Below are 57,671 nucleotides of genomic sequence, written 5' to 3' on the forward strand. Positions count from 1 at the left end.
GCCCTTACCGGATGGGTTTTGAACCCATTAGACTCCTTCAGCGAATTTCAAATGTGGCTCTTTCGCCACCTATTCCAACGCTCCAGACTTCGCCTGGCGCTACGATGTTCGATGTTCATTTGTTTTTCATTACCTTTCTCTTTTGCCTCCTGCCCTTCCCTTTTTTAGTTAAAAAATATACGAGAGATATCGTTATAAAAAACAAATATCATCAGCATAATGAGTATGAACATTCCTGCCTGCTGTGCCACTTCACGCACCTTTACCCCTACAGGACGCCCAATTAGCGCTTCCAAAAAGAAGAAAAGTAAATGTCCCCCGTCCAGCACAGGTATGGGGATGAAATTGATTATAGCAAGGGTGATGCTTATAATTGCAATAAAGAACGATAAGCTGCCGACCCCTTTTTTTGCATAATGACCGGCCATTTGCGCAATCAGAATTGGACCGCCTATGGTTTTTACAGACTCTGTGCCTTTGATCAACCTGGCAATGCCGGTGACGGTCCTTTTGGTCCATTTCCATGTTTCGCTTAAGCTCTCGACAAAGGCCTGAAAAGGATTCAGCTTTTTTATAAATCCATCGCTTCCGCTTCCTATCCCGATAATATAGCTTTTTATCTCTGCGCCAAATATCGTGTCAATTTTAAGTTCTGGTACAATCGGTACATTGAACTCAGATTCGCCGCGGCGAACGGTCACGGTAATTTTTTTTCCATCGCTTAATGCAATCAGGTGAGCCATCTCTTCCCACTGTTCCACCCGGGCCCCATCAATGGCAACAATCCTATCTCCTTTCATCAGCCCGGCTTTTTGTGCGGGTTTTCCCTCCAGAACAGAACCGATGGAGGGCCTTAATACAAAAAGGCCGTATATTTGAAACATGACAAAAAATATGATCGCTGCCAGAAGAAAATTAAAAAATGGTCCGGCGGCAACAATTAATATGCGTTTAAAGACATGCTTATGGGTAAAAGAGATGGGTATATCCTTGGGATCAATTTGGGCATCAGGTTCTTCCCCCACCATCTTGACATATCCCCCAAGGGGAATGGCGGATACCCGGTAATCCGTAATGCCGATCTTTTTTCCAAAAATTCTCGGCCCGAATCCCAATGAAAATTTTTCCACGCCCACACCAAATAACCGGGCCACCAGGAAATGGCCCAATTCGTGGAAAAAAATAAGAATGCCCAACACAATGATAAAGGCAAATAAATTTGTGGTCATGATAAATCCTGGCACAACGTTTAGCGCTTCACGCCATGCGTTTTATTAAAAGTTATTTTTTGGTGATTACAGCATGGTTGCGGGTTACGGGTAAAAAAAGTATTTTTATCGATTTTCACAACTTGCAACCCGTAACTTGAAACTCGCAACCCGATTTTCCCTGTGAGCCAATGACTTTGCGCTATGAGCAGGTTATCAACTCACCCGCTATTTTCCTGGCCCACTGATCCGCTTCCATAATATCCGAAAGAGTTGGATGGTTAACCACTGTGTGGCGATTCATGGTATCATTTATTATTTGATGAATGTCGGTAAATGATATACGCCGGTTTAAAAAAGCAATGACCGCTTCTTCATTGGCGGCATTTAATACTGCAGGGAAAGTCTCCCCTGCTTTACAGGTATCGTAAGCCAGCGCAAGACAGGGAAACTTTTCAAAATCCGGCTGTTGAAATGTAAAGGCCCCGATACCTGCAAAATCAGGCAACTCCTGACATAAGGGAAGCCGCTCAGGATACGACAAGGCATATGCAATCGCTCCTTTCATATCCGGAATTCCTATCTGGGCCATTACGGATCCATCCTTAAAGGAAACCATGGAATGAATCATGCTCTGGGGTTGAATCAAAACTTCGATTCTATCATGTGAAACCCCAAAAAGATCTTTGGCTTCCAGAACCTCCAGCCCTTTGTTCATCATGGTGGCAGAATCGATACTTATCTTTCTTCCCATCTGCCAGGTGGGATGATTCAACGCATCTTCCGGTTTGATTTCGCCAAATTCCTCTAACGGACGTTGCAAAAAAGGACCTCCCGAACCGGTAAGAAATATCCGGTCTAAATCTTCCATCCGGCTTCCGGCAATACACTGAAATATTGCGCTGTGCTCGCTGTCAATGGGAAGTATTTTAACTCCTTTTTCAGCTGCCTGTTTTACAACAATTTCTCCTGCCATGACAAGTGTTTCTTTATTTGCCAGGGCAATATCCTTTCCTGCATCTATGGCAGCCAGTGTCGGCAGCAAACCAGCCGCACCTACCATGGCAGTGACCACCATATCAACCCCGGACAGGGTGGCAGCCGATTTGTATCCTGCCAGACCGTGCATGATTTCAACCCCTCTTGCGCTAGGCATGAGCTTTTTCAGCTCATCCGCATTCTTTTTATCAAAAACTGCGGCAAGCTCAGGCTTCAAAGACTCGATCTGGCGAGCAAGCAAGGCAACGTTTTTTTTTGCCGCCAAAGCTTTAATGTTAAACCGATTGGGAAATTGTTCTACGATCTTTACCGCATTCCGGCCTATGGAACCGGTAGAGCCGAGTATGGAAAGATTTTTCATTGGGTTTATGGTTGTTGATGGTCGATCATCAATTATATTAAGTAACTTTTAAAAAAATAGGCCACCGGCGCTGCGAATAAGAGCGCATCAATACGATCCAGAAAGCCACCGTGACCTGGAAGTAAGCCCCCTGAATCTTTGACCTTAGACGACCTCTTAAGCATCGATTCAAACAAATCTCCCACCTGCCCTGCAATCCCGATAACAACAAAAAACAAAAGACTTGACGTCCATGGAAGTGTGGGTAGAAAAAAATACTTTACCAAAGATCCCACCAACAGATTTGCTGCCAGCCCGCCGATAGATCCTTCTACTGTTTTTGCCGGACTCACCGCCGGGCATAATTTGTGGCGGCCCAGGTAAGAGCCAAAATAATATGCACTTGTGTCTCCGGCAAATATCACCGCCAAAATAAGAAATATCCAAATCATGCCGTCTGCCTGATTTCGTATCAGGACCAGGAAAGAAAGCAAAAGAGGAATGTAGATAACCCCCTGAACCTGCTTTTTAATTGTTTCAAGTACGTTTGGATTTGTTTTGTATTGCGGAAGAGATATTAGGCCACAAAGTGTTATGTTTAACGCAATGACTATTGAAATAAGATCAAAAGCTCTGCCTGAAGCAGCGAGGACAATCATAGCGCCGACCAACAGGCCGACAATCATCATCACAGAAACAATCTTTTCATTTGAATCTAAGACAATACGGAAATATTCCCACATGGACAGCAGGCACACGACTCCGATCAAAACAGCAAAATAAACACCTCCGTTGACAATTAATAAAATAAGAAAAGGAAGTGCAACGATTCCTGTTATCCAGCGTTTTAAGTGCATAATCTTTCGAGTTCCGGGTTGCGAGTTTCGAGTTGCGGGTTATAAAAAAGGATTATTTCCGATTTTCACCATTCGCAACACGAAATTCGTAACATCATCTTGCAACGTAAAAACAATATCCCGGCTGAAATCGACAACAAACTGTCAATATGATGTTTCTAAGCGTCTTAATATTCATGCCTCTAACCCGCCGAACCGACGCTCGCGATTCTGGTAATTCTTAATAATAGATACAAATTCATCTTCGGTAAAGTCCGGCCACAATGTATCTGTCACATAAATTTCCGTATAGGCAATTTGCCACAGCAGAAAATTGCTGATACGCATTTCACCACTTGTACGAATCAGTAGATCCGGATCAGGAATCGAATCGGTGCAAAGATGTTTTGATATTGTTTCGGGTGTGATCAAATCCGTATCTATGTGGCCCTGTTTTACTTTTAATGCAATTCGGCGAACCATCTGTACAATTTCCCAGCGTCCGCCATAGCTAAGTGCAAGATTTAGCTGCATCCCGCTATTTTTTTTGGTCAGTGCCATGATTTTATCCAGTTGCTTGCGAACATCTTCATTCAGCCGTTCTATCTGACCGATCGCATTGAGCCGGATATTCTCATCTATCATCTCTTTCTTTTCTGACTTAAGAAATTTTAATAGGAGGGCCATCAGGGCATCGACCTCGTTTTTTGGTCTGTGCCAGTTTTCCGTGGAAAAAGCATACAGGGTCAGATGGGGTATTCCAATTTCTCTGGAAGCTCTAACAATGGTACGAACCGTTTCCACACCTTTTTCGTGTCCATTAATCCGGTTCATTAGACGCTTTTTTGCCCATCGCCCGTTTCCATCCATGATAATGGCAATATGTGAGGGAAGCTTTGCCATATCGAGATCTAGACGGATAAGGGAAGGTTTGCTAGAATTCAAGGATCTCTTTCTCTTTTTCTTTATTTACATCGTCAATTAACTGGATATGCTCGTCTGTAATTTTCTGGATCTGATCCTGGGCTTTGAACGCATCGTCTTCCGAAATATCACCATCCTTTTTCAGGCCTTTTAACAGTTCGTTTGAATCACGCCTGATGTTGCGCACCGCAATTTTATGATCTTCGCTAATTTTATTAATGATTTTCACCAGCTCTTTCCGTCTTTCTTCCGTAAGCGGAGGAATGGATATACGGATAATCTTACCATCATTCGATGGGGTAAGGCCCAAATCCGATTTTAATATGGCCTTTTCAATTTCTTTTATCACCGATGCATCCCAGGGTTGAATCGTAATCAAGCGGCTCTCGGGAACAGAAAGAGTGGCCATCTGGTTTAACGGAGTCAAGGTGCCATAATAATCCACCCGTATACCGTCTAAAATTGTTAAAGAAGCCCTGCCGGTCCTCACTTTATTGAATTCATTTTTCAGCGCATTTACCGACTTTCCCATATTTTCCCTGGTTTCCTGGTATATCGATTCAATCATGGCTTTTACCTCATAACTTTTTAAGTAGTTAAGTGGTTTTGCATACGTGATGCATAGTATCTGCAACTCACAACACGTAACTCGTATTCAACTGAGGGATCGGGGAGTTTCTGATCAACAGTCTTTCTTGTGAACCGTTTGAGCTTTAATGATTGTTAGTGGTTTATCCGGAGAAGCGCCCATTTGCCCGTATCAGCCTTAACAAATAAGTAAGTCCGGCACTCTGTACACGCCCCCTATCTTCTCAGTTAAATCCATACAGGCAGAGACGACCAACGCTGCCGTGGGCTTCCGTCTCTTGGGGCTGGTTCAAATCGAATCTCAGTCCGCCTCAGGCGGACCGTACGCCGATTTCTCGAAATTATTGTTACGGCGGATACGGACAAATGGGCGCTTCTCCGGACAAACTGAGCAGAGATTGAAAAACTCTCTGACCCCTCAATTAACTATTTATCATGGTGCCTACTTCTTCACCGCAGATCACTTTACGCAAACTTCCCTTTTGTTTCAAATTAAAAACAGACAAAGGAAGATTATTATCCATTGCCAGGGAAATTGCGGTCATATCCATTACTTTAAGCTGCCTTTCCAGGACTTCCATATAGCTAATTTTCTTTATCATCTTTGCCTCGCTGTTTTGAGCGGGGTCAAAATTATAAAGGCCATCCACTTTGGTGGCCTTTAAAAGCAGCTCTGCGTGAATCTCCTGGGCCCTTAAAACAGCCGCCGTATCTGTGGTAAAATAGGGATTTCCTGTGCCCGCCGCAAAAATAACCACCCGCCCCTTTTCAAGATGTCGGACAGCTCTGCGGCGAATATAGGGCTCAGCCACTTCGTGCATGGATATGGCAGTCTGTGTACGTGTTTGAATTCCCATTTTTTCCAGAGCGCTTTGCAATGCCAGGCTGTTTATCACTGTAGCCAGCATTCCCATATGATCTGCGGAAGCCCTATCCATACCAAACGAACTGGCGGCAACGCCCCGGAAAATATTACCCCCACCGACAACGATGGCAAGCTGAACTCCAAGATCAAATACCGAACGCACCTCATTGGCCACGTACTTTAGCATATCCGGGCTAATTCCATAGTCTTGTTCGCCCATCAGTGCTTCACCGCTTATCTTTACCAGTACTTTGTTATATCGAGAAAGTGGCAATGATTAAGACTCCCCGGTTTGAAATCTGGCAAAACGCTTAATGGTAATATTCTCGCCGATTTTTGCTATTAGCTCGTTTAGCAGGTCTGCAATCGTTATTTTGGGATCACGCACATAAGCCTGATTTAGCAGGCAGCTTTCCTTAATAAATTTATTCAGTTTGCCTTCCGCTATCTTGTCTATCATATTTTCCGGTTTTCCCATTTCAAGCGCCTGGGCACGATAAATCTCCCTTTCCTTGTTGATTACATCTTCGGGCACATCTTCAGTGTTGATTCCCAGCGGGTTTGCCGCGGCAATGTGCATGGCAATATTTTTGGCAAATTCCTGAAAATCTTCATTTTTTGCGACAAAATCCGTTTCACAACCGATCTCCACCAACACCCCTAATTTTCCACCCATATGAATATAGGACTGGATGACACCTTCCGTCATTGCCCTGCCTGCTCTTTTTGCAGCGGTTGCCAATCCTTTTTTTCTTAAAAAATCAACGGCCTTATCTACATCGACGTCACATTCTGAAAGGGCTTGCTTGCAATCCATTATTCCTGCCCCGGTCTTTTCCCGGAGTTGTTTTACCATTTCCGCACTAATCGTTGTCATCTTCACTCTCCTGTGGTGTCTTCTTGGCTATCTTCCTTATCTTTTTCGCTTTCGATTTCTTGCAGGTCTTCCGGCGGCTGTTCCGCTGTGGTTCTTTTTATGATCTCTACCACCGGCCCATCTGAGCCGTCAGAAATCACTTTTCTTTCACCAGGTTTCAGCTCTGCCCCAACATTGGCAATCTCCGCTTTTCCTTCTACTTCCTTATCAGCATCCGCCTGTTGTTTTTCGGCCAGCCGCTCTTTCCCTTCAATACATGCATCAGAAATTCTAGATGAAATCAGTCTGATGGCCCTTATGGCATCATCATTACCCGGAATGATATAATCAATTTCATCAGGGTCACAATTTGTATCCACAATGGCAATAATGGGAATGTTAAGTCTCCTTCCTTCCCTGACCGCAATTGCCTCTTTTCTGGGATCAACCACAAATATTGCTCCGGGAAGCCCGTTCATGGTTCTAATTCCACCAAGGTTGTTGTCAAGCTTCACTCGTTCCTTTTCCAGCTTCAGCCTCTCCTTCTTGGGGAAAAGATTAATTGAACCGTCATTCATAATATTGTTAAGATAGTTTAGACGATCGATGCTCTGCTTAATGGTCTGAAAATTGGTCAGCATTCCTCCCAGCCACCTGTTATGCACGTAAAACATTTCGCATCGGTTGGCCTCTTCATAAATAGATTCCCGGGCCTGCTTCTTGGTGCCGACAAAAAGAACCGGCTTGCCGCTGGCAACCGTATCGACCACAAAATCATAAACAGTCTTAAACATTCGAACGGTTTTTTGCAGATCAATAATATAAATACCGTTTCTCGCCCCGAAGATAAAAGGTTTCATCTTCGGGTTCCAGCGTTTGGTCTGATGACCGAAATGCACCCCTGCTTCAAGGAGTTCCTTCATTGTTACGTAAGCCATTACTCTCTCCTCTCATGGTTTTTCCACCGCCTTTTTCTTTCCAAATTCCGACTTTATCTTGAGACTTTTGCAAAACGGCACTTTTTTTCCGATTTCTGCGTCAGGCTCAAATTTCAATCCTCGAAATATTCAATATATTCCTGTGGTTGAAATTTTCGCCTTCCTTGAACTCGAACAAAAATTACCATTTTTCAAAGGTCTCACAAAGCACCGGGAACAAGGTCCAAAGACGTGTGAGTTATAAAAAAATCTTTTGTGTTTAACAAACTAAAATCCAATTGGCAACATTTATTTATTTTATCAAATAAAACCTGATACGCACGAATATTTACTTTTTGCTCAGCTGAGCCACTCGGTTATATCCACTATAATCTTTTGAAAAAATGATATTTTCATATTTACCACATTTTTCCGCAATCCGGCTGACATCGTTTTTCTGATCATGTCCTATCTCCAGAAATAACCTTCCGTATTGCTTTAAATAAAGATGTGCCGAACAGATAATTTGTTTCAGGCTGCCCAAGCCATCCTCTTTTCCATCAATCGATAGACGGGGTTCGTGTCGGTAAATTTCCGGCTCAAGCCCGGCGATATCTCCTGACCGAATATAAGGCGGGTTGGATACAATCATATCAAAAGAAATCTTTTCCCTATTTAAGCTTGATAACCAATCGCCGGCAAAAAATGACACTTTCGCATCGATATTGTTCTTCTTTGCGTTCTTTTTTGCCACTTTAATTGTGCGTAAGCTGCAATCCGAAGCAAAATAATGATGCATGGGCTGCTCTTTGGCAAGAGCAAGCACAATCGCTCCTGATCCTGTACCCAGATCGAGTATACGCATCGGTCTAGATTTTAAATTTCCGAATGAAGCTGCAGATAAGAACGATAGGGACGCCTCAACAAGACACTCGGTTTCAGGTCTAGGTATCAAAACATCGTTTGTCACCACAAGCTCTAAAGACCAGAACTCCTTCACGCCTGTAATATAAGCAACGGGCTCTCGTGCGGTTCTTCTTTTAATCAGGGCTTTGAAACTCTCCAGTTCATTCCTGTTAAGCGGCTGATCATAACGCAGATACAGATCGATTCGGTTGATATTCAGGGTATGGGCCAGTAATATTTCAGCGCTGGGTCTGGGGCTCTCTATACTGCGGGATTCAAAATAAGACGCGGTCCACTTTAAGGTTTTAAGTATGGTCCATTCATCACCGCTGGAATCAGGCTGGTTATTCATTCTGCATGGCCTTGGCCTGGTAATTCGTTGTAAGTCCATCAATTATTTCAGTGATGTTGCCTTGCAGAATGTCTTCAAGTTTATAAAGAGTCAGCCCAACCCGATGGTCAGTGACTCTTCCCTGGGGAAAGTTGTAGGTTCTGATTCTTTCGCTCCTGTCCCCGCTTCCGACTTGGCTTTTCCTCTCCTGCGATCTTTCTTCATTTTGTTTTTGAATCATGGCATCAAGGAGACGGGCACGCAAGACCTTCATGGCCTTGTTTTTGTTTTTAAGTTGTGATTTTTCATCCTGACACGTCACCACCAGTCCTGTGGGCAGATGGGTGATGCGCACGGCCGAATCCGTTGTATTTACACTCTGCCCGCCTGGGCCGGTTGACCGATATACATCGACTTTAATTTCACTCGGATCAATCTGAAGTTCAACATCCTCGGCTTCAGGCAAAACGGCAACGGTCACCGCAGATGTATGTATCCTGCCCTGTGTCTCAGTGGTCGGCACGCGCTGCACACGATGTGTACCACTTTCAAACTTTAAGGCACTGTATGCCCCTTTGCCGTGTACCATTGCAATAATCTCTTTAAAACCGCCGACACCGGTTTCATGATGAGACAGCACTTCAACTTTCCAATTCCTGTTTTCTGCATATTTGCTGTACATTCTGAAAAGATCACCCCCAAATAAAGCGGCTTCTTCTCCACCCGTTCCGGCACGGATTTCAATGATGACGTTTCTTTCATCATTTGGATCTTTGGGAACCAGGAGCTTTTTTAAATCTTCTTCAAGACGCTCTTTTTTTTGATTAAGCGAAGCAATTTCTTCTTTGGCAAGATCTTTTATGTCAGAATCTCCATCCGCCAGCAGTTCCGCACTTTCATCCAGGTCCTGCAGAACCTGATTGTATGTCCGGAAAACAGACACCACCTTGCCGAGCTCTGCATGCTCACGAACGTACTTCTGGTATACCGGTCGATCCTTAATAATATCAGGATCACTTAATAATGTTTCGATCTCTGAAAAGCGTTTCTCGACCCCTTTTAACTTCTCAAACATGAATAACTAAATTCCCATAAAAAACAGGATGTCGGCAGATCGGGAAGCGATGAGACAGCTTCCTATCCTCCAGACATCCCGGTTTCCCAACTTATTTGCTTGTTTCCTCTTTTTTTTGGAATTTTTCGTATTTCCTGCGAAAACGTTCTATCCGCCCTGCGGTATCAACTAGTTTTTGTTTTCCGGTAAAAAACGGATGGCACTTGGAACAGATTTCAACTCGAATATCCGACTTGGTTGAACCAACCTCTACGACATTGCCACATGCGCAGGTGATGGTTGTTTCAGCGTAATCAGGATGAATATCCTTCTTCATTGTACTTTAACCTCCTGTATTAAATATTCTTGTGTGGATAAATAATTTTTATGTTTATACATACGTTTGATGCGTTTGTAAAATAATCACCGTGCCGTCGGCCAAAGCCTCAGTTACCAAAACATCAAAGCTATGCGTTCATTCCATTTAAAAAGCTTTGATTATCTTTGGTTCCGCTCATTTTTTCAAGCAAAAATTCCAGGCTGTCCACAGGATTTAAAGAAGAAAGAAGCTTTCTTAAAATCCAGACTCGATTTAATGTTTCCTCGCTCAATAGAAGCTCTTCTTTCCTGGTTCCCGATTTTTTAATATCAATGGCAGGGAAGACACGTTTATCCGCAAGCCTTCTATCCAACTGTATCTCCATGTTTCCTGTTCCCTTGAATTCTTCAAAAATAACTTCGTCCATACGGCTTCCCGTATCAACAAGTGCCGTGGCTATAATCGTAAGGCTTCCCCCTTCCTCAATATTTCTTGCTGCACCAAAAAAACGTTTTGGGCGTTGAAGGGCATTGGAATCGACTCCCCCTGAAAGTATTTTTCCACTCGGCGGCATTACCGAATTATGGGCACGGGCAAGCCGGGTGATACTGTCTAACAGAATAACCACGTCTTTTTTATGCTCCACCAGTCTTTTCGCCTTCTCAATGACCATTTCTGCAACCTGAACATGCCTCTCCGCCGGCTCGTCGAATGTAGAGCTGATTACTTCGGCATTCACCGATCTCCTCATATCGGTGACCTCTTCCGGCCGCTCATCAATCAGCAGCACGAATGGAACCACATTGCTGTGGCTGGCAATAATGCTGTTGGCAATGTTTTGTAACAGCATGGTTTTTCCTGACCGGGGCGGCGAAACGATCAGTCCCCTCTGACCAAAACCGATGGGAATCATCAGATCCATGATTCGAGTGGAATAATTATCAGAATCGGTTTCAATTTCCATTTTTCTTTCCGGATAAAGGGGAGTCAGGTTATCAAAAAGAATCTTGTCCCTGGCAATTTCCGGGTCTTCGAAGTTAACCGCCTCAACTTTCAAGAGGGCAAAATATCTTTCAGACTCTTTCGGCTGTCTGATCTGGCCGGATACGGTATCACCGGTTCTCATATTAAAACGTCGTATCTGCGAAGGGGAAACATATATGTCATCAGGCCCGGGCAGATAATTCGAATCAGGCGATCGTAAAAATCCGAATCCGTCAGGAAGAATCTCAATCGTACCTTCACCGAAAATTAAGCCATTTTTTTCAATCTGCCTCTGAAGTAAGGCAAACATAAGCTCCTGCTTCCTCATTCCGGCGGCCCCTTCAATACTGTACTTTTTGGCCATCTCGTTCAGTTCTTTAATTGTTTTTTCTTTGAGTTCAACTATGTTCATTAAACATTTACCCCTTTTCCTTTTTGATTTTTAAATTTTGCTGGTCGGGTAAAAAGTCAAATTAACCACATAGGCCGTAGATATCACAAAGAAAAATAAATAAAATAAGCTAGTTTCTGTATTCTAGGTGAAATCAGTGGTCATAAAGCGACTTTTTACGAAAGCATCAATGCCAAACAGCTCATAAAAAGGCTATTTTTCTTCTTTTTATAAGACTACCAGATTCTTATATCTTTCCACCAGCCAAAAGGATACAAAAGCCTATCATTACCAAAGCACAAGCCGGCCACCATCTCAACATTGAGTTCGACTCCAGACCTGTAAAGTCGAATTTGATACTCATCACTTTTTTTTTATTTTATAGTGCCCCTATAAAGGTAATTCATAGACTGGATCCAAATCGGTGATTGCGGAGGAATATGAGTGTTTTGTGATTTACTTTAGAAGAATTTTTTTTGACATCCTCTCCAACAGGCAGGCTTCATGCCTGTAACAAAAACTTTTAATGAAGCAATAATATATGATGATTGTTTACCTGTCAAGCGCTTTCATCTATTTTTTACACAATTTATGATAAATTGTGCTATAGTCATTGAATGATTCCATTCGATTCGACGGTTATACCCGATATCATATCAGGCATTACCCCTTATTCCAAAAACGCTTATTTGGTAGGTGGTTCTGTCAGGGACATTCTCCTGGGCAAATCACCTGCTGATTTTGATATTGCCGTTTTGCAAAATCCCCAACAGTATGCTGAAAAAATGACCCAAAAAACATCCGGTCGCCTGGTTCGGCTGGGAAAACCCGGACAAATGATATTTCGCGTGATTACCAAAAATTATATTTTTGATATATCATCCGTAAACGGTTCGGTGATTGAGGATGATCTTTGGGCTAGAGATTTTACCATCAATGCCCTGGCGGTAGATTTAGGTTCGGGAAAAATGATCGACTGTATGAACGGGTTGCAGGATTTGGCTGACAGAAAAATTCGCCTGGTTTCCCCAGCGGTGTTTCAACAAGACCCTATTCGTCTGATAAGGGCTTATAGAATGGCAGCTGCCTTTGATTTTAATGTAGAACCGCAAACATCTGCGAAGATAAAGGATAACGCAGCACTTTTACAAACTTCCGCCGGTGAGAGGATTAGAGCGGAATTATTTAAAATTTTGGCCACATCAAATTCCTGTTTTTATTTCTCAGAAATGGCAACCACGGGGGTTTTGTTTACCATTTTCCCGGAACTCGCCGGGTTGCAAAATTGTTTTCAAAACAGATATCACCATTTTGATGTCTTTACACACACCATGAAAGCGTATTCTCACCTTGAAATCATACTCAACGATTGCCATCGTTTTTTGCCGGAAGCATACGGACAATTCGAACCTTGTAAGGATATCCTTAAAGGAGCGCTGTTAAAATGTGCCATTCTTCTGCATGATATCGGAAAACCTTCAGCCCGAACCATAGACAATAACGGCCACATCCATTTTTATGGTCATGGCAAAAAAAGTGCGGACCTGGCCATGCATATCGCCCGCAGACTTAAGTTTTCCAATCATGAAACCTCGTATATCGATTTTATTATTCGCCACCACATCAGGCCTCTGTTTCTGTTTACCGCTTACACCAACAAAACCGTCACTCAAAAAGGAATTGCACGCTTTTTTTTAACATGCGGAAAAAATGCCCCGGATCTGCTGATTCATACCATGGCGGATATTAAAGGCAAAGGAAACCAAAACGATGAAAGAAACCAAGCGTTTATTAACTTTGCCAGGGAAATGTTAACCTACTACTTTTCCTATTTTCAGCCGGAAAAGTCAAAAGCGCCGTTACTCACCGGTAACGATCTGATTCATGATTTGGCTCTGACACCGTCACCTTTATTTAAGACCATTTTGCGTCGGGTGGAAGAAGCCAGGATAACGAAAAAAATTTGCACTAAAGATGAAGCCATGCAGTTTGTTAAGAAATTTTTAGCAGTATAAATCCGTCAGGCGCACTTAATGTTACAATAAAAGCCTGAGTGTCGGACAAAAAAGCGTTTCTTGACAATGTCGCTTAATTTTTATAGTAAAGTTGCCAAACATTTCTGTAAAGCGGTACTGAACATTAAAGGGTAAGATTTTAACAACGGGGTTTGAAAGGAGAATCGAATGAACATTTTATTTTTCGGGCCTAACGGCAGCGGCAAGGGAACCCAGGGTGCTATTTTAAAGGATAAATACAACACGCCTCATATTGAATCAGGCGCTATTTTCCGTGAAAACATTTCCAATGGTACCGAACTTGGTTCTAAAGCCAAGGAGTATATTGATAAAGGCGATCTGGTACCTGACGAAATTACCATACCCATGATACTCGACCGCCTTAAACGCGACGACTGTAAAAACGGCTGGCTGCTTGACGGCTTTCCCAGAAACAAGAACCAGGCCATCAAACTGGATGAAGCCCTTAAAGAGGCTCAAATGTCCCTTGATATTGTGGTCGAAATATTGCTTGACCGTGAAATCGCCAAAAACAGGATTATGGGGCGACGGCTCTGCGTAAACGACAACAATCATCCCAATAATATATTCATTGACGTCATCAAACCGGACGGTGACAAGTGCCGGGTATGCGGGGGTGAACTAAAGACCAGAGCGGACGACCAAGACGAGGAGGCGATTAACAAGCGCCATTCTATATACTATGACAGCGATACCGGAACACTGGCATCCGCCTATTATTTCAAGGAAATCGCCGAAAAGACGGGCGCTATTAAGTATATCACTTTAGATGGAAAGCCGAGTGTCAAAGAGGTGACTGCCGAGCTTATTTCCAAGCTTTAAGCTTTGCTTTTCTCATATCCGGCAAAAAATTTGATTTAAAGTAGAAAAATATGTCAAAATGTGCCTGGCGGTTGCGACTAGTCCCGGGCACACTTATATTTATACTATTTTTTCTATTTTTTTCTTGCCAATTTATTTTTCTTTAGTTATAAATTTTTGTTTATTATCATACTTTTTTAATAACCATGGGAATAATCTCGATGGAAAGAAGGGGGCGAGGTGTTTGAAGGAAATTCAAGTTAAGGTTTTTGACAATGACATTGAAAAGGCAATGCGGATTTTAAAGAAAAAAATTCAAAATGACGGCCTTTTCAAACGTCTGAAACTAAAAAAAGGTTATGAAAAACCGAGTGAATTTAAACGTCGGAAGCAACGTGAAGCCTTAAGACGGGAACGAATTGCAGCTTCAAGGAATAAATACCGAAGATAAGCGAAACGCTTTCATTTCTTTTATGCCCGGCAGGGATAACTTCTTGCCGGGTTTTTTATGGCTATGACTCCATTATGACCCAAATTGATTTATACCATTCAACCTTAAAATCCATGTACAGCCTGCGAAGATTCGGCATCAAGCTGGGTCTTTCCACCATCAGAAAAATTCTTACCAGCCTGGGAAATCCGCAACACAATTTTTCCTGCATTCACCTTGCAGGAACCAACGGAAAGGGATCGGTGGCTTCTTCCCTTGCCTCAATCCTGAATGCCTCCGGATATAAAACCGGCCTGTATACCTCCCCTCACCTGGTGCGCTTTAACGAAAGGATTACAGTTGATCGCCGTCCTATCACGGATGACAGGGTGGTTGAATCGTACCAAGCGGTCAAACAGGTACATCATGGAAATCGTGAACCCACCTTTTTCGAACTTACCACCGCCATGGCTTTTTATGAATTCAGTCGGCAAAAAGTGAACTGGGCGGTAATCGAAACCGGCATGGGAGGCAGGCTGGATGCCACCAACATTATAAATCCGGCTCTTTCCATCATCACCAATATATCTGTTGAACATCGGGAGTATCTGGGAAATACCATTGCCGAGATTGCATCAGAAAAGGGAGGTATTATTAAAAGTCGTATCCCTGTGGTTACCGGTATTAAGCAAAAAAGTGCTGTTTCCGTAGTTAAGAAAATTGCCCGGGAAAAACAGGCTGATTTTTTTCTTCTGGGTGATCATTTTAGAGTAAAGAGGAGCAAATCCGGAACCTTTACCTATTTCGGCATGGACCGTACCTGGCGAAATCTGCAAACCGGGCTGCTGGGAAATTACCAGGTGGATAACGCCGCACTTGCTGTGGCTGCATGTGAAGTGTTAAACCGGAAAAAAGCCAATATCTCTATTGAAAGTATCAGACAAGGTCTGACCAAAAACCACTGGCCCGGAAGACTTGAGGTGGTTTGCCAAGATCCCTTTATCCTTCTTGACGGCGCTCATAATTTAATTGCTGCGCGAAATCTGGCACGCTACCTGTCCAACAATCTTTCAAATCGTCCCATCACCCTTGTGGTCGGCATACTGGACGACAAGCCCTATCAGGCGATGCTTAAATCCCTTCTGCCGGTTTGTAAAAGCGCCATCATCACATCTCCTAAAATCAATCGGGCTCTGGCACCGGAAACGCTTTCGGCAGTTGCAAAACGATTTATTTCCCACATAACGATTATTCCCGATGTGGGTAAAGCAGTGAAGTATGCCATTAAAAATTCCCAGCCGGGTGATGCGGTCTGTATTGCAGGATCACTTTATGTGGTCGGTGAAGCCAAAGAGGCGCTGGAAAAAATTGCATACTGATAGTCATTGGGTTCTTTGGCAACTGAATCACCCATGCATTCTATGATTAACAGTCCAATATCACATTCACCCTTGACTTCTTGGTGTGAATCTTCTATTTTTACTTTCACATTTCCCATTGTGCGCCCGTAGCTCAGGGGATAGAGCGTCAGCCTCCGGAGCTGAAAGCCGCTGGTTCAAATCCAGCCGGGCGTACCAAATAAAATACCAAGGGTTAGTCTAATTTGGCTAACCCTTTTTTTATTTCAATTTCTTATATTAAAGAAAATACATTTTTTTGTTGACATTATAATTATTGTATTTTACACAGATATTGAATTTGGTTCATTTATTAGGTTTGTTTCCATTTCTTATTTTCTTCAATGTAGATATCAAGAAGATATCCCTGGCAAAAGCGGCTTAAATATCCAGCACCGTTTCACGGAGCAAGGATAACCATTATTTTTTTAAGCTTAATTTTTAAATGAAAGGAGATTTTAGATATGAAATACAAAAATTTGCGTTACTGTTGTTTAGTGTTGGCGTTTGCTTTATGTATGGCTTTTGTTGGATGTAGCGGAGCCAGCGGAAATAAACTCACTGCCCTATCGGGCATCTGGAAAGGCGGAAATGATGGCACTATGATAGAAATCAATCTTGCCGGTGAGCAAAATTTCTTGAAAATAGGGGACAAAAAGGTTGAAGCGACGGTTAAAAGCGTTCAGAATGATTTAATTTCTCTTGATGTAAAAACGGATAATGGCCAGATGGAAAAATGGACGCTGATGAAGGTTTGGGCGGATAACGGCTCTTCATTCGATCTTGCATTTAACCAAAACGGTACAAGGGACAAATTGACCCTGATAAAAAAACTGTAATAGAACACCAACAGACCTATAGCGCTTTGGGTTCGTTCATTTGCAAATAGACTATATCTCAGGATATGGGTTTCCCGGCCGGAACTGAAGACCACTGGTGGTAACTCATTCAGGCGTATCATAACACTAGGGTTTACAAGAAATTGTAAGCCCTTTTTTTAATGACTTAAAATAAATATTTCCCCTACTACTTCCCTTTTATTTTTTTCCTCAAAATATTATTTTTTGGGGTGCAGATTACCATCCCCCACCACCACCTCCGCCACCGCCGCCGCCGGATGAACCACCGCCACCGCTTCCTGAGCTTGATCCGGGAGGTGAAGAGGAAGAAGAGATGGTAGAGGAAAATGCTGATCCGAGGCTTGAGGCGAGCCCGGTAGCACCGTGGGTGTGCCATGGTCTGCCGGAATACCATGCCGGTGAGTATCCACGCTCAGTTTGCGCCTGGACCAGTACCTCGGCAAATTGTTCACTCCAGGCGTTTTCCACATCAAGGGCCAACGCAAAGGGAAGAAATTTTTCAAACAGCTCAGGAGTTTTTTCCGGTGGATTTCGCATATTAAGACTTTCTTTCTCCGCAACCGACAGGTACAGTTTAAACCCTTCAATCTGATCCATGATTTTTCGCCCATAAAGCGTGGGGGCTTTGATCAAATGGTAAAAAATAAAATTAAAAAAGATGACTACCAGCAATGCCATAACGGCAAATGGTGAGGTCATGGTGGAAAAAGCCCACATACCAAAACATTCGGCCCCCAGAAAGGGAAGTGCAAATAGGCTGATACCGATGGCCCCAGACTTTTTAAAGATACCTGTCGAACTGCCGGATGTAAGAGCCCTTTGCCATGCTTTGATTGCAGCCACTACCAGGGCGAAGCATGCGGCAGTCCATATGCTCAGCCAGATCAGCATAAAAACTGCACCGCTTATTTCGCCAGCGGTAAACACCATAGCCACCAGTGTCAACAGGGAGATAACAGCTCCTGGAATAAGCCATTTGGAATTGCGCTGGAAATGAATTTTTTCAAAGTCGAGTTTTAGACTGTTTTTGATAGCAACAATGGCCTGTTTTATTTTGCTGTGATTGCTTTTATCCAGGGCAATAGAATTAGAGCCCTTGAACAATTTTTTGGCAAGTCGCTTTTCACCTGCCGAAAGAACGCTTCCAGCTAAATCCGTTCGGGAAAGGCTGTAATCGCCCTCATCCTCGTCTATGGTCAGGTAACCTTTCACCGCCATGTTGACAATGGCGGCCGCAAAGGCTTTATGGTCGAAATTCATCCGGCTGACAAATCGAACCGCAGCAGGGGTGAAACCTTTTGGAGGGCCAAACCGGGGTATGATTGCTCCTGATGCAGGATCGCGCCCTACCCTAATCCATGCAATTAAAAAATAGATAAGTAGTGCAGTCACCCCAATCAAAGCGGCCTTTGAACCGGGATGATCACTCAACACATACCCCATCTCATCAGATAAGGTCGGTTCAGCTATGTACCCTTTGGGCCAGGATACAGCGATGGTCAATCCTTCCCTTGGTCTGAGCAATCGGTCGGTGACAAAACGAATATTTCCCGATTCGTCCTTGTCCGCAATAAAGTTGCGGCCACGCGCTCCCTGGGGGCCGGTATAACCTGCGTAATCCATCACTTCGGCATCAAATGGCAATTCAACCACCGCCTCAGCCCTTTCAATGGGAAACGACCATCCATTGCCGGTGACATTCCAATAAAGTTCATCAAACTCTTTAAAAAAACCAAGCTGCCGGTTGGTAGAATAGGTGAGAGTATAGGTATATTTGCCCGGTTGAAGCATCCGGTTTTTTCGGCCGATATACACCCGGATGCCGTTAGATATGGTCTTGAGATGATAGCCTTCCGATTGACCGTCACGAAGCACTTGCAATACGTTGAATCCGACACGGATGGTATTCCCCCTCCTGTCTTTATAACGTGTGGGAAAATCTCGATATATTCCCCGTTTGATGCTATTTCCGGAAGCATAAACCGTAATGTTTTCAGTGACGGTCATACTGCCGTCCAAGCTGAGTTGAATATGACTGGTGAAATTTATTATACGTTCAGTTTCGTAGGCAACGGCAATTTGGGAAAAACATATAGAAATGATACTGAAAATAAAGATGGCGGAAAAGTATAAATTAAGCTTTTTCATAGGTCCCCCTAAGCTTTAAAGAGACATGGGTGTTTAACAGTATGTTGAATCTGTTTCTGAGGTAAAAATCTAAAACCGTCGGATAAGAATCATTAAAACTTAACATCCGGCACTTCTCTATCGCCTGGTTCATCAATTTCAAAGAAATCAGCTTTTGCAAAGCCGAACTGTCCGGCCACGAGGTTGCTGGGAAAAGCTTCGATCATAATGTTAAGATTTCTAACCGTGCCGTTAAAGTAACGTCGGGCCATCTGAATATCGTTTTCGATCTGTGAAAGCTCGTTTTGCAGGTCCAGAAAGTTCTGATTGGCTTTCAGATCAGGGTAAGATTCGGCCACGGCAATCAGGTTGCCCAGTGACCGGGTTAACGATGTCTCCACCCGGCTTTTCTCGGCTACGGCCTGTGTATTGTTGCTCTGGGATCGAAGTTGAGTGATTTCGGACAACAGCTTTGTCTCGTGTCCCATATATCCTTTGACTGCTTCGATTAAATTCGGAATAAGGTTTGAGCGTCGCTTCAGCTGGACTTCAATCCCGCTCCAGCCCTCTTCCACCATATTTTTATTTCGCACCAGCCTGTTGTAGATACCAATCATCCATATAAGGATCCCCACCACAATGACTGCCGGAATGATCCAGATTATCATTTTACCTCCTTATTTATAATACTCCTTATACCATGCGATAAAACGCTTTATTCCTTCTTCAAGGGGGGTCGCAGGTTTAAACCCCACATCATTAATCAGATCGTCTATGTCTGCATAGGTTGCCGGAACGTCGCCCGGCTGGAGATCCAGAAATTCCTTTTGGGCCTCCTGGCCAAGCACTTTTTCAATTGTTTGTATGAATTCCATCAGCTTAACCGGATGGTTATTGCCGATATTATAAATCTTATAATTTGCATACGATGTTCCCGGATCAGGATTATCCCCGCTCCAGGCTGGATCAGGCTGTGGAAGCCTTCCCATGATTCTCACCACCCCTTCTACGATATCATCGATATAGGTAAAATCCCTCTCCATCCTGCCGTGGTTGAATACTTTAATCGGCTTTCCCTCTGTGATCGCCCGGGTAAATAGGAAAAGCGCCATATCCGGGCGCCCCCACGGTCCATAAACGGTAAAAAACCTCAGACCGGTACAGTGAAGACCGTATAAATGGCTGTATGTATGAGCCATAAGCTCATTTGCCTTTTTGGTGGCGGCATACAGTGAAACAGGATGGTCAATATTATGATGAACGGAAAACGGCATTCTGGTGTTCGCCCCGTAAACGGAACTGGACGAAGCAAACACCAGATGCTTCACGTCGTTGTGCCTGCAGTACTCAAGTACATTTACAAATCCGACCAGATTGGCATCCACATATGCCTGGGGATTTTCCAGTGAATACCTGACCCCGGCCTGTGCAGCCAGGTTTATCACCACATCAAAGGACCTGCTTTTCAAATTTTTTTCAAAAGCTTCCCCGTCACACAGATCCATTTTGAAAAAGGTAAAGTTTCTCTGCCCTTTCAGCATTTCAAGGCGGGCCTCTTTAAGCCTGACATCATAATAGGTATTTAGGTTATCAATACCGGTCACATGACACCCCTGTTTTAAAAGGCGCTGTGCCAGGTGAAAGCCGATAAACCCGGCACCCCCGGTAACCATCACTTTTTTAAAATTAAAATCCATAATTTCTCCTTTTACCCGGCGATATTCAACCACGCGGTGAATGTAATTGCAGACATCAAGGTACTGGTGGATATGGCTGCCACGGCAAAATCCGTATCCCCGTTCATTTCTTTTGCCATGACATAGCTCACGGTGGCAGTGGGTGATGCAAGCAAAATAATCCCCGGCAGATAATCTGCAGGTGAAAGGTCTGCCAGCTTAAAAAAAAGAAAACCAAGGCCGGGAAGCAAAACCAGTTTTATGATGCCGGAAGACAGAACCGTCAGCATATTCAGTCGCATCAGTTTAAAAGATAAAGACGCCCCTATGATCAGCAATGCCATGGGAAGCGCAAGTCCGCTTAAAATATCCAGACTTCGATCGATGACAAGGGGCATGTGAATATGACTGATGGAAAAAAACATTCCGCCAATAACCGAAAGTATAATCGGGTTTCGCATGATTCGTAAAGCAATATGCCACTTTTCTTCTTTCATCGATAGATGGTTGGAATACAGGGCAAGCACGGTCACCGCGAGGAGATTTTGCAAAATCATCATAAACCCGGCAATAATGCTTGCTCTGGTAAGCCCTTCTGCGCCAAGATAGTAGTATGCCACCGCAAAACCGATATATCCCAGATTTCCATGAAAGGAATCCTGAACAAATGCACTCAGTTGCTCCTGTCTGATGCGTGTGATCAAACCTGCACCCCAGGCAAACCCAAAGATAACCAAAATAGACAAAAGGGCAAAAACCATGACCTGGATATTGAACTGACTGGTAAAGGATGACCTGGATATGGAGCGAAAAATCATTGCAGGAATAGCAATATAATAAACCAGCCGGTTGGCGGGAGCTAAAAATTCCCCTGGAATAAATCCTCTGACGTTGGCAACCCATCCAAGAATAATGATGGTAAATATCGGAATGATGGTAATTACGATATCCATAAACGACCCACTGTTGAGTTTCCCTGCTGTTTTTCCTTGCCGCGGCTTAACCGACACCCAAGACAGCTGCCTTTCCCTTTTGAGATAATATCCTGTATTTTATAATATACATCGGTTTAAAAAATCGGACATATATATCATCATAACGACTTTCATTACAACCCAAACTTGGGGAAACAAAATCGCCTTTGATAAACGCTTCTATCCTTTTCAACACCGTTCAATTTTGTTTTTGTATCCATCTGGCAAACTTTTTGCATAAGATAAACCTACTTACATACGGCAAAACAAAAGTATCTTTTCTTTGCGACCTCTGCGATTCTGTGGTGAACATAAACGAGGAACTGCAGTTGATTTTTCAGTCCGTGAAATGTCTAAAATGAAAGAAAGTGCGACCAAATATTAAATGGTTGAAGGAGCTGTATTTTTCTGATAAAATAAGTAAGTTTTTTCCAAATGTTATCATGCTGTTTTTAATGTATGCGTTATCCACATTAAATCTGTAAGACTGAAATGGGGGTATCCATGACATTCGCCAAATCTTTTTTAGGTATTACGGTAAATCCGGCCCTTTCGGTTTTGATTTGGCTCATTCTGGTGCTGGCAGCGTTATATTTTGCCAGAAAACCGTTTCACCGAGCCATTAAAGCATTTTGCAGAGTCATTAACAATGCCCTGCGGTTGACCGCCTCGTCTGTTCTTCTGGCAGAGAAAAGACTGGTCCAGCGAAACCGCGAAGTGCTGGTCACCGAAGGCCTTGAGAATGCTGAACGTCTGGTCGAACGTGAGTTTGACCGTATCAACACGGCTGTGACCAGAGATCTGCAGGGTTACCCCGCCCTTCACCGTCAAATGTCGGAGGTGATTACCTCCCTGGAGGAACATTTTAACAAAACTGCCGATGTACCGCCATCTTTACCGAACTGGACAAATGTTATTGATGCAATCGCCAACATCAAACATTCCGGTGATCCTGTCGTGGCCAACATGCTGGCTGAAATTAACCGTAGTTTGACCGAACAACACAAGTCAGCCATAGAAGCTTACAGGGCTTCAACTTCTGCTCACCACTCCCTGTTGAACAGCATGAAGTCGATGTGGCGCAAACTCCACAAAACCATCTCCGATGTCGGCCAGTCGGTCACTGATTTAAACAAACGGGCCAAGCAAATCGACAGTTATATGGATCATTACGAACAGATACGAAAAGAAACCAACAAGGCGGTTCGAAAATTGGCATCATCCTCCATGACCCAGTTCTTCATTTCCGGCATTGTTCTTCTCATCGCTTTGGGTGGTATCATCATCAATTTCAATCTCATTGCACTGCCCATGGCGGAAATGGTAGGCGGGGGAAGCTATATCGGTCCTTATAAGACTTCCGATGTGGCAGGGATGGTCATTGTCCTGTTAGAACTTGGCATGGGTCTTTTTCTCCTGGAATCATTGCGCATCACACGCCTTTTTCCCATCATCGGCGGTTTGGATGACAAAATGCGCGTCCGCATGGTTTATCTCGCCTTAACCCTGCTCGCGATCCTTGCCGGAGTCGAATCCGCCCTTGCCTTCATGCGGGACCGCCTCATTGCCGACACGGAATCTCTGCAGCAAACCTTGACCGGTTTGAGTGAAACAACCATGCCGGCAAGCAAGATATCCAGCATCGGTCAGATGGTGCTGGGATTTGTCATTCCCTTTGCACTTGCTTTTGTGGCCATACCCCTTGAATCATTCATATCCTCATCACGAATTGTAATAGGGATCGTCGCTGCCGGGATACTCAGGGCCATCGCTTTCATTCTTCGACTCATCGGCCATACAGGAATTTACCTGGGGGAATTTATTACCCGCATGTATGACCTTGTTATTTTCCCCACCGTCTGGCTCGAAGAGGTTATTGCTGCAAAACGAAACCCGGCAAATAAAATATCCAAACAAGCCGTAAAAACAAAGCTTTTTAAAAAAGCAAAAAAGCCGGTGACTAAGCAAACGATTCAGAATGAGGAAAAGGAACAGCCGGTATGAAAAAAACTGTTCTTTGCAGTTTAACCTTTATCATAATGCTTGCCGGATGTACCGATACGAAAAAGCATTCAAAGGGTGTTTACCTGCTTCTTGACGCTTCCGGTACCCACGCTTCTGAGCTTGAAAAAGCCCAATCGATTCTAAATGACCTGCTGCTGAGCCTTAATCCGCTGGACACCCTGGCGGTGGCCCGCGTTGACACCGAAAACTTTGATGAAAAGGACGTTATTGCAAAAGTCACTTTTCATCAACGTCCATCCATTGTCAACAACCAGAAACGCGCATTTCATAAGAAGATCGGTAATTTTATCTCCCAAGTTAAAAATTCCCGCTATACCGACATTTCCGGTGGAATTTTTCAGGCCGTGGCACACTTAAACGAAGTCGATCCCGGTCATAAATTTATTCTAATTTTCTCGGACCTTAGGGAAGAATTAAAACAACACCGCCAAAGCGATGTTCCCTTTCAACTTGTCGGTTTTAAGGTCATCGCTTTGAATGTGACCACCCTGAGAGCAAATATTCGTGATCCAATAAAATACATGGAGCAAGTTGAACAGTGGGGCAAAAAAATCGAAAAATGCAACGGTCAATGGCATGTGGCCGATGACCTGGATCGGCTTGATCACCTTTTTATGAAATCATCAACCTTATCCGGTCAACATACCTGAGGTGATTTTGATCTATCGATGCTTTTCTCTGTCATATCCTTTAACATAAGATTCGGCCTGGCTGACGATGGCATGAACCAATGGGCCTATCGAAAACATGCCGTGGCCAGATTGTTTCAGCAATATCGCGCTGACTTTATTGGCGTGCAGGAGCTGAACGATTTCCAAATCGAATTCTTAAACACATTATTACCTGAATATCATTATATCGGGGTTCATCAACCTGCCCCGGACTTCTGGCAGAATAATGTGATCTTTTATCGCAATACCATTGAATGTTTGGACAAACAGCACTTCTTTTTAAGTGATACTCCTTTACAGCCCAGTCGTTCCTGGGGAAGCACATGGCCCCGTCAGTGTACCATCGGCCGATATAAGCTTGGTTCACGTGAACTGTTATGCATCAACACACACTTTGACTTTAAAGAGCCGGCCCAACACAAGAGTGCCAAATTGATCTGGCATGAAATTACCACCCATTTTTATCGAGGTCTCCCTGCGATTCTAATGGGAGACTTCAACGCAGAACCTGACAGCAAGACCTACCAGTGGCTCACCGGCCAGCCAAATGAAGCCTTGGACACAATCCCTGATTTCAAGGAAACATTTAAACATCCCTATCCTGGGACATGCCATCAATTCACTGGAAAACCGACCACCGGATTGATTGACTGGATACTGTACCGGGGAGATCTAAAGTTTAATAAATGTCTGGTTATCCAAGACTCCTTTGACGGTATGTTTCCTTCCGACCATTTTCCCATAATGGCCTATTTTACCGCTTGATTGGAACGTAAAAAGTCTCATCCATTGCATAGTGGCGATTATGCAAAGCTTTCTAAACCTCTTTAAACTGTTTCTTAAAAATATGTTCCGTTTTAAAAATTAGAAACGAACATACGTTTTTCCATTTTAGCTCGGTTTGACCGGGGAATTGCCTATGGGCCTGTTACCATACTTAATAAATAAGATCAGTTTGTGACACGCCCCCTATCTTCTCAGTTAAAGCCATACAGGCAGAGAGGATCACGCCGCCGTGGGATTCTGTCCCCTGGGGCTGGCTCAAAACTAATTGAAGCGAGATAGCTGCCGTACGTTTATTTCCAGATAGGATTGTTAAGTATGGTAACAGGCCCATAGGCAATTCCCCGGTCAAACCTTAGGTTTCATGCTTCGTTGTGCCCAGTCAGGCAGGAAAATTTATGAGAATTATCGCCTATCTGCCACCCCAGCAAAATAGTTTTGCTTCTTTATTTGTTGGTGTCTGAGCGAACAGCCAAAACCTTTTTAGAATATTTTGCTTGACTCATTTCATATGTAGCTGTAATGTAGCTTTAAGACCCAATCTAAACTATTGATATTTTTTTTTATAAATTATATAAAATCAAAGATATTCTATTGTGCCTAAAGAAACCAAAACAGAAAACAACAAAAACTCCGCTGTTAATGCCACAAACAATAAAGTAAAATTCGAGATTTACGGCGAGGAGATGATTGAAAAAAAGGTCAAGTCGAGCGGAAACAGCGGCAGGGTATACCTCCCACCCAACTGGGTGGGCCATAATGTCAAAATAATCAGAATTGATTAACTATATTTTATTTTCCAGAGGCACTGATCGGTGGAAGACGCCCTTATTAGAAAATTAAAGGCCGAAGATGCTCAAGATATCAGCTTAATTTATGCGGGCATCACCCAGGCACCTGTCAAAGATGATTTTATCAACATCATTGAGGAACAGGTGAATAGAAAAGAAGACGCCAGCTTTGTGGCAGAACTTGATGGCAGAGTGGTTGGATATATGATCAGCATCGTCATCTCAGGAGGCTTTGGCATCAAGAAAAGCACCTGGATATCCAATATGGGAGTTAATCCCAAATTTATGGGTCAGGGAATTGGTGAGAGTCTGGCCAAAAAAATATTTGAATTTTCCCGGGAAAAAGGGATTAAAGATGTTTACACTTCGGTTCGCTGGGATTCCCCTGATCTGTTGTCATTTTTCAAAACACTCGGTTTTGACCGAAGCAACTTTATAAATCTCAGGAAGGTTCTTGAGTAAAGGGATTGGAGACCCCATGAGCGAAAGTACCATTAAAGTCAGACTCATGAAGCCTGACGATTTTGACGCGGTAGTCAGGATTGATGAGAAAATACTCCAGTCTCCCCGGCCGGAGTACTATGAACAGAAGTTTGAAAAGCTTTTTAAATCCAAAGATTATTTACCCGTGTCTCTGGTGGCAGAAGAAAAGGACGGAACGGTGGTGGGATTTGTCATGGGAGAGCTCTATCTGGGAGAATATGGTATTTTTCAGGATGAAGCCACCCTGGATACCATCGGTGTTGATCCTGATTACCAGCATAAGACCATAGGTAAACAACTGATAAAGGAATTTATGGATCATCTGGGAAAAGTTGGCGTTCAAAAAATAAATACCCTGGTCGACTGGAACGATTCCAAACTAATCAATTTCTTTAGCGCAAACCAATTTAACCCCTCCAAAACCATTAACCTGGAACGAATCCTTTAATATCGATGAGGAATTGGTGAAGGGACTGTGAATTAAAAAACGATACGGTTTTGGCCACAAACCAATATCAGTTCAGATTTGCCAAAAGCACAGGCAAGTGTCATGTTAAGAGCCCGTCCCATTTCCACGGCAAGGGCGGTGGGTCTTGATTTACTGATCATCATCGGCAGATGCGCTCTGGCCGCTTTTTGCACCAGCTCATAGCTTATCCTTGAAGACAGCACCAGAACGCGGGCTTGAGACAACTTCCTGCTCATCAAGGCTTTCCCGATTGCCTTATCAAGAGCATTATGCCGCCCCACATCCTCAGCAAAAGAGATCATTTCCAGTTGGTTGTCAAATATTAATGCAGCATGTGAGCCCCTGGTTCTCGGATAGTAAGTCTGTTTTTCGGAAAGCTGGTTAACGCAATCAAAAATTCGGTTAATTTCAACCTCAAAACCGTTTTCTGCCGGAGTTAATATCTGATAAAGGTCTTTGATCAGCTCTTTACCGCAAATTCCACAACTGGTTTGGCTGACAAAACCCCTCCTGTCAAGAAGGTGTTGAATTTTTTCGCGCCTTTCAGGTTTGAGTCGAATATCAATCACATTCGGATCCAGATCTTTACAATATCCGATGGTGATGAAATCATCGACGGAATCCGCAATCCCTTCCCCAAGGCTGAACCCGGCCGCATGAAACAACTCTTCCCCAGGTGTCCTCATTACCACTGAATAAGGCTTCTCGTCGATACGAATCAAAAGGGGCTCCTCTCCGATCAATTCAAGCGAACTGTTCCGGCAGACCCCTTTTTTACATCCAACTGCCTGATAAGTTTCAGTAATTTTCCCGGCGCCCAATGGTTCCTGTTCCTTTTATACTGTTTGCCATAAATATGTTCCGTTTTAAATTAGGAAACTGTCTGAGTGTATTAGAAATCGTTAAGAAAGAACTTAAATGCAATATGGTTAATTGATTGTAGCCGTTGTCATACCGAAATTAATTATCATAAAGACAGTGGGTTCTTTCTTTAGGATTTCTTATATACGAGTTTTTCATCGTTTAAAACGGAATATATTTATGAGAAACAGTATAAAGTATACTGCCTCAAGTTTACACCCTCATGAGTTTATAAATTTCTGCCCATGCTTTAATCGGTATAAGAATTTCGTTTATTTCTTTTTACTTTTTCTGACTATCGTTCTTTCTTCTTCAGGAATAGGGAGCGGAACAGGTTCACCGGAAGACTTTTGCACCGCACCAAAGCGGGGGGGGCATGCGTCAAGGCAGGTTCCGCACTTTATACACTTGTCTTGGTCAATGACATGGATCAAGTTCTTTCCGCCTGTAATCGCCTCTACAGGACATCGCTTTGCACAAATCATACAGGCCTGGCACTTATCCGGATCAATATAGTAGGAGGGAACTTCACTGAACAACTCGTCTATCTCTTCACTGGTGAAACAGCCGTCGTACTCGTCTTCGTTTTCAATACGTAAATCCAGCTTCTCCCTTTTTGCCATTTTAATGTAGGGGATCAGCTTTCTAACTTCATCAAGTTTAGCTTTTAATTCATCCTGGGGTAATCCTTCTTTTTTTCCCAGAGGCCCTATCTCCCTCACCTTGTTGACAAACGCATCAGTCACTTCGGTCAGAAGGATTCCATCACCGGAAGACATGAATTTGATGTTTAACCTTTCCGGATTCAGCCCGATGTGTTCCATTAATTTTCTACATAGAAGCACCATGTTTAGTGCGTGGTAATTTCCATGAGTAAGATAGTTGCACTCGTTAAGCCGGCAACCACCAATGAACACCCCATCCATTCCATTTGCAAAGGCTCTGAGTACAAATTCCAGGTCGACTCTACCGGAACACATGACGCGAATAAACCTGCTTTCGGTTGTATATTGCAGTCTGGAAACTCCAGCCATGTCAGCAGCGCCGTACGCTCACCAATGGCAGACAAAACCCAATATTTTTGGTTTAAATTTAAGCCCTGTACTCATTCGTTATCACCTCTTTTATCAGTCATCCCGGCTCTATTTCTTGTTATAACTCTACACATCTCCAATCGCCGCATCCATGGGTGGGTTTATTTGTTCCTCCGGAAGTGCCGCATCAATTTGGCTCAACAGTTCCTCATCGGTAAAATGTTTTAGAAAAATTGCCCCTGTGGGGCACTTTGCGTTACAAAGGCCATCTCCTTTGCAGATTACCGGATTAACCACCGCTTTTTTGCCCTGTTTGGTCTTACGAAACTCTATGGCACCATAGGTACAGGCCGAAATGCATGACCCACACCCCATGCACTTTTTCTCATCCACTTCGCAAACAGAACCGGAAACGGTGACTATATCATGTGACAGAAGGGTTAAGGCCCGGCCTGCAGCACCGTACGCCTGGTTAATCGCTTCCGGTATATGCTTAGGATAGTGAGCGATTCCACAAAGATAAACGCCTTCGGTGGCAAACTCAACCGGTCTTAATTTGACATGGGCTTCTTTGAAAAAATGATCCTCTCCCAAAGAGACTTTGAATAATTGAGATATTTCTCTGTTTGTTTGAGGGGGGATCACAGCAGCGGCCAAAGCAAGATAGTCGGCATCTATGGCAAGTTTTTTGCCTAAAATAAGATTGGCGGTGGTGACCCTTAAAACAGCCCGCCCTCCCTCTTCCACGGCTTCTATCTGAGGTTTATCATCCGGCTCATATCGAATGAACTTGACGTCTTGATTCGACGCTTCCCGGTAATAATCCTCCATTAATCCATAGGTTCTCATATCGCGATAGATAATGGTGATATCCATCTGGGGGTTTAACTGTTTTAGTTTCAAGGCATTCTTAACCGCATGGCTGCAACATACCCTGCTACAGTAATTTCTGTCTTCATTTCTGCAGCCCACGCATTGAATCATCACCAGACTCTTGGCGTTAATCAGCTTTTCTTCTCCTTTGTTGATTTGCTCTCCCAGTTCTAACTGGGTCAATACCCTTTCATCTTTTCCATAAAGGTATTCGGTGGGTTTATACTCATCAGCACCAATGGCGATAACGGCGACCCCGTGTTTTATCTCAGACACCCCTCTTTCAGATTTCACCTGGGTGACAAAGTTCCCCACATAGCCGGTCGCCTCTGTAATACTGGCATCAGTATATACATGTACCAAGGGGTGCTGGTAAACCTTACCTATCACATCATGTAAATAGGCCTGAACATCCATCCCGTCCAGCGTATTATATATTCTTCTTGCTATTCCACCCAGTTCGGCATTCTTTTCCACCAGGTGAACCTCATGCCCCTGTTTGGCAATGGAAAGCGCACAAGTCATCCCGGCGATACCTCCACCAACCACTAACGCTGACTTGTTGACCGGCAGGTCAATTTCCCGCAATGGCTCCAGGTGGCGAACCCGTGCCACCGACATCCGGATGATATCCTTTGCCTTTTCGGTGGCGGCTTCCTTTTCTTTGGAATGGACCCAGGAACAGTGTTCTCTAATATTCGCCATGTCGTAATAATATTGATTCAGCCCCGCCTCCCGCAGAGTATCCCGGAATAACGGTTCAAGGGTCCGGGGAGAGCAGGCAGCCACCACCACTCGATTAAGCCCTTTCTCCTCGATCATGTCTGTGATTTCTTTGGCAGAATTGGTCGCACAGGAAAACAGCTGCTCCTGAGAGTAAACCACATCGGGTAAGGTTAAGGCATACTCAACTGTGTTAGGAACATCGACCACTCTTCCGATATTGGCCCCGCAGTGACATACAAAGACCCCTATCCTTGGCTCCTCTTGTGAGACATCCCTTTCAGGTGGATATATCCTTTCTCTGTTCAGCTTTCCTCGGCGGTAGTCAAGGAACTCACCACATTGGGAGCCGGCTGCGCTGGCGGTAAAAACCGACTCGGGAATATCGGTGGGACCTTGGAAAGCACCACTTACAAATATCCCGGGCCTGGTGGTCTCCATGGGATTGGAAGAAATTGCTTTACAGAATCCGTGTGAATTGAGCTCAATGCCGAACTTCTTGGCCAACTGGTTAAACTCATGGGGGGGGGTCAATCCAACGGAAAGTACCACCATATCGAATTCTTCCTCTTTTACCCCGTCCTCGGGTGTAGAGTACCGTATGGTGACATTGTTGGTTTCCGCTTTCTCCTTTCCAATGGAGACGTAACTTCTGATAAATCGAACACCGGGAAGTTTCTCTGCCCGTTGGTAGAAAAGCTCAAAATCCTTCCCATAGGAGCGGATATCATTATGAAATACGGTGCATTCGGCCTCAGGGTAATGATCTTTGGTCAAAATCACCTGTTTCTGGGTATAGGTGCAACATACGGCTGAACAATAGCTGTGACCGCCTTCGATAATCTGTCTGGAACCGACACATTGAATCCAGGCTATCTTTTGGGGATGCTGCCTGTCGGAAGTACGCAACACCTCACCTTCGTATGGCCCGGTGGCGCACAATACCCGTTCATAATCCATACTGGTCAACACATTCTGCATCTTTCCATAGCCATATTCATTTCTCACCTTAGGATCAAACGGTTCAAGTCCGGGAGACAAAACGATCGCCCCAACTTTGACTTCCACTTTCTCCGGTGTTTGATTCAAATCTATGGCTTCATTCTGACAAACGGCTTCGCAGATATGGCATTTCTTCTCTTTAAGGTAAAGACAGCTTTCATCGATATAAGTAATCAGCGGAATTGCTTGAGAAAAGTATATATGAACGGCTTTATTCTGCGATATATCCTGATTATATGGATCCGGGTATTGGACCGGGCAGTATTCTACACAGGTACCACAACCGGTGCATTTATCCTCTAAAATGTATCTGGGCTTTTTAATCAGGGTGACTGTAAAGTTCGCCAATTCCCCTTCTACACTGTCAACTTCAGTATAGGTCAGGACCTCTATGTTGGGATGCCGGCCGACCTCGACCAGTTTGGGCGAAAGTATTCACATGGAGCAGTCATTGGTGGGAAAGGTCTTGTCCAACTGGGCCATATGGCCACCAATGCTTGGGGCTTTGTCAACCAAATAAACCTTAAAACCGGCAGTGGCAAGATCAAGAGAGGCTTGAATGCCACTGATCCCTCCTCCAACCACCATTACGTCTCCGAAATTACTGTCAGCGTAACTGTTACAAAGCTGTTCAATTTGTTCTTTTTCCACTTCTCTATTTCCTTATCAGGTTTCTTCGGTTCCCATAATCGATTCCTGGATCATTTCCGTGATGTCTTTAATTTCTATCTTTTCGGTCACATCCAGGGTCAATCGGCTATCCTCAAAATTGGCGATGCAGTACGGGCAGCAGGTCACCAGTACTTCAGCCCCGACATCAATCGCCTGTTCCACCCTCAGGTCGGAAAATCTTTCACCTCTCGGGGTTTCCATCCAAATCCTGCCCCCTCCCCCTCCGCAGCAAAGGCTGTCTTCCAGTGAATCAGGCATCTCAATCAGCTCTAAGCCTGGTATTCTGTTTAGGGTCTCGCGGGGTTCGTCATATATACCATTGTGTCGACCCAGGTAACACGGGTCATGATAAGTCACCGCCTTACCACACTCCTGATTAAGCTCAAGCCTTCCTTCACTCACCAGTTCTGATAAAAATTGGCTGATATGAACCACTTCAAAATTCACTTTAAATTCGGCATACTCGTTTTTAAAGGTATGGTAGCAATGAGGGGAAGAAACCAGGATTTTTGTTACCCCGTTTTCAACAAACGTTTTGATGTTTTCCCTGGCCAAGGTTTTGAACAATTCTTCATTACCCGTCTTGCGGATGCTTTCCCCACAGCAATTCTCCTTGGACCCCAGTATACCGAAATCTACCCCCGCCCTTTTAAGTATATTGGCTGTGGCCACAGCCACCTTTTTTATTCTTGGGTCATAGCTGGGGTAGCAGCCGGGGAAGTATAAAATTTCCATCTCTTCGGTAAACGTTTTTACCCCCAGTCCTTCTGTCCAATCGGCTCTCTTTTTTCGCTCTTCATTTAACGGGTTGCCTTCGCCGGTGAGGCTTGCACTCACAGCGCGAATGGGACGAACGGGATCGGGGAAAACCCCAAATTCCGTGGCAATTCTGCGTGCGGATACCCCAATTGCGATTTGATCCACGCCCCTGGGACACCGCTGGGGACATCTTCCACAACTCGTACAGCGCCATATCTCTTCATTTTCTATCTCTGTCAAACCGAACATCGCCTGTCGGACGATCTTGCGCATACTAAAGTCTCTCACCCGGTTCCACGGACAAACAGAATCGCACAATCCGCATTCATAGCAAAATTTGAAGGCTTCTCCACCGGTCTCTTTGATAAGATCGATGACTTCTTCTAAAGGTTCTACAGTCTCCACAGTCTTTTTTATCCCCTTCTTTGGCCTAAATGGTTGAGCCCTTTTTTGACATTCGGGCAACGGTATCCATTATGGTCTGTATTCCATATTTGTCTGCCAATGATTCCAAGCCAATCTCCAGTTCCTCTTGCTCCTCCTCTTCTTCCACTTCCTCTTCCCTTTCCTCGTAAATCAGGGCATCATTTAAACACCATTTCACACACAGGGGCTCATCTTCATCCTCACACATATCGCATTTTAGCGGAAGCCCCGAATCGGGCTCCTTGAACTCGTCTCTGGACGGACATGACGCCCTGCAAAAGGCACATTCTTCGTATTCCTTTCCGTCGATCACATATTTATCTCTGCCCGCACATTCGGCCGGCGTATACTCTCCCGCGTATACCGGAACATATATGTCCTGCAGCGGATATCGAATCACCCGAATACGAGACCTCGCCGGATTATTGCTGCTATATTTGGGTGTAGCGTGATAGGCGGAGCAGATGACCTCACATGCCCGACAGCCATTGCACTTATCCACATCAACTTTTATTGTTTTAATCAGTTTCTTTGTTTTATCACCCTTCAAAGTTCATGCCCTCCACTCTATTTTTTCTTTTTTGCTGCTGAAGCCTTTTTAGCAGAAACATTTTCATCATCCGTCAAGATCCCTCGCTGAAGGAAGTCTTCGCTCACGTAATTCAAACCCAGTTCATTTAAAGACTCCGTGGTGGGAATACCTTCCTCATTCCACCCCTTGAATTGATAGTAGGTATCCAGAAGTTCCTTTTCAAGTTCGGGAAATCTTTTCTTCCAATGGTCCTCAGGGGGTTTCTCATCTTTTCTGCTCATGCCCCTTCTGATATTATTGGCTCTGACCAATGTCCGATACCTTTTGGCGGCCTGGGACAGTTTGTCTTCATCCATATCGATCCCGGCCCCTGATGAGATAAATTTCGGGTAATTGTGTATATGATAGGGAGGTTTAAGCGGAAATGAGGACAAACCGGCGCACATCCCGAGGGCATCATCAATGTAATGCATTTTCTCTTGCCAGTCGACAATATCACAGGACATTTGAACCGTTGGATAATAAGGATTTGAGTTTTCGCCGCGTGGTTCCCAGTCCAGAAAGTACTGCTTGAACTTTTCATCAGGAACCTGAAACCAGTCCTTGACAAACGCTTCTCGATGTTCTCTCTTAGGATAAGGCGCCTGGGGAAACTGTCCTTCAATCTGGGTAATGTTTATCTTTTCGCCGGTACAGTACATTAAAAAATAAACCGGATTCAGCATGGACAGTTTGAGAGGAAGCTGTTCATGCTTCTTAATATTATTGTGGGCATATTCTTCCGCGCCGTTGCCGATCTCTTTTGCCGCCCAATAGGTACCATTGGCCAACACATCTCCTATTCCTTCCCGCCGGACAATTTTATCGAGTAAATAGTAGAATTTTCCCTCATTATCATCTGGCATTTTAGGAAAATCTTTATCCGTCAAAATGCCGTTTTCTAAAAGTTCAAGGGCAAAGGCCATCACTTGCGGGGCAGAGAACCCGTCCACCCCGTACTCCGTAGCGCTTTGAGCGATACCCAAACCAAATTCCAGATTTGACATGGCCGCCATGGTATAGGTCAGCTTGGAGAAACATTTCATCATGTAGGTTGGCCGTCCCGGGGGCGAAATGGTTGCCCCGCAGGTCATGGGACAGTTATAGCAACTGATGAGTCGGGTCCGCATACTGTCCATGGTTTCCATCCATTCTTTTTCGACCTCCTCGTTCCAAAAATCTCTCCTGCGCACGCGGGAGTTTCCCCACATGAAATTTTCGGTGTGCCACTTCTCATCATGGACTTTCATCTCCTGTGGCGATCCAAGGCCGGCTAAAATAGGCATGACCCCAGGGATCGGATTATCATTACGGAATTTAATATATTCCAGCACTTCGTTGCAAAGCGCCATGTATTCCTCCGGTTGGGCGACATGAATATCTTTTGTTCCACGAACAACCACCGCCTTTACCCCTTTGTCTCCCATAACAGCGCCTATTCCCAACCGGCTGGCACTGGAGCGTCCCTGTTCTATGGAAGCAAAATAAACCCTGTTTTCACCTGCCAGTCCGATGGCAGCTACCTGGGCTTTCGGCTCATTCAATTCCTGTCGAATGAGTTCTGCGGTTTCAACAGCGCCTTTTCCTTTCAAATGAGCGGCATCACGTATTTCCACTTTGTCATTGTTTATCCACAAATAAACCAGATCGGGGGATTTGCCGCGAAGGATGACTTTGTCATAACCGGCATACTTCAGTTCGGGTGCCCAAAACCCTCCCATCATGGAAAACGCCATTAATCTGGTCTGAGGAGAAATGGTAGAAACAATGGTACGGTTACATCCTGTGGCTGGTGTGCCACATAAAAGGCCGGCGGCAAATATGAGTAAATTTTCAGGAGAAAAGGGTTCCACTTCAGGAGGAACCCTGTCCCATAATATTTTGGCGTTCGTACCCAGACCCCCCAGATAAAGCTCGGTGTCTTTTGGGTCCGTGGCGACTCTCTCAATGTTTCCCCGGCTCAGATCCACTTCCAAGTTAAACCCTGTCTCTGCATACCTCATTTTTTTCCCCTTATGAATTATCTGAATCCGTAGCAACTATGATGGGCCCTGGTTTTGTGCGGAATGACTTCTTTCTGTAAAAGAGAATCATCTCTAAATGCCCATCAAATAACTTGCCACAATTTTATCTAGACGAACATGCTAACTAAATGCAGTTTTTACAAATGCCTACCAATCTTTCCTGTTTTTTTTATTCTGATATTTAATTACAATGTAGCTAAATTGTAACTACACTGATGCGTATTGGCTGTCAAGCAAAAAAAATCGTTTTTTAAGCGCCTGAAAGTGGTGGCACAGTCCAACTGAAGATAGTAATTCTCATAAATTTTCATGCCAGACCGGGCACAACGAAGCAGCAAACCTAAGGTTTGACCGGGGAATCGCCTATGGGCCTGTTACCATACTTGACAATCCTATCTGGAAATGAACGTACGGCAGCTATCTCGCTTCAATTAGTTTTGAGCCGGCCACAGGAGGACAGAATTCCACGCTGGCATTGACCGTGTCTGCCTGTATGGGTTTAACTGAGAAGATAGGGGGCGTGTAACACACTGTTCTTATTAGTTAAGTGTTGTAACCAGCCGCAGAAGGTTTAAGAAAAAACGTTTAGGATAAGTTTGAAAGAAACCGGGGGCTGTCCTCAATGATGAAACCCCCGGTTTTTCGTTTATGCGGCAGCTTGGAGGTCAGACGCCTTTTTTTGTGCAGCTGAAAGCTTTTTTGCAGCCTCTTTCTGTTTCAATACGGCAACATCGGAAGCATCGACGTACTCTATGGCGTTCACTTCGCAAAAACGAACGCACTGGGGGTCGCCGTCGCACAGATCGCACTTGGCTACTTTTCTATCAATATAGTTGAAGGTCATGGCTCCGAAAGGACAGACAGACACACAGGTGCGACATCCGATACAAATGTCATAATCAACTTCCACCCGGGCCAATTCGTCATTACGGAAAATTGCTTTTACCGGGCATGCATTCATACAAGGCGCGTCCTGACACTGCTGACATGACATGGGGATATACAGGCCCTCCTGTTCCCATTTCATCACCCTAATACGACTTCGAATGGGATTGGATATGCCGTCATGCTTTACCGCACAAACAAGTTCGCATAGCCTGCAACCGGTGCACTTTTCATAATTTATCATCAGAACTTTATTATTGGGTTCCATCGATTTTCTCCTTTAAAACCAAAAATCATAAATTTTAATATGTTCGCATACGAATCACAAAAGATGAGACGGCTCTTTGTTAATACCCAGTCTTTTTAGTGTCTTTGGTTTTGGAACGCCGTTTTTATCAAAACCCTTGTGTTCATATAGTTCATCAACCATTTTAATAAACTTGTCCTTGTCAATTTTTTCTCCGATTACATCCGGAGCCCCACGTCTGCATGGTTCATCAAAATAGCGATGATTTAGCATATCTCCCTTAGCCAGATCATTTCTAGTCAAACCTTCTCTAATATTGAACAACCTTTCAAGATTATTGCATCTTTCCGCTATTTCCCAAATTTCTGTAGGAGTCAGTTCCAGACCGGTATTGTAATAAATCACTTTAGACCAGTCCTCAAAATTTGGAAGCGTTGCCCCTAAAAAGGTTGTATGATATTTGCATATACCGAGACAATCTACAGCCATGTAACAGTTTTCCTGCCAGAAAACCTGCCATGGTTTGCCCTCGTAAGACGTATGCTCCGAACTCAGGGGGCCATCATAAGGAACCGGATTGCTATAAATTTTTCTTAACACTTTCTCCGGTAGATGATAAAGATCAATGGCAGGACGACTTCTCAAATGATCAGAACCTCTGGAGGCAGTGGCAACATTAAGTGCCAGAGCAGGAGTGGCCCTTTCATCAGAGTGGAGGTTGTTCATACCTTTAACCTGGATCAGATAGTCAAACGAATTCTTTCCGATTTTTTCAGCAGCAGGAATTCCGCCGTCCGCCAGTGTATCACCCAGCCATCCCTTTCTGAAACATATTCGGTGAACCATTTCAAGAAGCGCTTCGTCATTTCCAAATTTCAAATCCAGACCGTCGGTTTCTTTGGTGGTAATTATTCCCAGTTCATAGAGTTCCATGGCCCATGAAATAATGCTTCCAACTTCAAGGTTGTCCATGCCATACTGATCCACCAAATGATTCCCGGTTAAAACGGTTTCTGCACTCTTGCAATCCGGTTCTCCGCCAAAAGCGCCCTGTGAGGTGTATTCCGGCCCTTCATCATATTTCCCTGCATAGGGGCCTGAAGGGATTTTGTACTGGGCACGGCAATGTACCTGACAGCCGAAGCAACCGGTCATATGATACGGTCCCATGGTTTCCTCACAAATCTCATCAATGCGCTCAGGCTCGATATCATCCGCATTTAAGCATTGGTTATACTGAAAATTTCGCGTTCTTATTCCGCCCCATGAATTGGTTGCGCCCCAAATAAAGGGTGTCCCAAGGGTTCCCTGGGTCTGGTTGACTTTGGCGCTTGTAATCTGATCAATAAAGCGCTTGTTATATTCGAAGGCTTCGACCGGATGTGCGATCTTAATATCCATGGTCCCTCTGACGGCAACAGCCTTGAGGTTTTTTGAGCCCATTACGCAGCCCATGCCTGTTCTTCCAGCCGAATTTTTTATTCCGGTCATTACATTGGCAAATCTTACCAGGTTTTCACCCGCAGGACCGATGACGCAGCTTTTTACCTCCTGATCGCCGAGTTCATCTCTTATGGCCCATTGCGTTTCAGTGGTGGTTTTTCCCCACAGGTTGGCGGCATCAAGTATTTTTATTTCACCATTGTGAATAAAAAGGTACACCGGTTTCTTAGCCTTTCCCTTTATGACCAAGTGATGAAATCCCGCCCATGCCAGCTCGGGGGCAAAAAAACCACCCATGTTGGCACTGCCGAGGAGTCCGGTCAGTGGAGATTTGGCCATAATATGTGTTCTTGCCGTTGCAGAAGCACATGTGGCAGTTAAGATGCCTCCGCTTATCATGAGTGTGTTGTCAGGTCCGAGAGGATCGCAACCCTTTTTGGTATGATTCAAAAGCAGATATGCGTCCAGGCCTCTGCCGCCTAAAAATTTCTTTCGTATATCGAGCGGGATAGGCTTTGTTTCAATCTCTCCGGTGGAGAGATTGATATATGCTATCTTTCTGTTTAATGCCATATTACTTTCCCTCCTTTTTCGCAAATGCCTCTTCGGCGATTTTACGGTTTACGTCCCAGACAGGCCCGCGTATTCTTGGCAGGTTTGGATTCACCCAGAACAATCGGTATTCCATCCCGCATATGGGGCACTTGACATGTTCTGATCCCGGATCAGGGACAAGCCTTTCCATGCAACTCGGGTTATGGCATCTCACCTTTCCAAAAGACCGTGTTTTACGCAAGGTTTCAGCGGCCGACTTTTTATCTCTGTCAATGGCCATGGTATTCTCCTTTCCATCTTGGGCAATATTAATAAAGTTCATCATAATGAACTATTTTACTATTATCATACAGTAAAAATACGTTCTGTCAAGCAAAAAAATACTATTTTCATAACAATTTCCAATAATATAAGAATTTAGTATTGACATATTTATCGCCAAAGTTATAACATGATCGATAGATATTTGTTCAATATAATGAACATAGGTTTGCAAATTACCGTTTTTTAGGGTTTGACTTTTAGCTGGTAAGGATAACAAATGGCATTAAATCGCAAAATTGCCTATATCGACCTGAATCGAAAAAAAATTGACATAACCCCCATCCCTCTGCAATGGAGGCGACGATTTTTAGGGGGTAGAGGTATCGGCGCTTACCTGTTGCTTAAGCATGCGTCTCCCAAATGTGATGCCCTTGGCTCTGATAATGTAATCGTTATCAGTACCGGTTTACTGGGGGGCACATTGGCCACCCTTTCAGGCTGCACCTTTGTAATGGCCAAATCTCCGCTTAGCAATCTTTTATGCAACGTTCAACTGAAAGGATTGTTTGCCTCTGAAATACGCTGGGCGGGTTTTGATCACCTGGTTATCACGGGTTGTGCAAGAAGGCCGGTATATCTTTATATAAATAATGGTACGGTAGAAATCAGAGATGCCAAAAAGGTTTGGGGAAAAAATGTGTCTAAAGCACATGAGCAAATTCGGCAGGAACTAAAAAATGAAGACATCCGAATGATAGGCATCGGCCCTTCAGGCGAAAACCTGGTAAGGTTTGCCACCCTGACAACCGATGAGAACGCTATTTCGGGCCGTACAGGTATAGGAGCGGTATTTGGTTCAAAAAACATTAAAACCGTTGTCTGCCGGGGAACCATGGATTTGGAAATAAAGCGGCCCGATGATGTTCTGAAATTCAAAACAAAAAACGCTGGCCAGGCAGACGACATACAGAAAAAAAACGTAACCCAAACAGATCAATTGGAGCAGAAAATAGCTATAAGAGATATTACGCCATCCAAGCTTACTGATTGCGGCTTCAATTCGTTTGCAGAAAGTAAGTTTCTGACCAGAGAGCTCGGAATGGATCCTCTGGCGGTAAGTGGAATGCTCAACTGGGCGTTTACTTTATTTGAGAAAGGTAATCTCAAGGCAAATAAAGCAAACAGCTTAAAATTTAACCCGGAAAACCCTGATTCTGTTGGGGAAATGATTAAACATATCGCCTATCGCAAGGGGGTGGGGAATATCCTGGCAAAAGGATCATTTCGAGCTGCGGCAATAATCGGATATTCGTCCCTAAATTATTTTGCTCCGGTGAAATGGTTGATCAAACTATATTCAGAAGATCCGCTACCTGCAAACTTTGCAAGCTTGATGCCAACCGGCAAAGATACCGACATAGTTGAACCGGATGGCCTTGAGCCGCTGGAAGGAAATGCCGGTTCCATCACTCTGGATGAAATAAATGAAATGATATTAAACTGTTTGGGAATATTTGTTGAAAAAGGCCTGGTTTCCTTGTTCGATGGTGACCCGCTCAAACGACTGATCGAACAGATCCGTTTCAATACCGGTTTGAACTTTGATGCGAATGAACTGAAAAAGATTGCCTGCCGCTGTTATGCGCTAGAACGGTTATTCAATATTGGAGAAGAGGTCACCTGGCGAAACGATTTTCATCCGGATTGCAGTTTTGATGTGCCATCAGGATTAGAAATGACCGGCCCCATGTGGGACAGTATCGATCTGAAAGAGTTTAAACGCAAGGTTAGCAAATATTACCGGCAGCGAAGATGGAGTAAAAAAGATCTTTTAAAGGCAGGGGTATTTAAAAAACTTGAAATTGATGACCTATGGCCATCGTTAAGAAGATAAGGAGCCCACTCCATGACATCCAGGGTGCTTGTTGCAGATCTCAAAAAATGTACAGGGTGCAAACAGTGTGAACTTGCCTGTTCATTAAAACAGACCGGGGTAATTAATCCGGTCAAGTCCTGTATTCACATTATCGATTGGAATCATGAGGGCATTTTTTTGCCTGTATTCTGCCAGCAATGTGAAGATGCGCCTTGTATGGCTGTTTGTCCCAAAGATGCCATCTATCGTGATATAAAACTGGAACGGATGGTGATTAATTACGATCTTTGCGTGGCATGCAGGATGTGCGTTTTTACCTGTCCATTTGGCGCACTGGGGTTTGATCAGGAAAAAGCCAAGGTTTTAAAATGTGATCTTTGCGATGGAGACCCGCAATGTGTCAAGTTTTGCGATACCGATGCACTGTCTTACCTGGATTCATCTGTGTTTCAATACCAGACCACAAGCAAAACAGCACTTATGTTGAAGAGTGCGACCGACAGAAAATTCGGTCACACTTCACCGCCGGTTGGCCGATAAAAGAGTTAAAGCGGATTCATATCCAACAGCCATATATTTTTAGGAGAAATAGTAATGCTTTATTTCAAGGTAAACGAAAGATGCAACGGATGTTTGGCCTGTGTTCAAAACTGTCCGGCCAACGCCCTGGCTTTCAAAGACGAGGGGAACAGGCGGACCATCTTGCACAATATGGCACGATGCGCCCGTTGCGGCACCTGTTGGAGAGTATGCCCTCAAGACGCGATTGAGTTTCAGCATATGCTAAAGAATCAATGGGATGAGGTCGTCACGTTGGATCTAGTTCGCTGTAAGATATGCGACGAACTTCTTTATACTGTCGACCTTGAAAAGACTCTTTCTAAAAAAAACAATAAAAAAGCCGAGCCTCTGTGTTCCAGACACAAAGAAGCTCATTCACTAAAAACAGCGGCATGTTTTTTCCCCGGTAAAAAAAGACAGGAAGAGGTGAAAAATGATCGTCGGTGATTTAAAACCCTTAGATGAAATTGTTTCCTCCATTGCCGATTACCGTAAAGTGATGGTGCTGGGTTGCGGCAGTTGTGTGACTGTCTGCCTTTCCGGAGGTGACAGAGAAGTTAAAGCTCTTACCAGAGAACTCTCGCGAACCAGACATTATCAGGGAGATCCTCCCTGCTTTGAAGAAGGCACCATCCTAAGGCAGTGTGAACAAGACTTGGTTAAGGCGTATCAGGAAATCTCACCGGATGTTGAAGCTGTATTGTCGCTGGCCTGTGGTGCAGGTGTCCAGATCGTGGCGGATGTATTTGAGCCTTTACCGATTATTCCTGCATTGAATACAACATTTATCGGCGCTTCAACAACCCCCGGCATTTGGCAGGAAATGTGTCAAGGATGCGGCGACTGCATGCTTTCCTTTACCGGCGGGATATGTCCGGTGGCACGATGTTCAAAGGGTCTTTTTAATGGGCCATGCGGCGGTTCTCAGGGGGGGCGTTGCGAAGTTAATCCTGAAATTCCATGCGTCTGGGCTTTGATTTACTATCGATTAAAAAAACAAAATAAACTTCACTTATTGCATGAAGTTAGACAGCCGAAAGACTGGAGACCCGGAGGGGCCTCGGGCCCCAGAGAGCGGAAACGAACGGGAATTGCCGGAAGCCCTGGAATGTGAAATTCTGCAGGCTGGCAAATGCACGGTGGTATATGGCTTTTCCAGGATAAAACGAGCTGGGATTGCAAAATTTTCCAACCTGCCAGCTAAGTATAATAAAAAGTGAAACTTCATGAAAAAAATGGACGTAAATGAAATTGAATTACTCAGTGTGGGTATAGATATAGGAAGCTCGACCAGTCATCTGGTATTCTCCAAGCTGTTGCTGGAAAGAGATGAGCAATCTCCGACCCGTCGGTTTATCATTGTAAATAGAAACATAATTTATGAGGGAAAAATCATAGACACACCCCTATTGAACGACCATACCATTGATATAGCGAAATTAACCGATTTTTTTAAACAAGAGTATAAGCACGCGGGAATAGATCCCGCTGAAGTTCAAACCGGTGCGGTTATAATCACCGGCGAAACCGCCAAAAAACAAAATGCAGAGGAAATCGTAGAGACATTATCCAATGATGCGGGAAAATTTGTTGCGGCAACCGCAGGACCGAATTTCGAAAGCGTGATTGCCGCCATGGGTTCCGGCGCAAGAGATCGATCCCAAAAATACAACAAAACAATACTCTGCTGTGATATCGGTGGGGGAACCTCCAACATTGCCCTATCGGTAAATGGCAAAATCGCATCTACCGGTTGTGTCTCTGTCGGAGGGAGACTGATCGCCTTGGATTCTGATGATAAAATTTCGCGCATCACCGATCCTGCGGAAACACTTATGGAAAACCTTGGCCTGGATTATCAAATTGGAGATCGAATCCTGAAAAAGGATATTGATCAAATCGCTGAAACCTTTGCCCAAGTACTAATCGAGGTCATTACCGGACAGCCGATTTCTCCTTTAGCTGAAAAGTTGATCATCACAAATAATCTCGATTTTACCAACCGCATCGATGAATATATGTTTTCAGGGGGTGTCGCGGAACTCATATATGGCGGCAATGGTCATCACCACGACATGGGGCAAATTTTAGCCGAAAAAATTAATTTGCTGACGCCCAAATTAACCTCTCCGGTGATAGAACCGCTGAATAAGATTAGAGCCACTGTCATTGGCGCAGGCGCGCATTCGCTGTCAATTTCCGGCTCATCAGGATTTATGGATGATAAACTCAATTTTCCCATAATAAATATCCCTGTCATCAAGGTGAATATAGAGCATGCAAAATTAAGTGCTTCACATGTCATATCAGAGATAACGGCATCATTTCAGCGTGTTGATTTAGCAGAAGGAAAAGAAACGGTCGCATTGTACTTTAAAGATTCCATAAGGAATTCTTATCCTGAAGTGGAATTATTTGCCAAATCTATTGAAGCGGCTCTTCCCAATTCAATTGATAATGGAATACCCATTATCTTAATCTTTGAGAATGATATTGCGTGCAGCGTAGGGAACGTTATGCGCCGGGAAACCGGATTGAAAACCAATTTGCTGACCCTGGATGAATTGGACCTTAAAGAAGGAGATTGGATCGATATCGGTAAACCTCTGGTTGGCAATCAGGTATTTCCCGTTACGGTTAAATCTCTCGTTTTTAATATGGTGGATAATGGCTGAAAAATATCAGGCCCCAATAGTAAAAAAGGCATTTCAAATATTAAGGCTGATCTCCGGCACTGACAGGGGGCTTAAGATTAGTGAGTTGTCAAGAAATTTGTCCATAAGCAAAAGTACCGTGCACGGAATTACCGCTGCATTGGAAGAATTGGGGGCCATTACCCGCGATCCGCTGACAAAGAGATTCACCCTGGGTTTTACTCTCTTCGAGTTGGGTCGGTCGGCCTATTCCAGGATAGATATAAAGGATCTGGCCCGACCCTTTATGCAAGATCTGATGGAAAAAACGCAGGAATCCGTCTTTCTCGGCGTCCGAAATGGGGAGCATGTCACCATCATTGATATAGTCGAATCGATGCAAGACCTTAAGATTACCTCTCCCATAGGTACCACAATTCCGCTTATGGCTGGGGCCACGGGAAAAATTTTTCTATCGTTGCTGGGGAAAAACCAAATCATCCAAATCATAGAATCAAAAGGTCTTCACCAATATACGGAAAACACAATTACAGATCCCGATTTATACCTCAACGAAATATTAAAGGTAAAAGAAAAAGGGTATGCCGTGGACAATGAAGAGTATATCTCTGGAGTCAGCGCGGTAGCCGCACCTGTTCAAGTAAAAGGACATTTGAAGTCGGCGGTCTGGGTGGTGGGGTTTAAGGCAAGTATTGATGAAGACAAATTGAACACCCTGGCAAAACAAACAAAAAATACGACCGAATTGATCAGCCAAAAAATCGAGCAGCAAACATCTAAATAACTCACGCTTCGAATCCCCTATCTACCAGCAGTGACTTTGATTGCCACCCTTTGGCGACATACTCCGCTGGATATTCATTTGCCGGCAAAAGCGAACATTTCATCTGCTTGCCACCCAATCCACCCGTGAATATTGACATATTTTAAAGTCTATGTTATTATTTAAAATATTTTGCCAGCTCCCTGTCGTTCATAGCCAATATTATCATTTACATGCAGGTGAATCCTAGGCAAACAGTAAGTTGCCGTTTCTGTTGAAAAATGTTTTTCCTGATTTGGCAATAGCCTGCTAAGATGACCCTAATTCCAAATAATTTATATCCTTGACACACCATTTATTTTTAAATATAGAAAGTCGCTTAACGGCCATAAATTTATTAAAAAACATACGATAGCGATTCTGCCATAATAAAAATGGCTAATTTGTATCTTATTTTTTCAATTACAAACAGTTTTTCATTTAATCCAAGCTGCTTTTCCAACTTTTTTTGAGGAGGAAGAAAAAAAATGTATAAAAAAAGTCAAGTGGGTCAAAACGCAAAAATAGATGCAAAAAATAATATTCCCGGTATTAATGATGAAAATCCTTCTCAATTTGAGCAGGAGTTGATGGCAATGGCCCGACACGAAGCGCGCCAAGTCACCACCAAGTATGGTCCCCAGTTGGAAAAACTCAATGGGAAACACAAACCTTTGCTTAAAGATTACCAGCGGATCTCCAAGGACTATGATGCCCACTCCACCAAGATTGAACGGAGTGAGCCCAGCGTGGAGCTATCCAGGGGGAAATATTACGTTTTGATGTTTCTGTTCGTTCTGGGAGAAATTCCTATGAATTCTCTTGCTTTTGCTGTGTTCGGCGAAAGCCAGATATTCACCTGGATTATGGCGGTGGGCGTAGCAGTGGCCATTCCCTGGATTGCCCACGCCGTGGGTATTCTATTAAAACGGGGCTCTACGCCATGGTGGAAGAGCGGAATCGGTGTTGGGGCGCTGTTTTTTCTTACCATAGCTGGTCTGCTTGCCATCGGTTACGTGCGGGTTCAATATTTAGGAGATCTTTCCGAAGCCGGGGCGGTGGGCAGTTTCGGTAGTAGTAAATTCATAGGTGCGGCATTTGTCGGACTGAACCTGGTGATTTTGGCTGCAGCCACATTATGCTCCTACTTTGCCCATGATAAAGACCCCATGTTGGAACATTTGCACCGTAGGACCAATCAAATCAATAAGTCCATGCGTACCATTGAAGCCAAACACAATGAAATTCTGACTGAGCAACAGCAAGAAATTAACCGGATTCATCAAGAAGCCCAGGAACTGATCTATCACTATCGAAAAATCAATCAGCGGGAACGTCCTGATCACACAAAACCAAAGTCTTTCGAAAAAGAACATGAGATAGACGTTGATTTTGAACAACAGGAAAACACCAAGGAACTGCTAAACGCAACTACCGCATTGCGTCGTTCCGAGGTACCAAATAAAAAATAAAACAATTTCATGAGATTTAAGGAGGTATACCCCAATGAGACAGTGGAGATATAAACTCTTTGTAATCATTTTTATCACTTCTTTCCTTTATTTGGGTTCAATGAACCGAAATGCAGATGCGGCTTCGCTATTCGGCAAAGATAAAAAGCCCCCACGGGTAATAGTTGTTTTGGTCGACATGTCGGGGAGCACCAACAAAGCGCGTCGCACAGTTTATCGAAATGCGTTTGACAAAATTTATAAAAACCTGCGCCAAGAGGATCGTATTGTGGTGGGAACCATTACGAGCCACTCGTATATTGACTTTAAACCGGCAGTGGATGCGGAATTCCCCAAGCAAACCATATGGGATAACCGCCTTCAATACGAACAAAAATTGGCCAAAACCAAGAAAAACGTCCGGCAATCTGTCGAACGACTCCTGTCTCGCAAGAAAGGGACTCCGTATACGGAAATATTAAACTCTTTGAATGTGGCCGATACACTCTTACATAAGGAAAAACGAAAAAAAATCCTGGTAATCCTCTCTGATATGCTCCAGGATTCAAAGCAGTACAAATTCGAACGCTACAAGATCACCAACAAATACATTGCCAATGTGATTCGAAACCAAAAAAGACAAAACCTCATCCCCAACCTTGCTGATGTTAAGGTATATGTGGCTGGAGCCAGCGCTTCCAATTCTAAAAAGTTTCGATCCATACAGAAATTTTGGGCACGTTACTTCACCGAAAGTAAGGCAGATTTTTCCACTCATCGCTATGGTCATTCCCTTCTCGAATTTGAAAAGGAATCATAGGCTTTCTTAGGGTTATTGGGGCATGAGATGAAACGCCAATAACAAGAATCGAATTTAAAAAGGCAAAAATAAAGGCTGTTGAAAAGTGACTTTTTCAATGGCCTTTTCTGTTTTGGTGGGGCATAAGGGAGGTTCTTGATACATTGATTGCTTAATTTGCAGGAGTTCTGATAAACGCAATAAAGTCTTAAAGCACTGGATGGGTGTAATCCATCGAATTTAATGGTGCGCCCGGCAAGATTCGAACTTGCGGCCTACGGATTCGTAGTCCTAAATAGAAAAAATCGAAATTTTCAATATTTTTAACATGTTGATTATAAACATTTTTTAACTTAACTTTTGGTTTCGTTTGGAACCATTTGGAAAAATTTGACCTTGACGGGCACAATTTGGGCACAATTTTTTAAACATCAGCTAACACTACCCTTCAAATTATCTCCATAATATATATTTTGCGTGGATACCCTCCGAGTAAATTCTAAAATCTTCACCAATTTTAAATGGCAACTTTCATCAGGCAGTATCGTAGAATTTGCACTTATCGAAAACGTTATTACCTTTGATAACAGCCCCGATTTCAGCCTTCACCTTGCGTTGTCTTATCCGTTTTAAAAAATCATATTTAATCAGAGGGCAACCTGTTCATTCACCTAAGAATTTACTTATTTGATTGCAGGCTTCTTTATAACCCTCGGCAATAGCTTCTTGGGCACGATTGTATTCAAGGAACTTGAGATGACCCAGATTAGGTTGAATCAGGATGTCCGGAGGATCGGTTTTCAGCCTTATGGCTGTGTTTTGCAACCATCTGGTGTCAAAAGCCTTTCAGCGCTTTCTACCATCCGCTTGCTGGTAATAACCGAAAAATATTTCTATTGATATCCTTGCCGTTAAAGTTTTATCTTCGACATCTTGAATCTTAAATACACCTGCCTGTCCAAAATCATTTATGATCAGAATTCATTATTGAATTGTGATATTTTATAATTTTCTCAGATTTTAAATACTTATTCATCAGACTTGAAAGATGGGCTTTTAAAATCCTAACCGATAACGCGCTGTTTCTGGTTTGAATCGCTTTAAATAATTCCTGATGCTCCTCGTCAGATTCTATTATAATGTCTGGCAGGTTTTTCTTAGCAACATATAGATATCTCACCATCTTCTCACAAAGATTAAAATAGACATCATCTATCAATTTGTTACCAAGTTTATTTACAATCATTTTATGAAAACATAAATGATTTTCAAGTGCTGAAGCTTCGTCTGACTTTTTAATTTGCTCAACAGACATCTTTGTGACTGCTTCAAGGTCGTTAATGTCTGTTTCTGAATATGAATCAATTTTCTCTCTTAAACAAAACAATTCTATCGCGATTCTCATTTGAAAAATATCTTCGAATTCTGTAGCTGATAGCGTAGAAACAAAATATCCTCTATATGGACTGGCATAGACGAAACCTTCGGATTCCAAACGCTGAAGCGCATCACGCACAGGGGATTTACTAACTCCCAATTCATGTGCAAGAGATTTCTCACTAAGTTGCTCTCCTGGCCTCAGGTTCAATCCGGTAATTTCCTTCTTGATAGCTTCATAAACTCTATCTTTAAGAAGCTGAAAATCTTCTATTTTCTTTATTTGGTATTTTGGCATCTTCAAGTCTCTTAAATATTTTAATTGTCTGGTTAATATAATAAATATCGGTAACTTCTCAATAAATTCGGAATCCAGTGGATAGCCTGGATAGCCGCAAAATATGATTTGCCAGGACTTATTGAGTTACAAATATCGCATATAATGTTTTAAATATTATATGCGATATTTTTCTATTGTCAATAGACTGTCAGTATAATCTATTTATTAGTATAGTTATACACACATCAGTTTTTCCATAAATCTCCCCGGCAATTACATAGCGCTTACAAGTAATACTATGTTCCAAATAACGTGCGACCCGTGCAGTGGCCTCCCATAATTAGCTCCCTCTCTGAACATAGAAATTTTTTAATAATTATTTCTTGACAACCTTAATTTATTATTATATTCGATATCTAATATATCGGATATAAAAGGACTATTAAATAATATATAGAAATTATTTACTTCAGTGAAGACTTTATTGGATGAAATATTATTGTGACTCATTATATAAATATGCTTGGCAGCTTGCCTTAGCAAATCTCCAAATGCTTTGCTAAAGCACTAATTAAACAACAAATAGATGACAATAAGGAGGAAAAATGACATTAATGACAGGACAACAGTATAAGGATAGCATTAAGGACATGAATATTAATCTTTATTGTTTCGGAGAAAAAGTTGAGAATCAGCTTGAACATCCCCTTTTTAAACCCGCTATTGATGCAGTAGCCTTAAGCTATGATCTGGCAAATGATCCCGATTATCAAGATAAAATAACAACAACTTCACATATTACCGGTGAACGAATCAACTTTTTTACCCACCTCTACCAGAATGCAGAGGACTTTGTAAAACGGTTGGATCTTATGCGCGATCTTCTTCATTACCATGGTATGTGTACAGGAGCGCGATGTGTTTCAGGGAATATCGCTAATGGCCTTGAATCGGTTACTTACGAAATAGACAAAAAGAATGGTTCAAATTATTATGAAAGATTTCGTAAATATTGGGAAAAGGTACAACGTGAGGACCTTGCGGTCGGGGGATATATTACCGACCCAAAAGGTGATCGAAGCAAAAGACCTTCCGAACAAAATAATAAAGAAGCATATATGAGAGTAGTTAAACAGAATAAAGATGGAATCATCGTACGTGGTGCAAAATTTATGATTTCCGGAGCATCTATTGCACATGAGGCATTGATAATGCCTACCAGAGGAATGAGGGAAGATGAAACATCTTATGCTGTGGCTTTTGCCGTTCCAACGGATACAAAGGGGTTGACTTTAGTAGAGCAATTCCCTTCTCCGGATTTTCGACGCATTGCTCCGGGTGCGAAGGGAATGGATTATGGTAATGTAAATTATGGAGTATATAATGCAGCAAATATTTTTTTTGATGATGTGTTTGTGCCATGGGACAGAGTATTTATGTGTGGCGAATACGAGTTTACGAATACTTTGGTCAGCAGAGTTGCGCCAACTTTTAGATGTGTAACAGGTTCCTGTAAATGTGGACATCGTGATCTTCTTTTAGGAGGCTCGGCGATAATGGCGGATTTCAATGGCGTAGGCAAAGCTGGTCATATTAAAGAAAAGCTTTCCGAAATGAGCTATGAGAGCGAGTTATCTTATGGATGTCTGATTGGTGCGGCTTATAAAGGATTCAAAACAGAGTCGGGCAACTATTTCCCGAGTGCTCTATATGCCAATGTTGGTAAATACCAGGCAAGCAAATCTCTGTGGTATTGTGCTCGGATGGGGGTTGATATGACCGGAGGGCTGGTAATGAGTATGAATACAGTTAAGGATTTAGAAAATCCCGAAACAGGGCCGTTTATAAATAAATATTTAGAAGCTAATCCTGAAGTGTCTGCAGAAAACAGAATGAAAATGATAAGAATGATGGAATATTTGACAGGTATTGGAAACATTCTGGTAGCTGAATCATCTCAAGGAGGAGCTCCAACAGCAAGTCAGCAATTAGTAATAAATGTTGAGCTTAGAAAAAAGATAGAAGAGTATAAAAAGTGTGTTCTCGACTTGGCTGAAGTAAAAAAATAGATTAAAGACAATTTGATATGAGCGTCTTATTTATAAACAAATATAGCGATCATTCGAATGATAGTACGTTAGAATAAAAAACAGGGGAAAAAGGGATGCTGAAGAAAATTGATCATATAGCAATAGCAGTAAAGGATATTGAATCGGCAGAACGCTTTTTTACAGCAAATTATAATTTAGTCGCATCATCAAAGGATACAATTGGTGACACAAAGGTATGCTTCTTCAAGATCGGTGACACATGCCTTGAGTTAGTTCAGTCAGTAACACAGGATGGCATAATATCGAAACATATCGAAAAGGAAGGGGAAGGAATTCATCACATTGCTTTTGTAGTTGAAGATATCAAAGCTTCTATAGAAAAAGTAAAATCAAAGAAAATAAAATTAATTGACAATAAACCAAGACCCGGTGCTAATGGCACTCAGATTGCATTTCTTGATCCTATGGACAATTACGGAATATCAATTGAATTTGTTGAACTGTCAGAAAAATAAGTATGAATAATTATCAAAAAGATTAGACTTAGCTTTTTAAGTTTTCCATTTAAGTGTCAGCAAAAAACATACAGGAAAGGATAAATATGAGTAAATCGCTCAAAGGATTAAGAGTTGTTGATTTAAGCCATGTATTGGCAGCACCGACATGTACAATGTTCTTAGCGGATCTAGGCGCTGAGGTTATCCATATTGAGCCTCCGGATGGAGATGATTCCAGGGCATTTGGGCCTTTCGTTAATGAGCCTGATAAGAATCAATGTGGATACTTCATAAGCTTAAACCGCAACAAAAAAAGTATGGTTTTAGATTTGAAGCATAATAAAGGGAAAAAAATACTTCGGGAACTTATAAAAGTATCTGATGTTATCGTCGAGAACTACAGACCTGATACAATGAAAAAATTGGGATTCGACTGGCAGGAGATTACTAAAATAAATCCTCGCATTATTTATGCATCAATCTCCGGCTTTGGACGCGATACTCTTCCGGAATATACTAACCGGCCGGCCTACGATATGGTTGCTCAGGGATATAGCGGAATCATGAGTATTACCGGACCGGAAGACGGCCCTTTATGCAGAGTAGGAACGTCTATAGGGGATATTGTTGCGGGTCATCAAGCTGTTATTGGAATATTATCTGCTTTGTTATGGAGAGAGAAAACAGGCAAAGGACAGTACTATGATGGTTCAATGGTTGACGGCTTATTTGCAATACTTGAGAATGCTGTTGCCAGATACGGAATAGAAGGGGTTATTCCGGAACCGTTAGGTAGCGCTCATCCTTCCATTACTCCATTTCAAGGATTTAAAACGCACGATGGCTGGATAATAATGCCGGTCGGAAACGATAAACTGTGGAAGAAATTCTGTGAGGCTATCGACCGTGCGGATCTTATTTCCCATCAATATTTTAAAACTAACCCTGATAGGACCAAAAACAGAAAAAAACTTATTCCCATCTTAGAAATTGAGATAGAAAAAAAGACGACAAAGGAGTGGTCTGATATTCTTGATAGGAAAAGCCTGCCATATTCGCAAATCAACAATATAAAAGAAGTCTATGAATCTAAGCATATCCAATACAGGAAAATGCTTGTAGAAATAGAACAGCCAGGTGCAGGCAAGATGAAAATAGTTGGCTCCCCAATCAAATTATCCGAAACACCAGGTGAAGTCTATGCCCCCGCGCCACTATTGGGCCAGCATTCCGAAGAAATAATGAGCGAAATACTGGGTTATTCTACCGAAGAAATTACCATAATGAAAAATAAGGGGGTGATTAATAAATAAGGTTCGAGAAGCATTGTTGAGTTTCATACTAATAATTATTTATTAAAAGGAGGTAACAATGAACAGCAAAACTTTGAAATATTATGCATGGGTAACTATACTGTTGCTATTTGTTATTGGTTATTCAAGTTCAGCTATGGCGAAGACTATAAGATGGAAAATGGGATCATGCTGGTCTTCAAGTAATGCACTTATCGACGCAGATCGGTATTTTGTAAAAACTGTCAATGAACTTGCTGCCGGTAAGCTTAAAATAAAGCTTTTCACGGTAGGAGAAATAGTACCAGCTTTCGGGCTGTTTGATGCTGTTCGAGATGGAACTTTACAGGCCGGAGGAGACTGGCCAGGTTATTGGGCAGGAAAAGATACCGCTTTTAGTACACTCTGTGGTTTTCCGATGTTACCTCGGCAGATTGATTATATAACCTGGATTTATAAGGGCGGTGGATTCGAAATGTACAATGAAATATATGGCAAATACGGTTTGGTTTATTTTCCATATTTTATAGAATCTGCAGAATCAGGAGTCAGAAGCAATAAGAGATATGCCAAGTTGGATGATTTTAAAGGTTCCAAAATTAGAATGGGCGGCAAGCTTCAGAGCGAAGCACTTGTAGAACTCGGTGCTATACCCGTGAGTATCACTGGTGAGGAAGTATATCAGGCATTAGAGAAAAAAATGATAGATGGAGCAGAATTTAATCTTCCGTATATGGATTGGCAACTTGGTTACCAGTACGTGACAACAGAGCAAAGCGCACCAGCCTGGCAGCAACCGTCAACTGTAATGGGAGTTTGCATCAATAAAAAAGCTTGGGAAAAATTGCCAAAAGATTTACAGGCGGTCATAAAATATTCAGCGCAAGCTACTGTAACATGGTGTATCGCGCATTCCAGTATGGAATCTGGTAAAGCCCAGGAGCAATTTCTAAAAAGAGGCGTCAGGGTTACATATCTGGACGACGCTGCTTTAGATAAAATTGAAAAAATATGTCGTAAAAATATATTAGAAGAAGCGAAAAAAAATCCTTTGTTTGCAAAATCAATATTTTCGTTCTTCAAAACTATTCAGCAGGTAGCTCCCTACAGAGATCTGGAACGTCCTCTTCTTAAAAGAAGTGTCAGGTTCTCTGAATCTGAAATGAGTGAACTCGAAAAATTAGGGAAATAATCTCTTTTCGGGCATGAATTATCCATATCTGTAGCAAAACTGTTGGAGGGTACATTAACTATGTAAAATCCTAATTAACGCAACAAATAACGCGCAATTATAATTACGCATGGTTAAAATATTTATCCTAACTTATCGAATTAATTTAATTCATACTTTTTGTATGAACATAAATCAAACGGCAAAAGGGCATGTGCGTGCATTACATTCCCTTTCATGCCCTTTTGCCATTAAATTACGCGGAAAACCTGAATGTATATAAGCAGGAATATAAGGTTTCCTGTAAAGCAAGATTCAATTAAAAATTTACTTATACATAATAGTCAGTGTGTTGGAATGCAACATGAAAACAGGTAGAGACTTCTACACATAGATCTTTTCATACAAGCAAAGTAGGTAACTCAAGTGGATAGGCTGAAGGCTGTTAGGGAAAAGCGCATTTTGAAGCCATGTTTGGTGCAAAAATCAGACATTTCCTCCAAAGTACGGCAATTGTGCTCTTCGACCTCTTCAGCCTTCAGTCTAAACAGCTTCAGCCTAACTACGTGAGTAGTTGTTACCAAAGTAGTAATTAAATAATCTATTCATATGGGAGGTGAAATCGCCGTGAAAATGATTATAGACTCTATTGACAATATTAATGAATGGGTTGGTAAAATATGTAGCTGGACGGTAATTATCATTTTAATCCTTGTAGTTTTAGAAGTTATCAAAAGAAAGGTGTTTAATGCTCCATCTTTGTGGAGCCTTGATGTAACGACCCATCTTTATGGCTTCCACTTTATGATAGTAACTGCTTATACCTTAAAACACGATGGACATGTTAAAATAGATATCTTTTCAAACAGGTTCTCAAAAAAAACTAAGACTATCATAGATATCATTTCATTTCTTTTGTTTTATTTCCCGTTTTGCTTTGTTCTATTGTGGGAAGGGACTAAATTCGCATCCAAGTCCTGGGCGATGCTGGAAACAGGATGGGGTGCTTTTCATATGCCGCTATACCTGCTTAAAACGGTAATTCCAATAACTGCTTTTTTGCTTATTTTACAAGGCATTGTCATATTTACCAGGAAGCTGCAGTATTTAATTAAAGGAGTTAAACATGTTTGATATAAGCGTTGAAGTCCTTACAGCCGGAATGATTATCGGATTACTTCTGGGTATAGCTACAGGTCATTATCTTGCCTTTGTGTTAGGCGGAGTATCAATCATCTTTGGTGTTATAGGATGGGGACCTGAATGTCTGCCTATGCTCGTTAATCGCCTTTTCGGATCTGTCCTTGAAAATTATGTGTTGATGGCTGTTCCACTTTTTATCCTTATGGCAATGTTTCTAGAACGTTCCGGCATTATGGGAGACCTGTTTAATGTCGTACGGTATTTGTTAGGTCCAATAAATGGAGGGGTGGCTGTCGCGGTAATTCTCGTTTCAACCATATTTGGCGCATGTACTGGAATTGTTGGGGCTTCGGTTGTTACAATGGGGATTCTGGCTTTACCGGTAATGCTCAGTTATGGTTACGACAAAAAGCTTTCTTGTGGGGTTGTTTCTTCAGGTGGAACATTAGGGCAAATTGTTCCTCCCAGCATTATGCTTATTTTTATGGCTACTCAAACAGCCTTACCCGTTGGAAAGCTTTTCGCGGCTGCTATCATTCCAGCGATTTTATTATCATTTCTTTATTGCTGCTATATTTTGGTTAAGTGCTATTTGAATAAGGAGGCCGGCCCAGCCATATCAGCAGAAGAGAAGGAAATGATAACAGGTCCTAAGCTGCTCAAAATGGTCATGAAAACTTTGGTACCGCCAACAATACTCATTTTTGGCGTACTTGGGAGTATTTTCGCAGGTCTGGCGACACCAACTGAAGCTGCTGGAATTGGAGCACTGCTATCCGTCATTTTAATTATTGCTTATGGAAGGTTTTCCTGGTCTTCATTAAAAGATTCAGTCCTTGGAACAGCAAAACTTACTTCTATGGCTATGTTTATTGTTGTCGGTGCCAATTGCTTTACAGGAGTTTTTTTAGGCGTGGGTGGCGGTGATGTTGTTCAAGAATTCATCCTTGCTCTTGGGTTAGGGAAATGGGGTGTTTTTGCTGTTATTGTGATAGTGTTGTTTGTAATGGGAATGTTTATTGACTGGATAGGAATTGTGTTAATAACTTTTCCAATTTTTATTCCGATTGTGAAGGAACTAGGGATTGATGTACTATGGTTCGTTACAATGACAGCTCTTGTTTTGCAATCTTCATTTCTGACTCCACCATTTGGATACAGTCTTTTTTTTCTAAAGGGTGTTGCTCCCAAAGAAATAACTATGAATCATATCTATGTCGGAATAATTCCTTTTTGCGCAGCCATTTTTATCGCTATACTTGTTTGTGCAATATGCCCTCAAATAGTCACATGGTTGCCTGCCGTGTTAGTAAAGTAAGTCGTGTTAAAAAGAAAGGAGATATATATGCCTGAAAAACTTGTAAAAAAATTATTTATTTTACCCGGTGGGTACCTTAACATTGACTACTCTATATTTGTAACAGGAAAAAATATGGGGAAAACAATAAAGGCGCCCGTTTACTCTGTTTTGCTCATTCATGACGATGGCCCAATTTTGATAGATGTAGGATTAAACCCTGACGGGTTGACTGATCCTAACCAAGCATGGGGACCGCGAGCCAAACTTATTAAACCGGAATTCACAAAAGAAGATACGATCCAGGAAAGATTAAGGCAACTGGACTTGAAAGTTTCGGATATAAAAATGGTTATCCTGACTCACCTTCATTGGGACCATACAGGTGGACTGCGCTTCTTTAAAAATTGTCCTATTATTGTTCAAAAAGCGGAATATCGTTTTGCCTTTAATCCCGATACATTTGTTTCAACGCAATACATGAGCAACCACTTCGATTTTCCTCTTAATTTCCAACAAGTTGAGGGCGATAAAGTTATTGCTTCCGGCATTTCTGTAATAGCAACACCTGGCCACACACCAGGGCATCAATCAATATTAGTAAGGCTTAACAGCGGACGCTCATATATCCTGCCAGGGGATGCGGTATGTATCGAAGAAAACTTAGAGCTTAAAATTCCACCCAGCAATAACGTAAATAATGAACAGGCAATGAGAAGTATTTACCGTCTCGAACATTTATCGAAAATACTTGAAAGTGAAATAATACCCTCTCACGACATCGTAAAATGGGATAGCATAAAAAAATCACCGGATTTTTACAGCTAAGGGTTCGCGCAAAAATAAGTTTACATTTTAGGCGCATGGATTTAGGTCAGATTTGTTCGAGCCGATGCTTCAAAGCCACAGGAACAGCGAGCTATTTCGAGGATTTTGGAGTTGAGGATCGGGCAAAGCTGGCCTGAATCCGGGATGCATAAAATGTGAAGTTATTTTTGCGCGAGCCCTAACCATTTGCGAAATTCCATAGACAGAAAACC

At 42.9% G+C, this 57,671-nt stretch carries 52 protein-coding genes and 1 tRNA gene; 27 read left to right on the forward strand and 26 right to left on the reverse strand.

Annotated features, from left to right (window positions below; genetic code table 11):
* Positions 1-164: 164 nt before the first annotated feature.
* From rseP to rho, 12 genes are all read right to left on the reverse strand, one after another.
* A complete protein-coding gene (gene rseP, locus SWH54_13715) occupies positions 165-1,229 on the reverse strand; it encodes an RIP metalloprotease RseP (GenBank protein MDY6792313.1) in 1,065 nt (354 codons plus the stop codon).
* A 181-nt stretch (positions 1,230-1,410) separates the two neighbouring features.
* Positions 1,411-2,568, reverse strand: coding sequence for a 1-deoxy-D-xylulose-5-phosphate reductoisomerase (locus SWH54_13720; GenBank protein MDY6792314.1), 1,158 nt, complete (start codon positions 2,566-2,568; stop codon positions 1,411-1,413).
* 32 nt (positions 2,569-2,600) lie between these two features.
* Positions 2,601-3,404: a phosphatidate cytidylyltransferase gene (locus SWH54_13725; protein MDY6792315.1), complete on the reverse strand. Its 804-nt coding sequence runs from the start codon at positions 3,402-3,404 to the stop codon at positions 2,601-2,603.
* A 174-nt stretch (positions 3,405-3,578) separates the two neighbouring features.
* Positions 3,579-4,328, reverse strand: a complete 750-nt coding sequence (locus tag SWH54_13730) for an isoprenyl transferase (GenBank protein ID MDY6792316.1) — start codon at positions 4,326-4,328, stop codon at positions 3,579-3,581.
* Positions 4,318-4,875 (reverse strand): ribosome recycling factor, encoded by a 558-nt coding sequence (gene frr / locus SWH54_13735; GenBank protein ID MDY6792317.1) that lies wholly within the window; start codon positions 4,873-4,875, stop codon positions 4,318-4,320. The genes SWH54_13730 and frr overlap by 11 nt, the downstream gene beginning before the upstream one ends.
* A 442-nt stretch (positions 4,876-5,317) precedes the next feature.
* Positions 5,318-6,034, reverse strand: a complete 717-nt coding sequence (gene pyrH / locus SWH54_13740; protein ID MDY6792318.1) for a UMP kinase — start codon at positions 6,032-6,034, stop codon at positions 5,318-5,320.
* 3 nt (positions 6,035-6,037) lie between these two features.
* Positions 6,038-6,637, reverse strand: a complete 600-nt coding sequence (gene tsf / locus SWH54_13745) for a translation elongation factor Ts (GenBank protein MDY6792319.1) — start codon at positions 6,635-6,637, stop codon at positions 6,038-6,040.
* A 2-nt stretch (positions 6,638-6,639) separates the two neighbouring features.
* Entirely contained in the window at positions 6,640-7,554 is a 915-nt protein-coding gene (gene rpsB, locus SWH54_13750; protein MDY6792320.1) for a 30S ribosomal protein S2, read from the reverse strand.
* A 328-nt stretch (positions 7,555-7,882) separates the two neighbouring features.
* Positions 7,883-8,791: a peptide chain release factor N(5)-glutamine methyltransferase gene (prmC, locus tag SWH54_13755; GenBank protein ID MDY6792321.1), complete on the reverse strand. Its 909-nt coding sequence runs from the start codon at positions 8,789-8,791 to the stop codon at positions 7,883-7,885.
* On the reverse strand, positions 8,784-9,845 hold the full coding sequence (gene prfA / locus SWH54_13760; GenBank protein ID MDY6792322.1) for a peptide chain release factor 1: 1,062 nt from the start codon (positions 9,843-9,845) through the stop codon (positions 8,784-8,786). Before prfA ends, prmC begins: the two co-directional genes overlap by 8 nt.
* Before the next feature lie 91 nt (positions 9,846-9,936).
* Positions 9,937-10,161 (reverse strand): 50S ribosomal protein L31, encoded by a 225-nt coding sequence (gene rpmE / locus SWH54_13765; protein ID MDY6792323.1) that lies wholly within the window; start codon positions 10,159-10,161, stop codon positions 9,937-9,939.
* A 130-nt stretch (positions 10,162-10,291) separates the two neighbouring features.
* Positions 10,292-11,539 carry a transcription termination factor Rho gene (rho, locus tag SWH54_13770; GenBank protein MDY6792324.1) on the reverse strand — a complete coding sequence of 416 codons (1,248 nt, stop codon included), beginning with the start codon at positions 11,537-11,539 and terminating at the stop codon, positions 10,292-10,294.
* Positions 11,540-12,135: 596 nt separating this feature from the next.
* Between rho and SWH54_13775 the strand changes: the two genes are divergently transcribed.
* From SWH54_13775 to SWH54_13800, 6 genes are all read left to right on the forward strand, one after another.
* The gene (locus tag SWH54_13775; protein ID MDY6792325.1) at positions 12,136-13,533 is read left to right on the forward strand and encodes an HD domain-containing protein; all 1,398 of its coding nucleotides are present in this window, start codon (positions 12,136-12,138) and stop codon (positions 13,531-13,533) included.
* Positions 13,534-13,701: 168 nt separating this feature from the next.
* On the forward strand, positions 13,702-14,376 hold the full coding sequence (locus SWH54_13780) for an adenylate kinase (GenBank protein ID MDY6792326.1): 675 nt from the start codon (positions 13,702-13,704) through the stop codon (positions 14,374-14,376).
* Between the two features lie 223 nt (positions 14,377-14,599).
* A complete protein-coding gene (gene rpsU, locus SWH54_13785) occupies positions 14,600-14,806 on the forward strand; it encodes a 30S ribosomal protein S21 (protein ID MDY6792327.1) in 207 nt (68 codons plus the stop codon).
* Between the two features lie 74 nt (positions 14,807-14,880).
* Positions 14,881-16,164: a folylpolyglutamate synthase/dihydrofolate synthase family protein gene (locus SWH54_13790; GenBank protein ID MDY6792328.1), complete on the forward strand. Its 1,284-nt coding sequence runs from the start codon at positions 14,881-14,883 to the stop codon at positions 16,162-16,164.
* A gap of 122 nt (positions 16,165-16,286) precedes the next feature.
* Positions 16,287-16,362: transfer RNA gene (locus SWH54_13795), tRNA-Arg, on the forward strand.
* 284 nt (positions 16,363-16,646) lie between these two features.
* Positions 16,647-17,021, forward strand: coding sequence for a hypothetical protein (locus tag SWH54_13800; GenBank protein ID MDY6792329.1), 375 nt, complete (start codon positions 16,647-16,649; stop codon positions 17,019-17,021).
* Between the two features lie 237 nt (positions 17,022-17,258).
* Here SWH54_13800 and SWH54_13805 read toward each other — a convergent pair whose 3' ends face one another.
* From SWH54_13805 to SWH54_13820, 4 genes are all read right to left on the reverse strand, one after another.
* Entirely contained in the window at positions 17,259-19,190 is a 1,932-nt protein-coding gene (locus SWH54_13805; protein ID MDY6792330.1) for a DUF2207 domain-containing protein, read from the reverse strand.
* Positions 19,191-19,282: 92 nt separating this feature from the next.
* Entirely contained in the window at positions 19,283-19,837 is a 555-nt protein-coding gene (locus tag SWH54_13810; GenBank protein MDY6792331.1) for a LemA family protein, read from the reverse strand.
* Positions 19,838-19,846: 9 nt separating this feature from the next.
* Positions 19,847-20,866, reverse strand: a complete 1,020-nt coding sequence (locus SWH54_13815; protein MDY6792332.1) for an NAD-dependent epimerase — start codon at positions 20,864-20,866, stop codon at positions 19,847-19,849.
* Between the two features lie 11 nt (positions 20,867-20,877).
* Positions 20,878-21,798, reverse strand: a complete 921-nt coding sequence (locus SWH54_13820; GenBank protein ID MDY6792333.1) for an AEC family transporter — start codon at positions 21,796-21,798, stop codon at positions 20,878-20,880.
* 525 nt (positions 21,799-22,323) lie between these two features.
* Between SWH54_13820 and SWH54_13825 the strand changes: the two genes are divergently transcribed.
* From SWH54_13825 to SWH54_13850, 6 genes are all read left to right on the forward strand, one after another.
* Positions 22,324-23,823, forward strand: coding sequence for a hypothetical protein (locus tag SWH54_13825; protein MDY6792334.1), 1,500 nt, complete (start codon positions 22,324-22,326; stop codon positions 23,821-23,823).
* Positions 23,820-24,494: a VWA domain-containing protein gene (locus tag SWH54_13830; protein ID MDY6792335.1), complete on the forward strand. Its 675-nt coding sequence runs from the start codon at positions 23,820-23,822 to the stop codon at positions 24,492-24,494. The genes SWH54_13825 and SWH54_13830 overlap by 4 nt, the downstream gene beginning before the upstream one ends.
* 18 nt (positions 24,495-24,512) lie before the next feature.
* A complete protein-coding gene (locus SWH54_13835) occupies positions 24,513-25,280 on the forward strand; it encodes an endonuclease/exonuclease/phosphatase family protein (GenBank protein ID MDY6792336.1) in 768 nt (255 codons plus the stop codon).
* A gap of 614 nt (positions 25,281-25,894) precedes the next feature.
* Entirely contained in the window at positions 25,895-26,083 is a 189-nt protein-coding gene (locus SWH54_13840) for a DUF2080 family transposase-associated protein (protein ID MDY6792337.1), read from the forward strand.
* Between the two features lie 30 nt (positions 26,084-26,113).
* The gene (locus SWH54_13845; GenBank protein ID MDY6792338.1) at positions 26,114-26,551 is read left to right on the forward strand and encodes a GNAT family N-acetyltransferase; all 438 of its coding nucleotides are present in this window, start codon (positions 26,114-26,116) and stop codon (positions 26,549-26,551) included.
* Positions 26,544-27,020 (forward strand): GNAT family N-acetyltransferase, encoded by a 477-nt coding sequence (locus SWH54_13850; protein ID MDY6792339.1) that lies wholly within the window; start codon positions 26,544-26,546, stop codon positions 27,018-27,020. The genes SWH54_13845 and SWH54_13850 overlap by 8 nt, the downstream gene beginning before the upstream one ends.
* 32 nt (positions 27,021-27,052) lie before the next feature.
* On the opposite strand, the gene fdhD is transcribed toward SWH54_13850, so the two are convergent.
* The 9 genes from fdhD to SWH54_13895 form a co-directional block, all read right to left on the reverse strand.
* Positions 27,053-27,862, reverse strand: a complete 810-nt coding sequence (fdhD, locus tag SWH54_13855; protein MDY6792340.1) for a formate dehydrogenase accessory sulfurtransferase FdhD — start codon at positions 27,860-27,862, stop codon at positions 27,053-27,055.
* Between the two features lie 312 nt (positions 27,863-28,174).
* Complete coding sequence (locus SWH54_13860) at positions 28,175-29,011, reverse strand: hydrogenase iron-sulfur subunit (GenBank protein ID MDY6792341.1); 837 nt, start codon at positions 29,009-29,011, stop codon at positions 28,175-28,177.
* A gap of 51 nt (positions 29,012-29,062) precedes the next feature.
* Entirely contained in the window at positions 29,063-32,185 is a 3,123-nt protein-coding gene (locus SWH54_13865) for a CoB--CoM heterodisulfide reductase iron-sulfur subunit A family protein (GenBank protein ID MDY6792342.1), read from the reverse strand.
* Positions 32,186-32,200: 15 nt separating this feature from the next.
* Positions 32,201-33,370 (reverse strand): (Fe-S)-binding protein, encoded by a 1,170-nt coding sequence (locus tag SWH54_13870; protein ID MDY6792343.1) that lies wholly within the window; start codon positions 33,368-33,370, stop codon positions 32,201-32,203.
* Positions 33,371-33,395: 25 nt separating this feature from the next.
* Positions 33,396-33,941: a (4Fe-4S)-binding protein gene (locus tag SWH54_13875; GenBank protein ID MDY6792344.1), complete on the reverse strand. Its 546-nt coding sequence runs from the start codon at positions 33,939-33,941 to the stop codon at positions 33,396-33,398.
* Positions 33,942-33,958: 17 nt separating this feature from the next.
* Positions 33,959-35,965 (reverse strand): aldehyde ferredoxin oxidoreductase N-terminal domain-containing protein, encoded by a 2,007-nt coding sequence (locus tag SWH54_13880; protein MDY6792345.1) that lies wholly within the window; start codon positions 35,963-35,965, stop codon positions 33,959-33,961.
* A 667-nt stretch (positions 35,966-36,632) separates the two neighbouring features.
* Entirely contained in the window at positions 36,633-37,139 is a 507-nt protein-coding gene (locus tag SWH54_13885; protein MDY6792346.1) for a 4Fe-4S dicluster domain-containing protein, read from the reverse strand.
* 54 nt (positions 37,140-37,193) lie between these two features.
* Positions 37,194-39,134, reverse strand: a complete 1,941-nt coding sequence (locus SWH54_13890; GenBank protein MDY6792347.1) for an aldehyde ferredoxin oxidoreductase family protein — start codon at positions 39,132-39,134, stop codon at positions 37,194-37,196.
* A gap of 1 nt (position 39,135) precedes the next feature.
* Positions 39,136-39,396, reverse strand: a complete 261-nt coding sequence (locus SWH54_13895) for a hypothetical protein (GenBank protein MDY6792348.1) — start codon at positions 39,394-39,396, stop codon at positions 39,136-39,138.
* Between the two features lie 261 nt (positions 39,397-39,657).
* Between SWH54_13895 and SWH54_13900 the strand changes: the two genes are divergently transcribed.
* The 8 genes from SWH54_13900 to SWH54_13935 all read left to right on the forward strand — a co-directional run bounded on the left by SWH54_13900 (position 39,658) and on the right by SWH54_13935 (position 47,544).
* Positions 39,658-41,274 carry an aldehyde ferredoxin oxidoreductase N-terminal domain-containing protein gene (locus tag SWH54_13900; protein MDY6792349.1) on the forward strand — a complete coding sequence of 539 codons (1,617 nt, stop codon included), beginning with the start codon at positions 39,658-39,660 and terminating at the stop codon, positions 41,272-41,274.
* 12 nt (positions 41,275-41,286) lie between these two features.
* Complete coding sequence (locus SWH54_13905; GenBank protein ID MDY6792350.1) at positions 41,287-41,796, forward strand: 4Fe-4S dicluster domain-containing protein; 510 nt, start codon at positions 41,287-41,289, stop codon at positions 41,794-41,796.
* 54 nt (positions 41,797-41,850) lie between these two features.
* On the forward strand, positions 41,851-42,264 hold the full coding sequence (locus SWH54_13910; protein ID MDY6792351.1) for a 4Fe-4S dicluster domain-containing protein: 414 nt from the start codon (positions 41,851-41,853) through the stop codon (positions 42,262-42,264).
* Positions 42,251-42,931 carry a methylenetetrahydrofolate reductase C-terminal domain-containing protein gene (locus SWH54_13915; GenBank protein ID MDY6792352.1) on the forward strand — a complete coding sequence of 227 codons (681 nt, stop codon included), beginning with the start codon at positions 42,251-42,253 and terminating at the stop codon, positions 42,929-42,931. Before SWH54_13910 ends, SWH54_13915 begins: the two co-directional genes overlap by 14 nt.
* 112 nt (positions 42,932-43,043) lie before the next feature.
* Complete coding sequence (locus tag SWH54_13920) at positions 43,044-44,492, forward strand: ethanolamine ammonia-lyase reactivating factor EutA (GenBank protein ID MDY6792353.1); 1,449 nt, start codon at positions 43,044-43,046, stop codon at positions 44,490-44,492.
* Positions 44,485-45,255 carry an IclR family transcriptional regulator gene (locus tag SWH54_13925; GenBank protein MDY6792354.1) on the forward strand — a complete coding sequence of 257 codons (771 nt, stop codon included), beginning with the start codon at positions 44,485-44,487 and terminating at the stop codon, positions 45,253-45,255. The genes SWH54_13920 and SWH54_13925 overlap by 8 nt, the downstream gene beginning before the upstream one ends.
* A 506-nt stretch (positions 45,256-45,761) precedes the next feature.
* A complete protein-coding gene (locus SWH54_13930; protein ID MDY6792355.1) occupies positions 45,762-46,745 on the forward strand; it encodes a hypothetical protein in 984 nt (327 codons plus the stop codon).
* A gap of 34 nt (positions 46,746-46,779) precedes the next feature.
* Positions 46,780-47,544: a hypothetical protein gene (locus SWH54_13935; protein MDY6792356.1), complete on the forward strand. Its 765-nt coding sequence runs from the start codon at positions 46,780-46,782 to the stop codon at positions 47,542-47,544.
* A gap of 943 nt (positions 47,545-48,487) precedes the next feature.
* On the opposite strand, the gene SWH54_13940 is transcribed toward SWH54_13935, so the two are convergent.
* Positions 48,488-49,198 (reverse strand): GntR family transcriptional regulator, encoded by a 711-nt coding sequence (locus SWH54_13940; protein MDY6792357.1) that lies wholly within the window; start codon positions 49,196-49,198, stop codon positions 48,488-48,490.
* Positions 49,199-49,785: 587 nt separating this feature from the next.
* Between SWH54_13940 and SWH54_13945 the strand changes: the two genes are divergently transcribed.
* From SWH54_13945 to SWH54_13975, 7 genes are all read left to right on the forward strand, one after another.
* Complete coding sequence (locus SWH54_13945) at positions 49,786-51,249, forward strand: 4-hydroxyphenylacetate 3-hydroxylase N-terminal domain-containing protein (GenBank protein MDY6792358.1); 1,464 nt, start codon at positions 49,786-49,788, stop codon at positions 51,247-51,249.
* A 95-nt stretch (positions 51,250-51,344) separates the two neighbouring features.
* A complete protein-coding gene (gene mce / locus SWH54_13950) occupies positions 51,345-51,746 on the forward strand; it encodes a methylmalonyl-CoA epimerase (GenBank protein MDY6792359.1) in 402 nt (133 codons plus the stop codon).
* A gap of 86 nt (positions 51,747-51,832) precedes the next feature.
* On the forward strand, positions 51,833-53,041 hold the full coding sequence (locus SWH54_13955) for a CaiB/BaiF CoA-transferase family protein (protein ID MDY6792360.1): 1,209 nt from the start codon (positions 51,833-51,835) through the stop codon (positions 53,039-53,041).
* Positions 53,042-53,099: 58 nt separating this feature from the next.
* Positions 53,100-54,212, forward strand: coding sequence for a TRAP transporter substrate-binding protein DctP (gene dctP / locus SWH54_13960; GenBank protein ID MDY6792361.1), 1,113 nt, complete (start codon positions 53,100-53,102; stop codon positions 54,210-54,212).
* A 612-nt stretch (positions 54,213-54,824) separates the two neighbouring features.
* A complete protein-coding gene (locus SWH54_13965; GenBank protein ID MDY6792362.1) occupies positions 54,825-55,325 on the forward strand; it encodes a TRAP transporter small permease subunit in 501 nt (166 codons plus the stop codon).
* The gene (locus tag SWH54_13970) at positions 55,318-56,652 is read left to right on the forward strand and encodes a TRAP transporter large permease subunit (GenBank protein ID MDY6792363.1); all 1,335 of its coding nucleotides are present in this window, start codon (positions 55,318-55,320) and stop codon (positions 56,650-56,652) included. The genes SWH54_13965 and SWH54_13970 overlap by 8 nt, the downstream gene beginning before the upstream one ends.
* Positions 56,653-56,679: 27 nt before the next feature.
* On the forward strand, positions 56,680-57,459 hold the full coding sequence (locus SWH54_13975) for an N-acyl homoserine lactonase family protein (protein ID MDY6792364.1): 780 nt from the start codon (positions 56,680-56,682) through the stop codon (positions 57,457-57,459).
* Positions 57,460-57,671 lie beyond the last annotated feature (212 nt).

The sequence above is a fragment of the Thermodesulfobacteriota bacterium genome (assembly GCA_034189135.1).
GTDB lineage: Bacteria > Desulfobacterota > Desulfobacteria > Desulfobacterales > JAUWMJ01 > JAUWMJ01.

Bases quoted from the DNA above. Each gene is read 5' to 3' on its own strand.
- mce (MDY6792359.1), top strand. From the start codon at position 51,345: ATGCTGAAGAAAATTGATCATATAGCAATAGCAGTAAAGGATATTGAA.
- rpsB (MDY6792320.1), bottom strand. From the start codon at position 7,554: ATGGCTTACGTAACAATGAAGGAACTCCTTGAAGCAGGGGTGCATTTC.
- SWH54_13825 (MDY6792334.1), top strand. From the start codon at position 22,324: ATGACATTCGCCAAATCTTTTTTAGGTATTACGGTAAATCCGGCCCTT.
- rho (MDY6792324.1), bottom strand. From the start codon at position 11,539: ATGAACATAGTTGAACTCAAAGAAAAAACAATTAAAGAACTGAACGAG.
- SWH54_13965 (MDY6792362.1), top strand. From the start codon at position 54,825: ATGATTATAGACTCTATTGACAATATTAATGAATGGGTTGGTAAAATA.
- SWH54_13895 (MDY6792348.1), bottom strand. From the start codon at position 39,396: ATGGCCATTGACAGAGATAAAAAGTCGGCCGCTGAAACCTTGCGTAAA.
- SWH54_13725 (MDY6792315.1), bottom strand. From the start codon at position 3,404: ATGCACTTAAAACGCTGGATAACAGGAATCGTTGCACTTCCTTTTCTT.
- rpmE (MDY6792323.1), bottom strand. From the start codon at position 10,161: ATGAAGAAGGATATTCATCCTGATTACGCTGAAACAACCATCACCTGC.
- prmC (MDY6792321.1), bottom strand. From the start codon at position 8,791: ATGAATAACCAGCCTGATTCCAGCGGTGATGAATGGACCATACTTAAA.
- SWH54_13820 (MDY6792333.1), bottom strand. From the start codon at position 21,798: ATGGATATCGTAATTACCATCATTCCGATATTTACCATCATTATTCTT.
- frr (MDY6792317.1), bottom strand. From the start codon at position 4,875: ATGATTGAATCGATATACCAGGAAACCAGGGAAAATATGGGAAAGTCG.
- dctP (MDY6792361.1), top strand. From the start codon at position 53,100: ATGAACAGCAAAACTTTGAAATATTATGCATGGGTAACTATACTGTTG.
- prfA (MDY6792322.1), bottom strand. From the start codon at position 9,845: ATGTTTGAGAAGTTAAAAGGGGTCGAGAAACGCTTTTCAGAGATCGAA.
- SWH54_13775 (MDY6792325.1), top strand. From the start codon at position 12,136: ATGATTCCATTCGATTCGACGGTTATACCCGATATCATATCAGGCATT.
- SWH54_13925 (MDY6792354.1), top strand. From the start codon at position 44,485: ATGGCTGAAAAATATCAGGCCCCAATAGTAAAAAAGGCATTTCAAATA.
- SWH54_13935 (MDY6792356.1), top strand. From the start codon at position 46,780: ATGAGACAGTGGAGATATAAACTCTTTGTAATCATTTTTATCACTTCT.
- rseP (MDY6792313.1), bottom strand. From the start codon at position 1,229: ATGACCACAAATTTATTTGCCTTTATCATTGTGTTGGGCATTCTTATT.
- SWH54_13945 (MDY6792358.1), top strand. From the start codon at position 49,786: ATGACATTAATGACAGGACAACAGTATAAGGATAGCATTAAGGACATG.
- SWH54_13835 (MDY6792336.1), top strand. From the start codon at position 24,513: ATGCTTTTCTCTGTCATATCCTTTAACATAAGATTCGGCCTGGCTGAC.
- SWH54_13880 (MDY6792345.1), bottom strand. From the start codon at position 35,965: ATGAGGTATGCAGAGACAGGGTTTAACTTGGAAGTGGATCTGAGCCGG.
- SWH54_13955 (MDY6792360.1), top strand. From the start codon at position 51,833: ATGAGTAAATCGCTCAAAGGATTAAGAGTTGTTGATTTAAGCCATGTA.
- SWH54_13800 (MDY6792329.1), top strand. From the start codon at position 16,647: ATGAAATACAAAAATTTGCGTTACTGTTGTTTAGTGTTGGCGTTTGCT.
- SWH54_13930 (MDY6792355.1), top strand. From the start codon at position 45,762: ATGTATAAAAAAAGTCAAGTGGGTCAAAACGCAAAAATAGATGCAAAA.
- SWH54_13810 (MDY6792331.1), bottom strand. From the start codon at position 19,837: ATGATAATCTGGATCATTCCGGCAGTCATTGTGGTGGGGATCCTTATA.
- SWH54_13830 (MDY6792335.1), top strand. From the start codon at position 23,820: ATGAAAAAAACTGTTCTTTGCAGTTTAACCTTTATCATAATGCTTGCC.
- SWH54_13910 (MDY6792351.1), top strand. From the start codon at position 41,851: ATGCTTTATTTCAAGGTAAACGAAAGATGCAACGGATGTTTGGCCTGT.
- SWH54_13790 (MDY6792328.1), top strand. From the start codon at position 14,881: ATGACCCAAATTGATTTATACCATTCAACCTTAAAATCCATGTACAGC.
- SWH54_13900 (MDY6792349.1), top strand. From the start codon at position 39,658: ATGGCATTAAATCGCAAAATTGCCTATATCGACCTGAATCGAAAAAAA.
- tsf (MDY6792319.1), bottom strand. From the start codon at position 6,637: ATGACAACGATTAGTGCGGAAATGGTAAAACAACTCCGGGAAAAGACC.
- SWH54_13915 (MDY6792352.1), top strand. From the start codon at position 42,251: ATGATCGTCGGTGATTTAAAACCCTTAGATGAAATTGTTTCCTCCATT.
- SWH54_13920 (MDY6792353.1), top strand. From the start codon at position 43,044: ATGAAAAAAATGGACGTAAATGAAATTGAATTACTCAGTGTGGGTATA.
- SWH54_13905 (MDY6792350.1), top strand. From the start codon at position 41,287: ATGACATCCAGGGTGCTTGTTGCAGATCTCAAAAAATGTACAGGGTGC.
- SWH54_13815 (MDY6792332.1), bottom strand. From the start codon at position 20,866: ATGGATTTTAATTTTAAAAAAGTGATGGTTACCGGGGGTGCCGGGTTT.
- SWH54_13885 (MDY6792346.1), bottom strand. From the start codon at position 37,139: ATGGAACCCAATAATAAAGTTCTGATGATAAATTATGAAAAGTGCACC.
- SWH54_13940 (MDY6792357.1), bottom strand. From the start codon at position 49,198: ATGCCAAAATACCAAATAAAGAAAATAGAAGATTTTCAGCTTCTTAAA.
- SWH54_13805 (MDY6792330.1), bottom strand. From the start codon at position 19,190: ATGAAAAAGCTTAATTTATACTTTTCCGCCATCTTTATTTTCAGTATC.
- SWH54_13720 (MDY6792314.1), bottom strand. From the start codon at position 2,568: ATGAAAAATCTTTCCATACTCGGCTCTACCGGTTCCATAGGCCGGAAT.
- SWH54_13970 (MDY6792363.1), top strand. From the start codon at position 55,318: ATGTTTGATATAAGCGTTGAAGTCCTTACAGCCGGAATGATTATCGGA.
- SWH54_13975 (MDY6792364.1), top strand. From the start codon at position 56,680: ATGCCTGAAAAACTTGTAAAAAAATTATTTATTTTACCCGGTGGGTAC.
- SWH54_13780 (MDY6792326.1), top strand. From the start codon at position 13,702: ATGAACATTTTATTTTTCGGGCCTAACGGCAGCGGCAAGGGAACCCAG.
- SWH54_13890 (MDY6792347.1), bottom strand. From the start codon at position 39,134: ATGGCATTAAACAGAAAGATAGCATATATCAATCTCTCCACCGGAGAG.